General features: G+C 47.3%; 46 protein-coding genes (1 of these 46 running past the window's edge). 30 read left to right on the top strand and 16 right to left on the bottom strand.

Going from position 1 to position 57,671, the window contains the following annotated elements:
• The 3 genes from TES5_RS07480 to TES5_RS07470 form a co-directional block, all read left to right on the top strand.
• Nucleotides 1–562, top strand: the 3' portion of a protein-coding gene (locus TES5_RS07480) for a lactate/malate family dehydrogenase (protein WP_068561245.1). 422 nt of this gene lie to the left of the window's left edge; only the last 562 of its 984 coding nucleotides appear in the window; the start codon falls outside the window, past its left edge; its stop codon occupies nucleotides 560–562.
• A 233-nt stretch (nucleotides 563–795) separates the two neighbouring features.
• Entirely contained in the window at nucleotides 796–2,604 is a 1,809-nt protein-coding gene (locus TES5_RS07475) for a DUF4153 domain-containing protein (protein WP_068561244.1), read from the top strand.
• Nucleotides 2,605–2,771: 167 nt separating this feature from the next.
• Complete coding sequence (locus TES5_RS07470) at nucleotides 2,772–3,662, top strand: DMT family transporter (protein WP_178137807.1); 891 nt, start codon at nucleotides 2,772–2,774, stop codon at nucleotides 3,660–3,662.
• Between the two features lie 369 nt (nucleotides 3,663–4,031).
• Here TES5_RS07470 and TES5_RS07465 read toward each other — a convergent pair whose 3' ends face one another.
• The 6 genes from TES5_RS07465 to TES5_RS07440 all read right to left on the bottom strand — a co-directional run bounded on the left by TES5_RS07465 (nucleotide 4,032) and on the right by TES5_RS07440 (nucleotide 11,151).
• On the bottom strand, nucleotides 4,032–4,886 hold the full coding sequence (locus TES5_RS07465; RefSeq protein WP_068561243.1) for a MurR/RpiR family transcriptional regulator: 855 nt from the start codon (nucleotides 4,884–4,886) through the stop codon (nucleotides 4,032–4,034).
• A gap of 11 nt (nucleotides 4,887–4,897) precedes the next feature.
• A complete protein-coding gene (locus TES5_RS07460) occupies nucleotides 4,898–5,821 on the bottom strand; it encodes an exonuclease domain-containing protein (RefSeq protein WP_178137806.1) in 924 nt (307 codons plus the stop codon).
• 49 nt (nucleotides 5,822–5,870) lie between these two features.
• Nucleotides 5,871–6,161: a hypothetical protein gene (locus TES5_RS07455; protein ID WP_068561241.1), complete on the bottom strand. Its 291-nt coding sequence runs from the start codon at nucleotides 6,159–6,161 to the stop codon at nucleotides 5,871–5,873.
• Between the two features lie 384 nt (nucleotides 6,162–6,545).
• Nucleotides 6,546–7,256 (bottom strand): Crp/Fnr family transcriptional regulator, encoded by a 711-nt coding sequence (locus TES5_RS07450; RefSeq protein ID WP_068561240.1) that lies wholly within the window; start codon nucleotides 7,254–7,256, stop codon nucleotides 6,546–6,548.
• Between the two features lie 240 nt (nucleotides 7,257–7,496).
• A complete protein-coding gene (locus TES5_RS07445; protein ID WP_068561239.1) occupies nucleotides 7,497–9,407 on the bottom strand; it encodes a heavy metal translocating P-type ATPase in 1,911 nt (636 codons plus the stop codon).
• A 349-nt stretch (nucleotides 9,408–9,756) separates the two neighbouring features.
• Entirely contained in the window at nucleotides 9,757–11,151 is a 1,395-nt protein-coding gene (locus tag TES5_RS07440) for an L-cystine transporter (RefSeq protein WP_068561238.1), read from the bottom strand.
• 272 nt (nucleotides 11,152–11,423) lie between these two features.
• Here TES5_RS07440 and TES5_RS07435 point away from each other — a divergent pair, with 272 nt between their 5' ends.
• A complete protein-coding gene (locus TES5_RS07435) occupies nucleotides 11,424–11,690 on the top strand; it encodes a hypothetical protein (protein ID WP_068561237.1) in 267 nt (88 codons plus the stop codon).
• 11 nt (nucleotides 11,691–11,701) lie between these two features.
• On the opposite strand, the gene TES5_RS07430 is transcribed toward TES5_RS07435, so the two are convergent.
• From TES5_RS07430 to TES5_RS07410, 5 genes are all read right to left on the bottom strand, one after another.
• Entirely contained in the window at nucleotides 11,702–13,249 is a 1,548-nt protein-coding gene (locus tag TES5_RS07430) for a glycoside hydrolase family 43 protein (protein ID WP_198143311.1), read from the bottom strand.
• A 309-nt stretch (nucleotides 13,250–13,558) separates the two neighbouring features.
• Entirely contained in the window at nucleotides 13,559–13,780 is a 222-nt protein-coding gene (locus TES5_RS07425) for a heavy-metal-associated domain-containing protein (protein ID WP_068561236.1), read from the bottom strand.
• 85 nt (nucleotides 13,781–13,865) lie between these two features.
• On the bottom strand, nucleotides 13,866–15,251 hold the full coding sequence (locus tag TES5_RS07420) for an alanine/glycine:cation symporter family protein (RefSeq protein WP_068561235.1): 1,386 nt from the start codon (nucleotides 15,249–15,251) through the stop codon (nucleotides 13,866–13,868).
• 341 nt (nucleotides 15,252–15,592) lie between these two features.
• Nucleotides 15,593–15,943: a YtxH domain-containing protein gene (locus tag TES5_RS07415; protein WP_068561234.1), complete on the bottom strand. Its 351-nt coding sequence runs from the start codon at nucleotides 15,941–15,943 to the stop codon at nucleotides 15,593–15,595.
• Nucleotides 15,944–16,083: 140 nt separating this feature from the next.
• The gene (locus tag TES5_RS07410) at nucleotides 16,084–16,956 is read right to left on the bottom strand and encodes a MurR/RpiR family transcriptional regulator (RefSeq protein ID WP_068561233.1); all 873 of its coding nucleotides are present in this window, start codon (nucleotides 16,954–16,956) and stop codon (nucleotides 16,084–16,086) included.
• Nucleotides 16,957–17,123: 167 nt separating this feature from the next.
• Between TES5_RS07410 and TES5_RS07405 the strand changes: the two genes are divergently transcribed.
• The 6 genes from TES5_RS07405 (at nucleotide 17,124) to TES5_RS07385 (ending at nucleotide 24,854) form a co-directional block, all read left to right on the top strand.
• Nucleotides 17,124–18,533, top strand: a complete 1,410-nt coding sequence (locus tag TES5_RS07405; RefSeq protein WP_068561232.1) for a glycoside hydrolase family 1 protein — start codon at nucleotides 17,124–17,126, stop codon at nucleotides 18,531–18,533.
• Nucleotides 18,534–18,585: 52 nt separating this feature from the next.
• Nucleotides 18,586–19,923 (top strand): PTS sugar transporter subunit IIC, encoded by a 1,338-nt coding sequence (locus tag TES5_RS07400; RefSeq protein ID WP_068561231.1) that lies wholly within the window; start codon nucleotides 18,586–18,588, stop codon nucleotides 19,921–19,923.
• Nucleotides 19,924–19,956: 33 nt separating this feature from the next.
• Nucleotides 19,957–21,450 (top strand): glycoside hydrolase family 1 protein, encoded by a 1,494-nt coding sequence (locus TES5_RS07395; protein ID WP_068561230.1) that lies wholly within the window; start codon nucleotides 19,957–19,959, stop codon nucleotides 21,448–21,450.
• A gap of 166 nt (nucleotides 21,451–21,616) precedes the next feature.
• Entirely contained in the window at nucleotides 21,617–21,784 is a 168-nt protein-coding gene (locus TES5_RS15175) for a hypothetical protein (protein WP_157080395.1), read from the top strand.
• Nucleotides 21,785–22,417: 633 nt separating this feature from the next.
• The gene (locus TES5_RS07390; RefSeq protein WP_068561229.1) at nucleotides 22,418–23,848 is read left to right on the top strand and encodes a 6-phospho-beta-glucosidase; all 1,431 of its coding nucleotides are present in this window, start codon (nucleotides 22,418–22,420) and stop codon (nucleotides 23,846–23,848) included.
• Nucleotides 23,849–24,170: 322 nt separating this feature from the next.
• A complete protein-coding gene (locus tag TES5_RS07385) occupies nucleotides 24,171–24,854 on the top strand; it encodes an RraA family protein (protein ID WP_178137805.1) in 684 nt (227 codons plus the stop codon).
• A gap of 65 nt (nucleotides 24,855–24,919) precedes the next feature.
• Here TES5_RS07385 and TES5_RS07380 read toward each other — a convergent pair whose 3' ends face one another.
• On the bottom strand, nucleotides 24,920–26,077 hold the full coding sequence (locus tag TES5_RS07380) for an ROK family transcriptional regulator (protein WP_068561307.1): 1,158 nt from the start codon (nucleotides 26,075–26,077) through the stop codon (nucleotides 24,920–24,922).
• A gap of 337 nt (nucleotides 26,078–26,414) precedes the next feature.
• Here TES5_RS07380 and TES5_RS07375 point away from each other — a divergent pair, with 337 nt between their 5' ends.
• From TES5_RS07375 to TES5_RS07340, 8 genes are all read left to right on the top strand, one after another.
• Complete coding sequence (locus TES5_RS07375) at nucleotides 26,415–28,025, top strand: glycoside hydrolase family 43 protein (RefSeq protein ID WP_068561228.1); 1,611 nt, start codon at nucleotides 26,415–26,417, stop codon at nucleotides 28,023–28,025.
• Between the two features lie 54 nt (nucleotides 28,026–28,079).
• Entirely contained in the window at nucleotides 28,080–29,585 is a 1,506-nt protein-coding gene (locus TES5_RS07370; protein WP_068561227.1) for a sugar ABC transporter ATP-binding protein, read from the top strand.
• Between the two features lie 68 nt (nucleotides 29,586–29,653).
• Complete coding sequence (locus tag TES5_RS07365; RefSeq protein WP_068561226.1) at nucleotides 29,654–30,637, top strand: ABC transporter permease; 984 nt, start codon at nucleotides 29,654–29,656, stop codon at nucleotides 30,635–30,637.
• A gap of 78 nt (nucleotides 30,638–30,715) precedes the next feature.
• Nucleotides 30,716–31,774, top strand: coding sequence for a sugar ABC transporter substrate-binding protein (locus TES5_RS07360; protein ID WP_068561225.1), 1,059 nt, complete (start codon nucleotides 30,716–30,718; stop codon nucleotides 31,772–31,774).
• A gap of 228 nt (nucleotides 31,775–32,002) precedes the next feature.
• Nucleotides 32,003–33,310 (top strand): xylose isomerase, encoded by a 1,308-nt coding sequence (xylA, locus tag TES5_RS07355; RefSeq protein ID WP_068561224.1) that lies wholly within the window; start codon nucleotides 32,003–32,005, stop codon nucleotides 33,308–33,310.
• Between the two features lie 25 nt (nucleotides 33,311–33,335).
• The gene (gene xylB, locus TES5_RS07350) at nucleotides 33,336–34,829 is read left to right on the top strand and encodes a xylulokinase (RefSeq protein WP_068561223.1); all 1,494 of its coding nucleotides are present in this window, start codon (nucleotides 33,336–33,338) and stop codon (nucleotides 34,827–34,829) included.
• 107 nt (nucleotides 34,830–34,936) lie between these two features.
• Nucleotides 34,937–37,318 (top strand): phosphoketolase family protein, encoded by a 2,382-nt coding sequence (locus tag TES5_RS07345; RefSeq protein ID WP_068561222.1) that lies wholly within the window; start codon nucleotides 34,937–34,939, stop codon nucleotides 37,316–37,318.
• Between the two features lie 487 nt (nucleotides 37,319–37,805).
• Nucleotides 37,806–38,903, top strand: coding sequence for a DgaE family pyridoxal phosphate-dependent ammonia lyase (locus TES5_RS07340; RefSeq protein ID WP_068561221.1), 1,098 nt, complete (start codon nucleotides 37,806–37,808; stop codon nucleotides 38,901–38,903).
• Nucleotides 38,904–39,186: 283 nt separating this feature from the next.
• Here TES5_RS07340 and TES5_RS07335 read toward each other — a convergent pair whose 3' ends face one another.
• Genes TES5_RS07335 through TES5_RS07325 form a run of 3 tightly spaced genes read right to left on the bottom strand, consistent with a single transcriptional unit; the run spans nucleotide 39,187 to nucleotide 44,241 of the window.
• Complete coding sequence (locus TES5_RS07335; RefSeq protein ID WP_068561220.1) at nucleotides 39,187–40,815, bottom strand: glycoside hydrolase family 13 protein; 1,629 nt, start codon at nucleotides 40,813–40,815, stop codon at nucleotides 39,187–39,189.
• Complete coding sequence (locus tag TES5_RS07330) at nucleotides 40,812–42,437, bottom strand: glycoside hydrolase family 13 protein (RefSeq protein WP_068561219.1); 1,626 nt, start codon at nucleotides 42,435–42,437, stop codon at nucleotides 40,812–40,814. The genes TES5_RS07335 and TES5_RS07330 overlap by 4 nt, the downstream gene beginning before the upstream one ends.
• A gap of 40 nt (nucleotides 42,438–42,477) precedes the next feature.
• Nucleotides 42,478–44,241 (bottom strand): glycoside hydrolase family 13 protein, encoded by a 1,764-nt coding sequence (locus TES5_RS07325; protein WP_068561218.1) that lies wholly within the window; start codon nucleotides 44,239–44,241, stop codon nucleotides 42,478–42,480.
• A 297-nt stretch (nucleotides 44,242–44,538) separates the two neighbouring features.
• Here TES5_RS07325 and TES5_RS07320 point away from each other — a divergent pair, with 297 nt between their 5' ends.
• From TES5_RS07320 to TES5_RS07265, 12 genes are all read left to right on the top strand, one after another.
• Nucleotides 44,539–45,813: an extracellular solute-binding protein gene (locus TES5_RS07320; protein ID WP_068561217.1), complete on the top strand. Its 1,275-nt coding sequence runs from the start codon at nucleotides 44,539–44,541 to the stop codon at nucleotides 45,811–45,813.
• Between the two features lie 76 nt (nucleotides 45,814–45,889).
• Nucleotides 45,890–47,239, top strand: coding sequence for a carbohydrate ABC transporter permease (locus TES5_RS07315; RefSeq protein WP_068561306.1), 1,350 nt, complete (start codon nucleotides 45,890–45,892; stop codon nucleotides 47,237–47,239).
• 4 nt (nucleotides 47,240–47,243) lie between these two features.
• On the top strand, nucleotides 47,244–48,116 hold the full coding sequence (locus TES5_RS07310) for a sugar ABC transporter permease (RefSeq protein ID WP_068561216.1): 873 nt from the start codon (nucleotides 47,244–47,246) through the stop codon (nucleotides 48,114–48,116).
• Nucleotides 48,117–48,313: 197 nt separating this feature from the next.
• Entirely contained in the window at nucleotides 48,314–48,664 is a 351-nt protein-coding gene (locus TES5_RS07305; RefSeq protein WP_068561215.1) for a type II toxin-antitoxin system RelE/ParE family toxin, read from the top strand.
• A gap of 4 nt (nucleotides 48,665–48,668) precedes the next feature.
• Complete coding sequence (locus tag TES5_RS07300) at nucleotides 48,669–48,947, top strand: helix-turn-helix domain-containing protein (protein WP_232309321.1); 279 nt, start codon at nucleotides 48,669–48,671, stop codon at nucleotides 48,945–48,947.
• A 212-nt stretch (nucleotides 48,948–49,159) separates the two neighbouring features.
• A complete protein-coding gene (locus TES5_RS15690) occupies nucleotides 49,160–49,603 on the top strand; it encodes a DUF1186 domain-containing protein (protein WP_068561214.1) in 444 nt (147 codons plus the stop codon).
• Nucleotides 49,604–49,634: 31 nt separating this feature from the next.
• Complete coding sequence (locus tag TES5_RS15555; protein WP_255356052.1) at nucleotides 49,635–50,375, top strand: DUF1186 domain-containing protein; 741 nt, start codon at nucleotides 49,635–49,637, stop codon at nucleotides 50,373–50,375.
• A 304-nt stretch (nucleotides 50,376–50,679) separates the two neighbouring features.
• Nucleotides 50,680–51,513 carry an AraC family transcriptional regulator gene (locus TES5_RS07285; RefSeq protein ID WP_068561212.1) on the top strand — a complete coding sequence of 278 codons (834 nt, stop codon included), beginning with the start codon at nucleotides 50,680–50,682 and terminating at the stop codon, nucleotides 51,511–51,513.
• Between the two features lie 96 nt (nucleotides 51,514–51,609).
• Nucleotides 51,610–52,920 (top strand): alpha-glucosidase/alpha-galactosidase, encoded by a 1,311-nt coding sequence (locus TES5_RS07280; RefSeq protein WP_068561211.1) that lies wholly within the window; start codon nucleotides 51,610–51,612, stop codon nucleotides 52,918–52,920.
• A gap of 444 nt (nucleotides 52,921–53,364) precedes the next feature.
• Nucleotides 53,365–54,060 (top strand): response regulator transcription factor, encoded by a 696-nt coding sequence (locus tag TES5_RS07275; protein WP_068561304.1) that lies wholly within the window; start codon nucleotides 53,365–53,367, stop codon nucleotides 54,058–54,060.
• Nucleotides 54,044–55,072, top strand: a complete 1,029-nt coding sequence (locus TES5_RS07270) for a sensor histidine kinase (RefSeq protein WP_232309320.1) — start codon at nucleotides 54,044–54,046, stop codon at nucleotides 55,070–55,072. Before TES5_RS07275 ends, TES5_RS07270 begins: the two co-directional genes overlap by 17 nt.
• 120 nt (nucleotides 55,073–55,192) lie before the next feature.
• A complete protein-coding gene (locus TES5_RS07265) occupies nucleotides 55,193–55,960 on the top strand; it encodes an ABC transporter ATP-binding protein (RefSeq protein ID WP_068561210.1) in 768 nt (255 codons plus the stop codon).
• Between the two features lie 417 nt (nucleotides 55,961–56,377).
• Here TES5_RS07265 and TES5_RS07255 read toward each other — a convergent pair.
• On the bottom strand, nucleotides 56,378–57,671 hold a 1,294-nt coding region (locus TES5_RS07255; protein WP_068561208.1), incomplete at its 5' end, for an IS1380 family transposase.

Raw genomic sequence — 57,671 nt, 5'->3', positions numbered from 1 at the left:
ATTCGACTATCCGGAAGGCCGGATTTTCGGGACCGGCACGATGCTGGACTCGGCCCGTCTGCGCAAAGTGATTTCGCAACAGTACGGTGTCGATCCTAAGAGCGTGACCGGCTATATGATGGGCGAACACGGCTTCACAGCCTTCCCGGTGGTGAGTCGGTTGGCTATAAACGGGATTCGCTATGAGGAGTTCGGAACTTATTTCCCGGAAGTCGAGACGTTGGAACCAGAAGCGATCGGAGCGGCGGTCGTGAAGTCAGCCTACGATGTCTTGAACGGGAAAGGCTGGACGAATGCCGGGGTTGCGCAATCCGCCATCACCTTGGCGCAAGCAGTCCTGTTGGATGAAAAGAGCGTCCACCCAGTGTGCACGATTCTGCGCGGACAGTATGGCCATGACGGCGATGTGGCTTTGAGCATGCCGTGCCTGATTGGCCGGAACGGCGTGGAAAAACAATTCGGGGTCGCTTTGGACGAGTGGGAAACCGCCAAACTCAATGCTTCCATCGACTATATCCAATTGGCGATGAAGGATGCGAAGACGGGACCGTTCAAACAATAAGAATGAGGAGCTGGCTAGCGCAGAGGTAGTTGTATTTTGGTGCGCGCCCTTAAAGGCACCGCAAAATTTGACAAAGGTGCGCTTGGATATCCATAATTAAGATAAGCAAACTGGACGATTTCATCGGGAACAATAGAAGCAATGTGGGTGCAAAGGATAGGGGCTGGAAGGGGGAAGGTCTCGGAAAAAAGAATGCTATCCGATCATCCGAATGCCTGAAGGGAGTGGCAAAAATGAAATTCAAAGACGCATTGTGGAAAGCCTACAAAGGAATGGGGCGTTCCATCAGTCGTTATCCACTGACCGTCGTTTTTTTGATTGCGGTCGCAGTATTGAACAGCTTCATGATCGAAAATCCGCGCGAGGATTATGCCCGCTATCTGTTCACTTTTTTGGTGGGGGCCATGCTGAGCATCGTTGGCCAAATGATTTACGAAAGGTTCTTTACGCAAATGAACGCCCGCTATCTGCTGATGGGCGGAGCGGTATTACTTGCAACCGGCTATTACTTCGCGGTAGGACCGCAGACACTGTATAACATCGCCATCAGCGTCAAAACCGGTGTGGCGCTGTTCGCCCTTATGATTGCCTTCATTTGGATACCTTCGATTGAAAATATTAAAGTGCCTTTCCACCGGAGTTTTTTGTCAGCGCTGAAAGCCTTCTTTACGACCATTCTTTTTTCAGGAGTGTTGGCAGCAGGTATCAGCGCCATTTTTTACGCTACGGATTACCTTCTCTTCAATATCGATTATAAAATGCTCACACATCTTCTGAACATAGTCGGTTCATTGTTCGCGCCGATCTATTTCTTGTCGATGACACCACTGTACCCGGGCAAACGTGAAGAAATGATACCGGATGAGGCGTGGGCGAAACGCGGCGAAACGCTGGAACGTCAATTTATGGTACCGCGCTTCCTGGAAGTTCTGATTTCCTACATCATCATTCCTTTGACGGCCATTTACACGTTGATTCTCTTGGTCTATGTCGTCATGAACATCCGCGGAGAATTCTGGACAGACAATCTTTTGGAGCCGCTGCTTGTTTCCTATGCGATCATCGTCATCATCGTCTATATCCTCGCCTGCAATCTCGAGAATAAATTCGCTGATCTGTTCCGCAAAATTTTCCCTAAGGTCCTGATTCCGATTGTCGTCTTCCAGACCATCGCTTCCTTCTTGAAAATCAGGGAGATGGGTATCACGCATGGCCGTTATTACGTCATCCTGTTCGGGATTTTCGCTACGATAGCCGGGGTAATCTTCAGTTTCATGAAACCGAAGCACAACGGATTGATCGCCATCGCCTTACTGGTATTGTCGGCTATTTCCATCATTCCGCCAATCGATGCCTTTACCGTCAGCAAGAATAACCAGATCGGTTTTTTGGAACGGAAATTGATCGAAAATGATATGTTGGTGGATAACGCAATCGTGCCAAAAAGCGACGTTCCCCTCGGTGACAAGATTGTCATCACAAAGGTCGCTTCCTACATCGACAACATGGGCTACAATAAAGAGGTGGCCTACCTGCCGAGCGACTTCAATGTCTACAGTGATTTCACTGATACCTATGGATTTGACATGACCTACTCCGAAACGGATTACCCGCAAGGCGAAGGCGAGTTCGTCTACCTGAACTGGGATGCCGATCCCGTAGTCGGAATCGCAGGCTTTGATGTCATGCTTCACCAGTATCTTTACTACTCCGAAGTCGAAACAAGTCCAGTTGAAACTACCGATTTTGAAGTGGATGGACAACCATACCAACTGGAAAAAAGGTTGGATGGCACGTATTATATCTTGACGGTAAAGGATGCGGCAGGAGAAGAATTGATTGCCTACAATACCCGGGAAGTGTACGATACTATTTTCGAGCAGTCTGAAACGTCAGGATTCGATAAGGGGAATCTGACAATCGAGGATGCGACGATAACCACTGAAAATGACCAAATCAGAATGAATATTTTGGTCAATTCCTTGGAACGCACACCGGATTTCACAGGTGGAGATCTTTATCTCTTTATTGAATTCAAATAACAAGAGGTCAGTAAGCATACTCTCCTAGCCCCGGATGCGCAAATGCAGCGCATCCGGGGCTTCTTTATTCATCAGTGGACTTTATTGTGCGGAAATCATCCACGGCCGGCAAACTCTGTGATATGATGGATGTACTATTTTCATCAATCAAGGGAAGGTGTGGGGTTGTGTCGAAAGGAAAAGGAAAAGTGATGCTGTCGATGCTGATATTCGGGACAATCAGCATCTTCGTTAAGAATATCGATTTGGCGTCCAATCAGGTTGCCTTCTTCAGGGGAGCGTTGGGGAGTCTGTTCCTCTGGGGGACATTGATGGTGCGCAAGGAAAAGATCCCTTTGGCGTTGGTCAGGAAAAATGCCAAGTTCCTGTTGCTTTCGGGTTTTGCTGTCGGCATGAACTGGATTTTGCTGTTTGAAGCTTTCCGGTACACGACGGTATCGAATGCGACGTTGAGCTATTATTTCCAGCCGATTTTCATGACGCTGTTGGCGCCGTTCGTTTTCAAGGAATCCTTGACCGCGAAAAAGATCGCGTGCGTCCTTTTGGCGATGCTGGGGATGTTCCTGATTATCGGCGTGAGCCCGAATGCGGGGAATTATAATCATCCGGTCGGGATCGGCTTCGGTTTGGCTGCAGCATTTTTCTATGCGGTGGCCATTATGTCCAACAAAAAAATTGTAGGTCTTGGCGGGATCCCGCTGACTGCTTTAACGCTCGTCATCGCAACAGGAATCCTGACTCCTTATGTCGCTCTGACTTCCGGTTTCGGATTAGGACAATTGACTGGCGGCTCCATCACCAGTCTGCTGGTTTTGGGAATCATCCACACGGGAATTGCCTATGTGCTTATGTTTGCAGGCGCCCAAGTTATCGAGAGCCAGACATTCGCTGTCCTCAGTTATGTCGATCCGGTGACGGCGATTGTGGTTTCGGCCGTATTCCTGAAAGAAGACTTATCACCCGTGCAATTGGCGGGAGGCGTGCTGATACTGGCTGCGGCCTTCCTGAACGAATTTCTGGGCAACCGGGACAAACAGATAGCCCTCAGCAAAGAATAGCGAAAAAGAAAAACGGAAACGAGGCAGCCTCGTTTCCGTTTTTTGCCGAAGAACCACAAAAACCCGGACAGAACTGTCCGGGTTTCGCAGAGAAGGACGCCTCATTGCGTATGGCAGTACACAGATAAGGCCTTTCTTCTCAATGATGGAGTCATTTTTTTCCGACGCTTACTGACTGAGCGATCTCACGTCGGGAGGATTTCATTAAGAAATGAAAGGCCCTCTTTTATGGATGCACTCAGTATAAGCCATAACTATTTACGAAAAAAGATGCCGAGCCCCGAATGAAAGAAATTTCTCAGAACTTGCATCCATACGGTTTGAACACTGAGAGGATTCTTTCAGAAGACCTTGTTGACTTAGTGAACCTCACCAGGTGATTCGACTGATTTTTTTGTAATAATCCATTTTCATTGCGACATTGTGATCGTAGTCGAGTTTGAAATAGCTGGTGTAGAGGCAATCCAGCAAAAACAGTAATGAAAGCCTGGTCGAAAACGAAGAGATCTTATTGTAATGGCTTTCATTTGAACTCATGTACAGGTGGTGCGTGGCAGCACCCGCGAAAGGGATCGCATCGGTGGATGTGATCAACAGAATGGGTGATCGGTTATTCTTCAAGATTTTCACGATTTCGGGAATGACCGTCCCCCGTCCGCCGTATGAAACAACAATCGACAGGTGCGAGGGATCACTGGCTGCCGCTGTCAGACGCTGATGATATTCTTCGATCGGGACATTGACGAATCTGCCGATTTCCTGCATCTGAAACTTGAAGTTCTCGGCGAAAAACAGATTGCCGGCAGAGGTATACAGGTCGATGGATGGCACCTTTTTCATCAAGGAAGCCGCCTGCCGCAGCTGCTCCAGATCGAGATTGTTGAGCGAGGACACAACCGTCTGTTCGTAGAGTTCCTGCATCGTCCGCGTAATCTGATATTGGGTTTCGTTGGGGTGGATCGGATAGTTGAAATCCAGCGTTTTCCGTTCTTTCAGATAGTCTCCGACCGAGGCCGAAACCAGAATCTTCAATTCGGAAAGTCCGGCCAAATCCATCTTTTTGCATAAGCGGTAAATCGTTGCGTTCGAAATAAAACTGGCTTCGCTGATTTCCGCTGAAGTCATTTTCACAAAAGCCTCGGGATTATCTTTTATATAGGAAACCAAAATTTTCTCATTTTCGGTCAGGCTCACTAAATTGTCCATTTTGCTGAAGATATTCATCTGTCTTCACCTCATTCCTTCAGAAAGTTGCGCAGGAAATCCGATTCCGAAAGCATCGTCAAATTGTGGCCGCTACCTTGCAGCTCGCGGACTGCCTGGATTTTGCGGCTCTCGCACGGTGTGCCGATCTTGCGCCAATCGCTGTCGGCGACGACCAAATAAAGGGTCTCGTAACTTAGCTTGGCATCGAAATGGCCGCCGACGTCGACGACGAGCTGGGCCAAATCGTTGCGCTTCAGTTTTTGGAAGCGGCCGGTAAAGCAGACGTGCTTGTCGTAAAAGACGTGTTCCTTGTCGAACAGCAGGCTCTTCGGCTTTAGCGGTGCGGCTGTTTTCGCTCGTTTGGCAGGCGTACTTTTGCCGCCTTTCGCGACGCCGAAGCTATGCGAGAACAATTTGCCCATCCGGTATTGATATTCGTCCAGAAATCCTTGGATGTCGTAGTCGTATTGCGCCAGCATTTTGCTGGTGATCAGCCCGCAGGCGACCGCATCCTCCACGGCATTATGGTGGTTATCGATCGTCATGCCGAAGTAGTCCAACACGGTCGGCAAGCGGTTGTTGTGCAGATCCAGCATGCGCTGCGCCATCTTGCAGGAACAGAAAAACTCATTCTGCATCTTCGGCAGTTTGTAAGTTTCAATCGTTTGTTGCAGACAACTCATGTCGAATTGGGCAAAGTGGGCCACCAGCGGATCGGTTCCGATGAAGGAACGGATGTCTGAGTATAGGCCGGCAAAGTCGGGTTCACGAGCGACCATGTCCTCGGTGATGCCGTGGATTTGAATATTCCCGCGGCTGAAATATTGACGTGGATTGATGAGCGCATAGTAGCGGTCGACTTCCTTACCGTCGGAAAAGCGGCTCAAGCCGATGGAACAGACGCTGTCACCACGGCTGTTTGCAGTTTCAAAGTCAATGGCGACATAATCCATGTGCATACATACTCCTTTTTGGTTGTTTTTTGAATAATGAATAGATGGCCTATTGCTGCTGCAAGGCCATAATCTGTTGGTAATAAGGGATCATGCTGCCCAAAGCGGCACCGATGATGAAGAACAATAGCATGCGGATCAGCAGGTAAGCCCAGCTTTCCGAGTAATCGTGCTCCGGATTTTTGTTCGAGCGGCGGAAGAGGATGAACATACCGATCCCCGCAATCCAGCCGATGCCCGACAAAAGCGCCTGCGAAGTCGCAGGATTCAGGTAGCCGATCACGAAGCCGACAACCGTGGCAAAGGCCAACAAAAGCCGCTGCTTCATTTTTTCTGTCATCAAAATTTCCCCCTTTTTCGTAAACTGTCCAGTGATTCAAGCCTGCCCCTCGGAAATTAGATAAATCGTACCTATTGCGCTCTACGATGCTCAGTCGGTACGATTTCCGATTTCCTAAATTTCTTTCGAGGCAGAGCGGGCTTGTCTCACTTTTCTAGCCTATTCTACCATAAAGCGCGCTTCTGGAATACGTTTGTGATCCGGCAAAAAGTGAGCGGATTGTATGTCTGTCGGGTGAACCGCTCGCTTCGCATCGCAAACAACCGAGAGATCCCACAACTGTCAGGTAATCGCAATGCGTAGCTATCCCAATACCCGACAGCTGACTATTCATGCGTCTGCAAATCAAAAAACCGTCCCATTAAGAGACGGTCGTGAGCGATTTTAGAGAAACAATAAGCCATCGAGATCGAGGATGACGATTTCGCGGTGGTTCAGTTGTTTGATGAGGTGATGATCTTCCAATGAGCCTATCTTCCTGCTGATCGTTTCCGGTGTCGTCCCGAGGTAGGAAGCGAGATCCTTCTTCGACATCGGCAAAGTGATGGTGTCGCCGTCTTTCTTGGCCAGTTCGGCAAGGTAGAGGGCCAAGCGGGCTTCGACTTTTTCGGTCGACACGTAGGTCGTCTGCCGTTCCGACTTTTCCAGACGGTTGGAGAATTCCTGCAGCAATTTCAAAGAAATGGCGGGGTATTTCAACAAAAAGTGCTGTAGATCGTTCCTTTTCATCCGGCAAACTTGGGTCTCCTTCACCGCTTCGGCATAGGCTTCGTGCTTCGATTCGCTGAAGAGGGCCAACTCACCAGTGAAATCGCCAGGATTGAGGAAACGCACGAGCTGCTCTTTTCCGGACTCGGCCAGCCGGTAAATGCGGATCAGGCCGGAATGGAGGATATAGAGTGTATCCGACGTATCACCGGGGCGGTAGAGCAGTTCGCCTTTTTTGTAGGTCGCCGGATGCGTGACGGACATGATTTCGTCCATCTGGTCCGGCTCCAAGTGATTGAAGATCGGCACCAGCGAAATGCAGGATTTGTGCGAGTTGCAGGCGCAGTCTCCGCCGCAATTGTGCGCCGGTTTATGGGTTTCGTTCATAGGGAAAATCCTCCGTTTCGGAATGGGACAGGCAGTCTTGGTTGCTTAAATTGTACCGCAAACCGTAGGCTGCATGCGAATTTTATCTTGGATGTGAGCTTTTTATAACGACTGATGGCTAGCTTCACGGGTTAGCCCTTCGGAAAGGATAAAGGAACCCCTTGTCTCTACGAGCCAAGGATACTATTCGACTAACCTGCTGACGCAGGAAGTCTCTCAGCATATTGCGCTCTACGATGCTCAGTCGGCACGATTTCCTAAATTTCTTTCATGGCTGAACGAACCCGTTCCGCTTTTCTTCCGGTTGAAGCCGATTAAACGCATAGCGTTCAGGATGACGGCCAGGATGCTGGCTTCATGAATGAACATACCGCTGGCGAGATGGACGGAACCCATCAGCACGCCCGCCAAAAGGAAGAACACGACTCCAACCGCAATGGCGATGTTCTGTTTCATGTTGCGCATGGTCGCCTTTGAGAGCGAATAAGCATGGGAAAACTGCATCAGTTTGTCGGCCATCAGCACAACATCGGCTGTCTCCATCGAGATGTCGGTCCCGCCTTCGCCCATGGCCAAGCCGATGTCGGCTGTCGCGATGGCCGGTGCATCGTTGATGCCGTCACCGGCCATCGCTACGACAGCGCCATCTGCCTGGAGTTGTTTGACGAAACGCACTTTATCCTCCGGCAACAGCTCGGCGTGGTAGGCGTCCAGTCCCAATTGTTCCGCTACCGCTTGGGCGGTATGGCGGTTGTCACCTGTAAGCATGATGATCTGTTTGATGCCGTTGCGGCGCATTTCGGCCAAAGCCTGCGGTGCGTCCTCGCGAATCTGATCAGCGATCGAGAATAGCCCGGCGAGCGTGCCGTCAATGGCCACGAAAACGACGGTATTGCCGGTTTTTTCGCGTGCAATCGCGTAGCTTTCTGCTGCTTCATTTATCAAGATTCCGGACTGGGCCATCAGTTTGCGGTTGCCGGCGACGAGACGGCGGCCGTCAACTGTCGCTCTCAATCCGTGGCCTTTGATGACTTCCGCATCTTTCGGCGCAACAGATGTTTCCAGGCCTTGTTGATGTGCGTATTTCACGATTGTTTGTCCGAGATGGTGTTCGGAAATGCGCTCCGCCGAAGCCGTCAGCTGCAGCAGTTCGCTGCGATCGGCGCCACTGAGGACATGGATATCGGTCACTTCCGGTTTGCCTTTCGTCAGCGTGCCGGTCTTGTCGAAAACAAGTGTATCGACTTTGGAAAAGCGATCCATGACCTCGCCACCTTTCACCAGCACGCCGTATTTGGCGCCGTTGCCGATGCCGGCCACGTTCGATACCGGAGCACCGATCACAAGCGCACCCGGGCAGGCGATCACAAGGAAAGTGATGGCAAGATGCAGGTCGCGCGTCCAAACGTAAACGATGACGGAGAGCACCACAATCGCCGGCGTGTAGAAGTTGGCGAAGGCATCGAGGAAACGTTCGGCCTTGGATTTGGATTCCTGCGCCTCTTCGACCAATTCAATAATTTTTGCGAAAGTTGTGTCATCGCCGACCTTTTCCGCGATCATTTCGATGAAGCCATCGTCCACCAATGTCCCCGAAAAGACTTTGTCATCCAATGATTTGTTGGCCGGGATCGCTTCGCCCGTCACGGCAGCTTCATTGATGGCCGCCTGACCCTTCACAATGATGCCGTCAACAGGGATTTTGCCGCCGGGCTTGATGAACAGCCGATCCCCGACAGCCACTTCCTCGACCGGCACAACGACTTGATCGGTGCCATGCAGGACGATCGCTTCCTGGGGCGCCATGTCGATCAACGACCGCAGAGAAGAGCGGGTCTTTTCCAAGGTGCGTGCTTCCAGGAAGTCACCGAACAGAAACAGGAAGGTGACGACGGAAGACTCCGTATATTCGCGGATGAACAGCGCACCAATGACTGCAATCGTCACCAGCAACTCGATGCTGAAAGCTTTCATCCGCAATGCCAGATAAGCTTTGTGGGCGATCGGGACTACCGCGATGAGCGTTGCGAGAATAAGTGCGTAGTCGGCAGCAACGGCATATCCAAGGGTTTTCAAAGCAAAACCGATGACGATTAGGAAGCCTGACAGTGCGGTGATGCGGTTTTTGTATTTATTTATCCATTTGATCATTTGAATGACCTCCTCTTGTATTTCCTATAGCCTAATCATACGGTATCAAAGAGGAAAACGACTTGATGGGGGTCAAGCTTTGGATACGGAAATCAGATCGGCAGAATCTCAACCGTTTTCCTCCGGCGAACGGAGGCTACGCCGGAGTATAGCTTACATTTAAGTCTTGTGCTCCGATGAGAATCTGTTCGCAGGAGAAGAGCCCGGACATTACCGCTGTTCTCCGGTGTGGGAAGCCTCACCGGAGGAGCGCAGCGACTTCACCGCTCAATGGTATCCGAATACAAAAAAAGCTGCCCGCAAATTGCAGACAGCTGAGTCCTTCGTCAGGACAGATATAAATAGAAGACTAAATCGCATCCCCATCGACAACAGCAGCTTCATCGTTCAGGATGGAGGAGTCGAATTCCCCGATGTTGCGGGAAGAAACGACGCCGGCCAACATGCTGTCGTTGACGTTTGTCAGCGTGCGCATCATGTCGATGACCGGTTCAACGGAGATGACAAGTCCGGCGATTGTGACAGGCAAGTTCATGGCGCCCAGAACGATCAAAGCAGCGAAAGTCGCGCCGCCGCCGACACCGGCAACCCCGAAGGAACTGATCGTAACGACCAAGACCAATGTCAATACAAAACCGATGCTGGTGACGTCGATGCCCAAAGTTGGAGCCACGATGGTCGCCAACATGGCAGGATAGACGCCCGCGCAACCGTTCTGGCCGATGGACAAGCCGAAGCTGGCAGCGAAGTTGGCGGAGGCATCATCGACGCCCAAAGCTTTCGTTTGTGTTTCAACGTTCAACGGCAGTGCGCCGGCGCTGGAACGGGCAGTGAAGGCGAAGCTCAATACCGGGAAAGCTTTTTTGAAGTAGGTAATCGGATTGACGCCGACTCCAGCCAAAATCAAGCTGTGCACCAGCAGGACGACCAGTAACGCGGCATAGGAAGCGACCACGAACAGTCCTAAGTTGACGATGGCTTGGTAACTGGATGTCGCCATCATTTTGGTCATCAAGGCCAAGATTCCGTAAGGAGTCAGGCGCAGGACCAAAGTAACGATGCGCATGACGATCGATTGGATGACTTGTAACCCTTTCTTGAACAAAGCAGCATTTTCAGGTTGTTTTTTCTTGATGCCCATATAAGCGATCCCGACAAAAGCGGAAAAGACTACGACGGCGATTGTGCTCGTGCTGCGCAGACCGGCCAGATCCTGAAAAATATTGGTCGGGATGAAGCTGAGCACTTGGCCAGGGATCGTCAAGTCAGCGACTTGCGTCTGTTGGGTCGTCAAGGCTTCGATCCTTGCAGTTTCAGCGGTACCTTGCGTGAATTGCGCGCCATCAAGATTGAAGAGAATAACAGATGCCCATCCGATCAGGGCAGCGATGGCAGTTGTGCCCAGCAAAGTGCCGAGCACGGATCCGCTGATTTTGCCCAGATTCTTGGTTTCTTCGATGCGGGTAAAAGCGCCCACGATCGACACGAAAATCAACGGCATGATCAGCATTTGCAGGAAGCGGACATAACCGTTACCGACGATATTGATCCAATCGATGGCGGTCAGTGTGATTGTGCTGTCAGGTGCGAAAAGCAACTGGATGGCGGCCCCGAAGATAACCCCTAAAGCCAGCGCGATGAAAACGCGTTTTGAAAACTTGACGTGTTTGGCGCCCAAACGATAAAGTGCGAAAAGCAATGCCGCAAAGACGGCCAAAATAATGACAATGGAAATGATATCCATTTGTATTCCTCCTTTAATTTAACTATCCCGAGAACGTAAAAAAGCCCTCGTCCCTATACTCCAAATGCTTGGAATACAGGGACGAAAGCTCTTCGTGATCCACCCTTGTTCGCACGACCCTCGCGGATGGTGCCTTATGAAGTACGCAAAATCAGCCATACTTCTGTACGCTATCGGGTACAAACCGAAATGACACTAACGCATCATCTTGCTCCGAGACGCATGTTCGCTTTACTAGCCATGCCTCTTCTCACCGACTGAGGCTCTCTTTGATGACCCTGAAAGGTACTTCTTCTCTTCAACGCACAACTTATTTTCATTTGTATTTTCATGATAGCATGCTAATTTTTCAAAAGCAACCAATATCCCTCGATTCAGGAATAATTGAATTTGCGGGAGTGATACTACGCGATTCTTTAAAAAAGGCTGTTCTCAGACGGCTGAAAGCATTAAAATACAAACTGTTCATGCAGCCAGTGAAAGAATCCCAATCTGATGTGGTAACTTTACCACATCGGATTGGGATTCTTTTTGTATGACCACAGGGTGTTCATCTAATAATACAATAATTCATAAAATCAGCAGATCCTCCTGGTTTCTGGGTAGAATAAAGGAAAAGACCTACCCGACATCCCATGAAATGGTCAAGGCGAAAATATAGTTTGTGAACAGGACCAAGCTGTTTCCAGTCGTTCTCATTCTTATAGAATAATCTGACTTCATCAATTCCATCTGTGAAATCAGCTACGATCCGCAGTTCTACAGAAGTATCCGTGACAGAAACAGACGCCTGTTCCGTACCGGGACTCTTATCGCCCCCTTCTGGTCCCCAGATTCCTTCATCAGGATCCAGTTCTTTTTCCGTCATAACAATGGAATACTGACCATCGCGTTTTGTTACCGCAATCCATCCGTAGCAACCTTGCAATGCACAAATTCCGGCAAAATCTCCTTCATTGATCTTAGAAGCATCGATCTGTACGGTAATATCACTGACAGGCCCCATCATTCTCTGCGTCAGCATGTTTTTTGCCATAACAACATTAGTACAGGTTTCTTTGGTGGTGATCCGAAGTGATCCCGGTTGGTCCGTTACAGACCATAGGGAATTATCAGGAATGTGATTCCATTCCCAGATATTCTTTAAAGAAACAGATCCATCCGGATTTGGCTCGTATGAAAAAGAATCACTGTCTGTTAAAGGAACATAGTTATGATTTTGCTTTGTACTTCTGACTTCAAGTTCTAGCGGAACTTTTCCCTCACATCCGAATACCGGAAAATCGTTCTCCCACTCAACAGGAACCAGAACAGGACATCTGCCTATCGCGCCGTGATCTTGGAACAGCATAGCATACCAGTCACCTTCAGGCGTATCGATCAGTCCTCCCTGTGCAATCCCGGCGTTCCGGAATCCTTGGTCATCATCCAGAACATCTTTTCCTGTAAAAATACCTTCCAGGGAATCCGATACAAAGCAAGCCTGCGTTCTTCTCTTTGTTCCATCAGCAAGCCAGTGGACCAGGAACACATAATATTTTCCATTTATTTTCTGAATATGGCTGCCTTCATATCCCAGGCTGACATGGTCCTGATCTGTAATGATGATACGATCAAGGCCATCAGGTTTGGGTCCTGACAAATCAGACAGAAGTTCTGTTAAATGGATTTGGGTATTCCCGTATACCAGAAATATTCTGTCCTCATCAAATAGAAGAGAACTATCATGATAAAATCCTTCTATTTCACTTTTTTCCCACGGGCCTGTAATCTGCTCTGACTGATACAGATAAGTCTTTCTTGTATCGTTGGCTGCAAAGCAAATGTAAAATCTTCCGTTATGATAACGCATGGAAGGTGCCCACATTCCCTGGCCATAAATATTTTGCCCTGCTTCTAATTTGGAGGCCGAATTTCGATCCAGTTCATCAAACACATAGGTCAAAATTTCCCAATTTAAAAGATCGTAAGAGCGCAGGATCACACCTCCCGGGAACATATGCATGGTTGTGCTGATCATATAATAAGTATCATCCACCCTGATCACATCGGGATCAGGAAAATCAGAATAAATGAGTGGATCGTTTTTATGCATCATTTGAAAACCTCCATAGCGGCTTTTTTAAAGCCTTAGTATCATGATTAATAGCTTCATAGTTCTGCATTACTTGGGATTACTCTATTATTTCTTATTAAATCTTGCTATTACATTTTATCATGACACACGATTCTTGAAAAGAAGCGGGTGGTTGATACTTTTAAATCAAGAAAAGTCGAGCACACTTATACAGTGGCGGCCACTTATTCCTTCAAGGTGAATGATCATCAGATATCCATGTTTAAGGACATCTCCGACAGCAAAAAAAATAAGAGTCGCCTCGAAAATGGAGGCGACCCCTGAAATGATCTAAGATTCTTTGACCGATTGGACTTCATAACCCAGCTTTTGGATCGTTTCGCTGATGTCGTTCCCTGAAGTCTTGTTGCCGTCGAATTCGGCTTTGACTTTGCTGGAGTTGAACAGCACTTTGACGGTTTCGACGCCCTCGATTTTGCTGACGGCGGCTTCGATTTTCTTGATGCAGGATGGGCAAGTGACGGGTCCCAATTGGATAACGGCTTGGCTCATGATTCATTCCTCCTATGTGTCTAGTATGACTATAGTATAAGCGGAATACGCCGGAAAGAACTTGACCGGCATCAAGTATTCGAAATCATTTTACGTCGTAATCGTAGAAGATGCGGCCTTCCAACTTGCAGCGGTCGTAATCCTCCAAAATGCCCTTGACTTGATTGGACAAGTAGAAGAGACCGAATAAGTTGGGGATGACCATCAAGGCATTGAACGTATCGGCAAGCATCCAAACGATATCGACTTCCTGCAAGGCGCCCAAGAAGATGAAAATCGCCACCAAAATCTGATAAGGCAGGACACCTTTCGTTCCGAACAGGTATTTGATGTTCGATTCGCCGAAGTAGTACCACCCGACGATTGTCGTGAAGGCGAAGAAGGTCAGGCAGATGGCCAATAGGACGGATCCACCGCCTCCGAACGCGATCGAGAATGCCGCCTGGGTCACTTGCGCACCCTTCAAGGCAGGGTCCAGATAGGATTCGGTCACCAAGATGATCAGTGCAGTAGCGGAACAGACGATGACGGTATCGATGAAGACACCGACCATGGCAGCCAAACCTTGTTGTACCGGGTGATCGACGTGCGCCACAGCATGCGCGTGCGGTGTCGAACCCATTCCGGCTTCGTTCGAGAACAGACCGCGCGCCACACCTTTTTGGACTGCGGCTCTTACGGAAGCACCGGCGATACCACCGATTGCAGCTTGAGGCGTAAAGGCTCCGACAAAAATCATTTTGAAGGCAGGGACCACATTCTCACGGAAAAGGAATAAAATAACGAGACTGGCAACGATGTAAACAAGCGCCATGATCGGAACCACGAATTCGGCGAATGATGCGATGCGCTTCATTCCGCCTGCGAAAATCAGGATGGCTGCGAAAGCAACCAGTAGGCCGGTCACCCATTCCGGAATGGCGAAGGCGGTGGTCACAGCCGATGCGATGGAGTTGGACTGCACCATGTTGCCGATGAAACCCAACGCGACGATAAGCGAAATAGAGAAAAATTTAGCCAACGCATTGGAACCGACCCCTTTGGAAAGGTAGAATGCCGGTCCGCCGACAAGGTCGCCCTTGTTGCGGTCGCGCATCCGATAAACCTGAGCCAGGATAGCTTCGTTGAAGATTGTACCCATACCGAGGAAAGCAGACACCCACATCCAGAAAATCGCTCCCGGTCCGCCACCGAGAATGGCTGTAGCCACACCCGCCACGTTTCCTGTCCCTACCTGTGCAGCAACAGCCGTCGCCAAGGCTTGGAAAGAAGACATCGAACCTTCCTGAGAAGCGTCTTTTTTGAACAATTTACCGAAAACTTGTTTGAAAGCTTCCCACATGCGCGTGATCTGTGGGAAACCGAAGCGGATTGAGAAGTACAATCCAGCAAACAGCAGGCCATATGTCAGAAAGTAGTCCCATAAGAGAACATTCACATATTCGGCTAAAAATTTATATAGTGTATCCATGTAATACCAAATCCTCCATAAGTGAATTCACACCATTTTATTATGTATCTTTGATATTCTATCGATATCACAGGACGGTGTCAATGTAATTGTGAAATATTCATTAGAGAAAACGCAATCAAAAAAGGGAATGATTAGAATTTTGTGATTAAAAACACATGTTTGCTGTTGGGAATAATGTTTTGCCCCTGTGAGTCACGAAGCGCCGTTCAGATGAAATGCTCCCCAGCCCCATAATCAAAAAAGCGAGAACGCATAATATGAATGCAGGCTCGCTTTTACAGTTATCAAATTGTTTAAGTTAATGACATGGAACTATAAAGTCACTTCTTCATCTACGCTCATAATGTCTTCAGCGCTTCCTCGATCGGATCAAGTTCGTCAGACTCGGTCGCTTGCGCTTCCGTTTCGTCATCGAATCTTACCTCGGCTTCAGGGGCTTTTGCGGCGAATTTTTGTTTCACTGTGTCGGTTGTTTCCTGGGCTTTTTCTTTGACTTGTTCGACGGCCTCTTTCGCAGTTTCTTTGGCGGTTTCCGTGGCTTGATCGGCGTAGTCCATCACTTTGTCCAACGCTTCATCGGCTTTGTTGGCCAAATCTTTGCGGATATCCTTACCAGGCTTTGGAGACAGCAGCAGGGCGATTCCTCCGCCGATCACGACCCCTTTGACGAAACTAGAAAATTTTCCCATTTTTGGTTCCTCCTTTATTTAGTCCAAATACCACCATACAAATGAACGGATTGGATGCTTGAAGAAAAAATAAAGACGATTTTACAACTTCAGTATAAGTCACACCTAAAATTAAACAAAACAAAAACCACTGGCTCTCACTAAATATCGCTCATCTTCTTGTTGATCTGAACCATGCTCAGCCGGCCGGTATGCTCCAGCATGTATTCGTAGTTGGCCAGGTAGTCCTTTTCGAAAATGCCGCTGTAGAAAAGATCAAGGATATAGCTGAAACCGGCGGAAGAAGCGAATTGGCCGATTTTTGAATAATATTTTTCCCAAGGTGGGATGAAGAAACTGTAGTCGCAGGCTTCACTCAGGCTGTTTTGGCCGAATGACGTGATCGAAATGGTCTTCGTTCCGCCGTAGCGGCACAGTTTGGCATCGCCTATCGTTTCGCGGGTTTCGCCGGTATAGGACAACAGGATCGCCACATTTTCCTCTGAGGAACGGCTGGCGTAATAGTCCTGCTCACCCGGTCCGCTGGCGACAATTACACGTTTGCCGATGCGCATGCAATGGTATTGGAACTCCTTTGCATGCGCGATTGTCGAATGGGAGCAGTAGACATTGATCGTTTCCGCCGCCTCCAAGAGCGCGATGACCTCCTGCAAGTGTGCGTAATCCAGCAGACTCTTGGTCTCTTCGATGGCGGCTTCCTTCAAAGCCGCGATATTGGTCGCGATCGTCTGCACTTTGTCGCCGCTTTGGATCGGGAAGTTGGCGTCCAATTTCTCGGCTGACGGGGAGTCCGACTTTTGTTCCGTCAAGTATTTCAGTTTGAAATCATTGAAGCCTTTGTAACCGAGTTTCTGGCAGACCCGGACGACGGTGGCGTTCGATGTGAAAGTGTGCTTGGCCACTTGTAAAGTCGTCATGTCGACGACACTGTCAAAATGATTGATGAAATATTCCACTACTGCCTTTTCCGTCCCGGAAAAGGATTCCGAAGCAAGCTTCGTCTGCAAATCCATTTATCCATTCACCTCATTCGATATCATGTAATCCGTAATGCCGTTACAAGCAAACGGCAGGATGTAAATAAATTATGTAACCGCTTTCCGAAACCGTCCGGAAGTATATACGCGGGTTCTCTTAATCGTTATCATAGCATTAACGAATCGATTAGAGGAGGAAAAAAATGAGTAGATTTCCAAAAGGATTTTTGTGGGGCGGAGCGATCGCCGCGAATCAAGCGGAAGGCGCCTATCTGGAGGATGGCAAGGGCTTGGCCATCTCCGATGTACTGACTAACGGTGTGCTGTCGCAACCCGACGAGGCGATCGATCCGGATAAGTTCTATCCGAGCCATGAAGCGATCGATTTTTACCACCGTTATCAGGAAGATCTGCAGTATATGGAAGAAATGGGCTTCAAGGCTTTCCGGACATCGATTTCCTGGGCGCGCATCTTCCCGACCGGCGAGGAAGCAGAACCGAACGAGAAAGGGCTGCAGTTCTATGATGACTTGTTTGCGGAGATGCTGAAGCGCGGCATGGAGCCGGTAGTGACTTTGTCGCATTACGAAACGCCATATGCCTTGGTTCAGAAATACAATGGCTGGGAAAGCCGCGAGCTGATCGGGCTGTTCGAAAAATATTGCCGGACCGTGTTCGAACGCTACAAGGACAAGGTAACGTATTGGATGACCTTCAACGAAATCAACAACATGCACACGATTCCTTTTGCGGCAGGCGCCGTGATTTTGGATGAGACGGACGAAAACGAGAAGCTGCGCGTCATCTATCAGGCTTCCCACAACATGTTCGTCGCCAGCGCCCAGGTCAACAAACTCTGCCACGAAATCATGCCGGAAGCGCAGATCGGCTGCATGCTTTCCTTGAGCGCGGTCTACCCGAACACCTGCAAACCGGAGGACATCTTTGGGGCGATGTCATTGCGAAGACGTTCCTTGTTCTTCAGCGATGTGATGCTGAGAGGGAAATACCCATCATATGCAAACCGCATTTTCGAGGAATATGGCATCCAGCTCGAGATGGGCGAAAACGATCTGGCGGAAATCGCCGCTTATCCGAGCGATTACCTTGGTTTCAGCTATTACCGCAGCACGACCTACAAAGATGGCATGAAAATCCTCGGCAACACAGGCGGCATCATCGGCGAGAAGAATCCGTACCTGGATGAAACGTCTTGGGGTTGGCAGATTGATCCGTTGGGGCTGCGTTACGTCTGCAACGAGCTCTACGATCGCTATCAAAAACCATTGTTCATCGTGGAGAACGGCATGGGCAGCAACGATGAGGTGACGGAGGACAACAAAATCCATGACGACTACCGCATCGATTACACGAAGAAGCATCTGGTCGAAGTGGCCGAGGCGTTGAAAGACGGCGTGCCGGTCATGGGCTACACCTATTGGGGACCGATTGACATCGTCAGCGCAGGCACCGGCGAAATGAAGAAGCGCTATGGCTTCGTTTACGTCGACAAGGATAACGCAGGCAACGGCTCGCTGAAGCGCCTCAAGAAGGACAGTTTCTATTGGTACCAGGAAGTCATTGCAACAAACGGAGAAAGCCTGTTCGAATAGAACAGGTTGATCATAAGCAAGACAGTTCGAAACAGTTGAAGGAGGAATATTAATGAGTTTCATGGACAAACTTAGCTCAGGGATCGATGTCGTCGCCGAAAAGGTCGAGGGGAACAAGTATCTCCGCGCCATCAAGGATGCATTCACAGCCTACATGCCTTTCATCATCATCGGCTCGTTCGCGTTGCTGTTCAACGTGTTGTTGACCAGCCCAACTACCGGACTAGCCCAGTTCGCGCCGTTCAGCTTCTTGACCGCATTGGCACCGGCATTCAGCACAATCAATTTCGCGACGATGGACATCATGTCCCTGCTCATTCCTTTATTTTTGGCCTCAAATCTTGCAAAAAGCAATAATACGAATCCGTTGATCACAAGCGCGGTTGCATTGATCGCTTACGTCATTGTGGTTCCACAATTCTTCACTACGACAGTCGATGGCGTGCAGCAGGTTGTCAAAGGGTTGCCGGCTACCAGCACAAACGCTTCCGGCCTGTTCATCGGGATGATTTTGACGATCCTGGTCGTCGAACTGTTCACAAAATTATCCAATGTGAATGCTTTGCGCATCAAAATGCCGCCGAGCGTGCCGGGCGGCATTGTCGCTTCCTTCAACGTGCTGTTGCCGATTTTCGTGACGTTGATCATCGTGGCACTTGCAGCCCAATTGTTCCTGAACACAACTGGCATGTATATGAATGAATTTATCTACAAAATTGTGCAGGCACCGCTGGAAAGATTAGTCCAAAGCCCAGGCGGCATCATGCTGCTGGTTATTGTCAGCCAAATCTTCTGGTTGGTGGGCATCCACGGCGGCTTGATCATTTCGCCGATCCGCAATCCGTTATTGATCGCAGCTTTGGCAAACAACATTGCAGCTGTCCAAGCCGGAAATGCACCGACTAACCCTGTCACAATGGGCTTCTGGATGTCATTCATCGTTCCTGGCGGCGCCGGTTTGACGTTATCGCTGCTGATCGCCATCCTGATCGCTTCCAAGCGTGATGACCACAAGGCGGTCGCTAAAGTGTCCTTCATGCCTGGTTTGTTCGGGATCAGCGAGCCTGTCGTTTTCGGTCTGCCTTTAGTGCTGAATCCAGTATTTGCGATTCCTTTCGTCTTCGCCTCCAGTATCGGCACGGCGATTGCGCTATTCTTTAACCAGATCGGCTTCCTGCAACCGAACACTGTCGATGTTCCGTTCGGTCTGCCGCTTGGCGTAGGCGCCTTCCTAGGCTACGGCATCAACGGCGTCATCGTGCAGCTGCTGATCATGGCCTTGGGCGTCGTGATGTACATGCCATTTGTCTTGGCTGCCAATAAAGCGACTGTTGCGGTAGAGGAAATGGAAACCGAAACTGAAAGCCAAATTGCCGCAGAAAAAATTTAAGCACTGCATAACCAAAACAGAAAAGGGGACATCATAATGAAAAGTTACTATCCGGAAGGATTTCTCTGGGGCGGCGCCATCGCCGCCAACCAGGCGGAAGGTGCCTGGAACGTGGACGGAAAGGGCATGTCGGTAGCCGATGTCGCCCGTTTCAAACCAAGCATCTCAGTAGAGGACTACAAATCGCAATGGCACGTTTCCTTGGAGGACATCGCCATCGCGAAGGAGACCGATGATGTCGTTTATTATCCGAAAAGAAGGGGCATAGACTTCTTCCACCGCTACAAGGAGGACATCGCTTTGTTCGCTGAAATGGGCTTCAAGGTGCTGCGCGTTTCGATCGCCTGGACGCGGATTTTCCCGAACGGAAACGAAGCGGAGCCGAACCAGAAAGGCCTGGACTATTACCGCGACCTGCTGGAAACACTGCGGGCGCACAATATCGAGCCGTTGGTGACGCTGTCGCATTATGAAATGCCGCTCTATCTGGTGGAAAATTATGACGGCTGGGTTTCGCGTGAGGTCGTCGGTTTCTTCACCAAATTCAGCGAGACGGTCTTCCGTGAGTACAAGGATCTGGTGACCTACTGGCTCTCCTTCAACGAAATCGACAGCGTCTTCCGCCACCCATTCACGACGGTCGGTGTGATCGAAGAAAAATACGCCGACAAAAAAGCCGCTGAAGAAGCCATCTACCAAGCGCTGCACCACCAGTTCGTGGCCAGTGCGCAAGCGACCAAGCTGTTGCGCGAAATCATCCCGAGTGCGCAGATGGGCGCGATGCTGACGAAGACGATGACCTATGCGGAAACCTGCGATCCGGATGAGGTGCTGATGGCGCAAAAAGCCAACCGCGACAACCATTTCTATGCGGATGTGCAGATTTTCGGGGAATATCCGAAGCATGTATTGAACTACTTCGAAGAGAACGGCTTCCAGATCGCTTGGACCGACGAAGACCTGCAGCTGTTGAAGGATTACACTGTCGACTTCCTTTCCTTCAGCTACTACATGTCGATGGTCGTGTCAAAAAACGCGGCCCAACGTGAAAAAGTCGGGGGAAACCTGATGACCGGCGTGAAGAATCCGTATCTGAACATCTCCGAGTGGGGCTGGCAAGTCGATCCGGTCGGGTTGCGCATTTCCCTGATCGACCTCTATGACACGTACCGCCTTCCGCTGTTCGTCGTCGAGAACGGCATCGGCTCGACCGATATGCTGACCGCAGACGGCACCGTCGAGGACGATTACCGGATCGCTTATTTCCGCGACCATTTCGAACAGATGAACTTGGCCATCAAGGACGGCGTCGAACTGATGGGGTACACAAGCTGGGGCTGTATCGACATCGTCAGCGCTTCGACTTCCCAGATGACGAAACGCTACGGCTTCATCTATGTGGATGCCGACGATCTAGGCAACGGCACCTACAACCGCTTCAAAAAGAAATCCTTCCATTGGTACAAGGATGTCATCGAAACGAACGGAGCCAGCCTGTACACTGAACTGCAGCCTGCAACAAAATAATCACGAGAACCATATCGTGTGGCGCGACATGCCATCCGATATGGTTTTTGTACGTTTGGAAAAATTGTACAGCCGCTCGGATGGGCGTATAATCGAGTTGAGGAAACTATCTGATAACACAATTGTGATGTGCGTCTGTTCTGGTACAGAAAAGAGGGAAAACAGTATGAAGAATCGATTTCTTCCGCAAACGTCCAAAGGCAAATGGTCCGTGAGTTTATTTGCTGCTTTCCTTGTGCTGGGGATTGCAGGGAACCGGATTTCCAACGCGACAGTAAATGCCATCGAATATCCCAATCCGATCAACAGCCCCTTGTTGGGGAGCGTGATCTAGCTTGCTTTTACGGCTGCGATATTGGCTTCGCTGATGGGAATCCTGGCCGTAAAGAAGGATCATGAGCGCTCGCTTCTGGTGTTCCTGTTGATACCGATCGGCCTGTTCTTTTTGGTCGCCATCGTGGGGTTTATGATTGCGAATCTGATCGGCCCGCCGGACTGATAAGACAGCTAAGGTGCTCTTCATCGGGGCGCCTTTTTGTTTGGGGATGTGGATGCGCTCCAAATATTCGGGAATATCGCTTTTACTCCGCTAGCTCAACTCCGGTGAGCGGATGCTGGCCGGAGTTGGACGTCTTGCGGGCATCTGTCCTCCGGCGAAGCCGCCGTGGTAGGAGGTGATGATCTTTTTGGAACTCCTCCTCCGGCAGAGGGGTGCTCACCGGAGAAAACCACGCTATGCTTTCCTGAGCCGGACGACCTTGCCGCGTCTTTGACTGTGAATCCGCAATAATTAGATTTCTTGTCCAACAATATTTACATTTTCCATCCAAAAGTGATAGTATTATTAATGTAACCGATGCCGGGAAGGTCCAAATTAATGGTAGCGGTTGCTGGAAGCTTTTGCACAAGCGAAAGTGATGAACAGCTCATTCAATTATTCTGTATAAAAGATCAAGGAGGATGGCAAATGGCTTTAAGAAAAGACTTTTTATGGGGTGGCGCGACTGCTGCCAATCAATGTGAAGGTGGATATAACGAAGGTGGACGCGGTTTGGCGAACGTTGACGTTGTTCCTGTCGGCAAGGACAGAGGAGCCGTCATCACAGGGAAAATGAAAATGTTCGATTTTGACGATGAGCATTTCTATCCTGCGTTGGAAGCTATCGACATGTATCACCGCTATAAAGAAGACATCGCATTATTCGGCGAAATGGGCTTCAAAACTTACCGTTTATCGATCGCATGGACACGCATCTTCCCAAATGGAGACGAAACGGAGCCGAATGAAGAAGGGCTGCAATTCTACGAAGACCTGTTCAAAGAGTGCCATAAATATGGAATCGAGCCATTAGTGACAATCACGCATTTCGATTGCCCAATGCACCTGATCAAAGAATACGGTGGCTGGCGCAACCGTAAGATGGTCGGCTTCTATGAAAATCTGTGCCACGCCATCTTCAACCGCTACAAAGGTCTGGTTAAATATTGGTTGACTTTTAATGAAATCAACATGATTCTGCACGCGCCATTCATGGGTGCTGGTCTGTACTTCGAAGAAGGCGAAAACGAAGAGCAAGTCAAATTCCAATCTGCGCACCATGAGTTGGTTGCCAGCGCAATCGCTACCCGCATCGCGCATGAAGTGGATCCTGAAAACCAAGTGGGCTGTATGTTGGCCGCCGGGAACTACTATCCATATACGTGCGATCCTAAAGACGTCTTCAAAGCGCAAGAAGAAGACCGCGAAAACTACTTCTTCATCGATGTGCAATCACGCGGCGAATACCCTGCTTACGCGCTGAAAAAATTGGAGCGCGAAGGCATCGAAATCCAGATGGAGGAAGGCGACAAAGAAATCCTGAAAGCAAACACAGTCGATTTCATTTCCTTCTCCTACTATTCTTCACGCGTAGCTTCCGCTGATCCTGAAGTGAACGCAAAAACAGCAGGCAACATTTTTGAATCCGTGAAAAATCCTTATTTGGATGCGAGCGAGTGGGGATGGCAGATCGATCCTTTGGGCCTGCGCATCACGATGAATGCGATGTACGATCGCTACCAAAAACCATTGTTCATCGTTGAAAATGGCTTGGGAGCTGTCGATGTGCCGGACGAAAACGGCTATGTCGAAGACGATTACCGCATCGCCTACATGGCGGCGCATATCGAAGCCATGAAAGATGCTGTGAACTTGGATGGCGTCGATCTGTTGGGTTACACCAGCTGGGGCTGTATCGACCTTGTCAGCGCGGGAACAGGCGAAATGAAGAAACGTTACGGTTTCATCTACGTCGACCGCGACAACGAAGGCAACGGCACGCTGAAACGTACGAAGAAAAAATCCTTCGACTGGTACAAACAAGTCATCGCCAGCAACGGAGAAGATTTGTCCGTCTAAGGGAAAATTGGTTTGCTTGCTGACGCAAGCTGATAATGCATAAGACAAAAAAATAGCAGCAGCGAGGGAGAAAAATGCCTCGCTGCTGCTATTTTTTTGTCGTGTCCGCTGTCGGGGGGATTCTCCGGTGAAGGAGCTAAAATCCGACAATCTGATTGCGCACGGTCCAACGGATTCTTGTTTCGTCTGTCTGATTTGTCGGAAAAGTGTTTTTCCTTTGGTTTTCATGTCTCTATCATATATACAAAAAAACGTCTATTCTGATATGGTTGAGTCAACAATATACTTTTTTGGGAAAAATCAAAAAAATGGAGGCATGAACATGAGCGAGAACAAGCAAAGAATGGGCTTCAGAATCTACAAGGACATCCCCAGACCAACACCGGACCTGCTGGAAAGACTGAACAAATTTACTGTACCGGAATTGTGCGACGGGATGGATCTCTTCCGGGCAATGGATTATCACATTAAGCCGATGGTGACAACGCAAAAAATTATCGGGCCGGCCGTTACGCTGCAACTTACGCTCGGCGACAGCCTGATTGTGCCGAAAGCTTTGGAGGTAGCGCAACCGGGTGACATCATCGTCATCGATGCGAAAGGAAGTTGCAACAACGCTGTTTCGGGCGATAATCGCAGCCGGGTGGCCAAGGCGATTGGACTCGCCGGTGTCGTAATCGACGGTGCCTTCCGCGATATCGAAGAAAATGAAGCACTCGGCTTTCCGATCTACGCCCGGGCGAACACCTGCGGCAGAAGCACCAGGGGCGAGAAGGGGGAAGTCAATGTACCGATTTCCTGTGGCGGCGTGTCGGTGCGCCCCGGAGACATCATCGTCGGGGATCGTAACGGGGTCGTCGTGATTCCGTTGGAGCATGCCGAGGAAATCATCCAAGCAGCCCAAGAGCAGGTAGATAAGATGGAGGCGCAGATTGCCAAATTCGAGGCGACCGGACAGATCGTCCCGGACAGCCTGGAAGCGGAATTGAAAAGATTAGGCTACTAAAAAGAGACAACAACTCAAAATACAAAGACAAAACCACCTGTGCAGGGAGCGCAGGTGGTTTTGTCTTAGTTTTCGGTATTCATTTTCAGGTTTTGGATGTTCAGGAAATTTTGTGTGGACTTGGCCACACCCCCGAACAAGGTCGCTTTCCGCTTGAGCGAGCTGCTGATGACACGCGTATCGCACGAAAATTTACCTTTGAGGGCCCCTTTAAGGATGCTGATCAACTCAGGGATTTGCGAATAAATGGAACTGTTGATCACCACCAGATCGGGCTCGTAGATCACCGCCAGATTATTGACGGCGATGCTCAAATAATGCGCATTGCTCCGAAGTGTTTTTTGGACAACAGGATCGCCTTTTTTGTAGCGTTCGATCACTACGGACGAATTGATATCCGGCAACGCAAGCATCTGTACCAATTCGCTGTAGATGGCCTGGTGGGATGCGTACTGTTCGAGGCAACCGTCATTGCCGCAAGGACACTTCCGGCCATCAGGAGAGAGGATACTGTGGCCAATTTCACCGGCTATACCTTTTTTCCCGGTCCTCAGTTTCCCATTTTCGACAATTCCGGCTCCGATACCCGTATGGATGCTCAGGCTGACAACGCTGTCCGAAATGGATCCGAAAGTATATTCACCGAGCGCCGCCAGATTCGCTTCATTTTCCAAATATACATAAAAGGGATACATTTCTTCTAATTGAGCCTTCAGATCGCTCTGCAAAGTATAGTTGGGCGTAAAGATGATCTCTTCCTGATTGACGAGTCCGTGGATCGCAATGCAGACTCCGGTGATGCCGTGCGGCGTTTCCACAGCATGTTCAGTCAGTTTTTCAACCATTTCCGTGATGTAGGCGAGGACATTGTCGGAAGAAACTTTGATGTCTCTTATTTCGGATTCATGAAGGACCTTTCCATCAATGTAGGCGATGAGCCCTTCTACATAATTAGGTGCAACATCCAAGGAAAGGGTCAGTGCAGCTTTTCCATTGAAAGTGAGCATGATTGGCTTTCGGCCGCCGATCCTAGCTGCGTCGCCGATACGGTCTTCATGGATCAACTCGTCCTCCAACAGTTTCTTGGTGATTGCGGATACGGAAGCCTTGTTCAGGCCGGCAAGGACGGATAATTCAGCGCGGGAAATTTCTTTCTGGCTGATGATGGCATTCAAAATGGTTGCCTCGTTGTTTTCGCGGATCGTATATTTGCTGTGAATCAAAAAAACCACTCCTTCTTCCTTCGTAATCTATCATATATCTTCTGAAAGCGCTTGACAATAAAAAAACAATCATATATACTTATGCTCATGAGTTGGTTAAGTGCACTAACTCAAAATATTAGTAATGCAATTATATCATTTTTTAAGAGGGAAGGAAAGTAGGGAAAAAGTTTAACAAACTATGTGTCAAAAGTAGAAGACCTCATAACTCATAAAATCAGCCCATATTTGCTGCATGTGATTTGTAGTAGTGTTGGAGTGGTGAGGGTTACTTGCTTCATTGGAATGCCAAATTTTTTATTTAGAATACGGAAAGCTGAAAGGACGAAGTATATTTATGAAAATTATGAATCCGATATTAAGAGGATTTAATCCGGACCCTTCGATTATTCGTGTGGATGATACCTATTATATAGCAAATTCCACTTTTGAGTGGTTTCCTGGTGTTCAAATTCATGAATCAAAAGATTTGGTTCATTGGCAATTGATTGCACATCCGTTATCAACTATTGAATTATTAGATATGAAAGGAAATGCTGATTCTGGTGGTATTTGGGCACCAGATTTATCCTATGCAGATGGTAAATTTTGGTTAGTTTATACAGATGTAAAAGTGGTGAACGGTGCCTTTAAAGATTGCATCAACTATCTAACAACTGCTGAAAATATCAGTGGTCCTTGGAGTGCCCCAATCAAATTAAATGGTGTCGGTTTTGACGCTTCTCTTTTCCATGATGATGATGGCAGAAAATATCTGATTCAGATGGAATGGGATCATCGCGAGTATCACCATCAGTTTAACGGCATCAAATGTACAGAGTATTCTGTATCAGAACAGCGACTATTGCCGGAGACTTCAAAGATTATTTGGAGAGGTACGGATGTTAAGTTGGTTGAAGGACCGCATTTGTATAAATTATTCGGGAAGTACTATTTGTTCTGTGCGGAAGGCGGCACGACTTATACGCATCAAGAAGTTGTTGCGCGATCAGCCACTCTATTTGGTGAATATGAAGGTCAGCCTGAAACCTTTCTGACGGCATTTGCTCATCCGGACAATCCTCTGCAAAAATGTGGGCATGGAGCTCTGGTGGATACACCAGACGGAGAATGGTATTTTGCTCATTTGACTGGGAGACCTTGGCATCATGCTAATGAATCCAGCCATGATCCGCGCGGATGGTGCACTTTAGGAAGAGAGACTGCGATTCAGAAGGTAGATTGGTCTGAAGAGCAATGGCCCATGATTGTTGGCGGAAGACAAGGAAGCTTAGAAGTGGACGCACCAAAAAATGCAGCGCCGTTTGACTATCCGTCCAATTACCTGACGAAAGATGATTTTGATCAAGAGGGGTTAAACATTCACTTCAATACATTGCGTGTACCATTTACAGAGAAGATCGGGAAAATTGAGGATGGTCACCTTGTCTTGAAAGGATTGGGCAGCTTAGCCAATCAACATGAAAATTCGCTTATTGCCAGAAGATGGCAAGCATTCGAATTCGAAGCGGAAACAAAATTGAGTTATGACCCGACAACGTTCCAACAGATGGCTGGTTTGACAAATTATTACAATAGCCAACATTGGTCCATGATTCAGGTAACTTGGAATGAGGAAAACGGGCGTGTGATTGAAGTTACAGAAAACAACCAAGGTATTTTTACCAGTTATTTGAAGGAAAACGCAATCGTAGTGCCGCAAGAAGTTGAATATATCTATTTTAAAACGAAAGTTAATACGCACCACTATTTGTATGCGTATTCATTTGATGGCGAAAACTGGATAGATGTTCCCGTCAAATTGGATGCTAAGGTTTTATCGGATGATTATGTGAATCAAAGTTATGGCGGCTTCTTTACAGGGGCATTCGTTGGGATGGTCAATGTTGATTATTCGGGATACGAGCTGGAAGCGAAATTCGATTACTTTAGTTATGAAGAAAAATAAATGAATGCGATGAAAGTAAGCTGATTATTCTCTGAGGGAGGAGAAGAAAAAATAATGGAAGATGAGATTTTATTCTCAATGACCGGGATTGAGAAAAGTTTTGGTCCCGTTCATGTTTTAAAAAAGGCTCAACTTGAAGTACGCAAGGGTGAGATTCACGCATTTATGGGCGAGAACGGCGCGGGAAAGTCTACTTTGATGAACATTCTGGCAGGTTTGCTGGAAAAGGACGATGGTCATATTGTTTTTGAAGGAAAAGAGATTGAAAAAATGACTCCAGAACTGGCGACGGAGCTGGGAATCGGATTTGTGCATCAGGAACTTAATTTGGCGGAGGATGTATCTGTTGCGGAAAATATTTTTATCGGCCGATTGCCGTATACAAATAAATTTCTGGGGATCGTCAATTTTAAAAAGCTATACGAAGATACAGCTTATTGGTTGAACATGGTGGGTTCCAAAGTAAATCCGACAGATCTTGTGGGGGAGCTTTCCACCGCAAATAAGCAATTGATTGAAATTGCCAAAGCGTTGAGTTTGAATGCTAAAGTTATCATTTTTGATGAACCTACTACCTCTCTTTCGGATAAAGATGTAGAAGTGTTGTTTATTATTATCCGTCGTTTAAAAGAGAAGGGATTCTCAAGCATCTATATTTCTCATCGAATGAAAGAAATCTTTGAACTGGGAGAACGAATTACGATCATGCGCGATGGAGAGTACATTGCGACGGACTATGTAAAGAATTTAACCGAAGATCAAATTATTTCGATGCTTGTTGGACGGGAAATTAAGGATTTATATCCAAAACAACCTACAGAAATTGGCGCTCCTTACTTACAGGTTAAAAATCTGACAGATGGTTTGGGAAAAGTGAAAGATATCAGCTTCGAAGCAAGGCGCGGAGAAGTGTTAGGCTTTGCAGGTCTAGTGGGCAGTGGACGGACTGAAGCGATGCGCTTACTTTTTGGCGCTGATCGTGCAAAATCAGGAGAGATAACGATTGATAATCGTAACGTAACCATCAAGTCCCCAGTGGATGCCATCAAAAATGGAATCGGTTTACTGACTGAAGACAGAAAGCATCAAGGTCTTCTAGCGGGATTGTCGATCAAAGACAATATCACAATCACTAATCTGGACGAATTCCTTCTTGATGAGAAGCACCTGCATGAAATAGCCGCCAAATACGTCAAAGAAGTGAATATCAAGGTCAGCAATATTGAGAATCCAGTCTCAAGTTTATCTGGAGGTAATCAGCAGAAAGTAGTTTTGGCGAAATGGCTGAATACTGACAACCAAATCTACATTTTTGATGAACCTACAAAGGGAATTGATGTAGGGGCAAAATCAGAGATCTATTCAATTATTAATCAGCTTGCTCTTCAAGGGAAGACGATTTTGATTGTTTCTTCCGAAATCCCTGAATTATTGGGTATTTGTGATCGTGTTCATGTGTTTCACGAAGGAAAGATAAACGGCGAAATTGCTGTTTCTGACTATAGGAATAATAAAGACGAGGCACAAGAATTGATCATGAAATATGCAACTGCCAATTAATAAATCTGATCATCGGAAACAGTTGTCATCAAATCATAATTATTAGGGAATGATAGGAGAGCCAAATTATGGAAAATGAAATAAAGAAGATAGAAAAGAAAAAAATAGATTTAAAATCGTTATTTATGAACTATTCGGTATATCTGGTTTTGATCGTTTTAGTAGTATATTTTTCTATTGCAAACAGTGATTTTCTCACCTCATACAACATCGAAAACTTTTTGCAACAGATACCGCCTGTGGGTATTCTGACTGTTGCATATGCAATGATCCTCATTTGTGGGTATGTTGATTTGTCGATCGGGTATGTAGGGATGGCAGCTGGTATGATGGGCCTATTTGCTTCTAATATGGGTCTGCCGGCACCCGTCGTTATCCTAATCTCATTAGCTGTAGGTGCGACATTGGGTACCATGAATGCCCTATTGATCAAAAAATTTGATCTGCCTTCATTCATTTTGACCTTAGGGACAAGCTATGTGATCAAAGGGATGCTTGGTTTCTTTACGGATGAGCAGTTCATTGGCTCCGAGCAAGAGTGGTTCAACAAATTAGCCAAAACGCCTATTGGCACTGAGATGTTCAAAAGTAATGCGCTGATATTTTTTGTGATCATTGCGATTGCCGTCTTCATCATGAAAAAAACCCGTCTCGGGAAATATACCTATGCTGTAGGTTCCAATCAGGAGGCAGCGCGTCTTTCCGGAATCAATACGGATCTCCACATCGTTAAGATATTCATTATCGAAGGTATGTTGGCAGCGATTGCCGGCCTCTTGATTGTTTCGAACTTAAATGGTGGCGCTTCAAAAGATGCTAACGGATTGGATTTGTTTGCGATGGCAGCCGCAATAATGGGGGGAACTTCATTCAGTGGTGGTATTGGTACTATTGGTGGCGCAGTGGCAGGGATAATGACCTTACAAGTCTTCAAAAACGGATTGACTCTGATGGGAATGAATTCCTTCTTGCAGGATACCGTAACAGGTCTTGTCATCATTTTGTCCATCATTATCGATTATTTGAAACGAAGAGCAAGCCGGAATTCTTAATAAGTGATGCAAACTGCTTTATTTATTGATGGTGTTTAATGATTTAAAAAATAAAAAATTCAAAGGGGAAATTTTATCATGCTTAAGAAAAGAAAAACACTGCTTACTGGGATCTCAATTGCAACAATGTTATTACTGGGAGCTTGTGGTAATGAAAGCTCTACAGATGCAGATATGTCTAAAACTTTGTACTTTGTTCCTATCGTCGATACAGGAGCGTACTGGAATCCGATGAAAAAAGGGGCTGAAGATGCAGCTGAAGATTTGGGCTACACACTGGTGACCAAAACTTCTCCATCAGCTGAACCAAGTAAGAAGGAAAAACATATTGGATTCATCAAAGAAGCGACAGCGAAAGATGTGGCCGGGATTGCAGTTGCACCTATTGAGAAGAAGTCATTTGTTGATCCAATCGTAGCTGCAATGGATAAAGATATCCCTGTCATCACTTTTGATGCAGATTTAGAGAATGAAGCGGATCGTACAGCGTATGTCGGAACGGATAATGTGTCTGCCGGAAAAGAATTAGGCAAGCAGGCTGCGGAAGAAATGAAAGAAAAAGGCATAACAAGCGGATCCATTGCGATTGTTACTGTGGACGTCGCGCAACCGACTATGATCGACCGCGAAGCAGGTATTAAAGCGGGATTTGAAGAGGTCTATGGCGCAGAGGCGAGTAATTTCAAATTTTTAGCTACTATCCAGGATAATGATCAACCATCTGAGTCCAAGAAACAATTGGAAGGTTATATTTCGGCTAATAAAGACTTAGTAACCGTATTCTCATTGGGATCAGAAGGTCCTGACGTGGGCGTTATGAGTGCGATTGAATCACAAGGAAAGTCAGGAGAAATTCTGCACTATGGATTTGACTATACAGATACTTGGTTAAAAGGAATTGAAGACGGCCGCATCACTGCAATTGTTGACCAAGATGCATACCAAATCGGCTATCAGGTGATCGAGAACTTGGTGAAAGCAATCGATGGTGAAGAGATTGACAAGACAATTCCGATTGATGTGAAGTATGTTAAAGCTGCTGATTTGAAAGCTTACGGCGAAGAGAAAAGTAAAATAAAAACAGGATCGACTGATGATGCTGAAACGAAAGACTCTGAAACGAAAGATTCCGAATAATAAAAACTCTATATAACGCTTGGGAGATAACAGATAAGTTATCTCCCATTGCTATGGAGAAACAGGGTTGAACGAGCAGTGAATAAAAAAATAAAAATATAAGGAAAAAATACCTGAAAGCGTTTGACAAAGAAACGCTAATGGTTTATATTATATTTATGAGTTAGTTGTACGAACTAACTCAAGAGATAAATTAAAATAAGATAACATTTTTTAGGAGGAAAAGAAATGAGTTATTTTTCAACAGTAGATAAGATCAAATATGAAGGCGTTACCACAGAAAACCCAATGGCGTTCCGCCATTACAATCCGTCAGAAATGGTGATGGGGAAAACGATGAAAGAACACCTGCGCTTCGCGGTAGCATACTGGCATACAATGACGCAGGACGGTTCCGATCCTTTCGGAAGCCCTACAAACATCCGCACCTGGGCAGGTTCTACTCCGATGGAAACTGCAAAAAACCGTGTGGAAGCTTTCTTTGAAATCTTGGAAAAACTAGGCGTCGAATACTTCTGTTTCCATGATGTGGACATTGCACCAGAAGGCGATTCGCTGGAAGAATTCTTCAATAATATCGATGAAATCACGGATCTGATCAAAGCGAAGATGGATCAAACCGGCATCAAACTGTTGTGGAACACAGCAAACATGTTCTCCCACCCACGTTATGTGAACGGGGCAGCTTCCTCCAATAGCGCTGAAGTTTTTGCCTATGCGGCAGCGCAAGTGAAAAAAGGCTTGGACATCAGCAAGAAATTGGGCGGCGAAAACTATGTCTTCTGGGGCGGCCGTGAAGGCTACGAGTCTTTATTGAATACAGACATGAAATTCGAGCAGGACAATATTGCTCGTTTGTTCAAAATGGCAGTTGGATACGGCGAAAAAATCGGACACAAACCACAGTTCCTGATTGAACCAAAACCAAAAGAACCATCTAAGCACCAATATGACTTCGATGCTGCTACAACAATGGCCTTCATCCAAAAATATGGTTTGGAAGGCGACTTCAAACTGAACCTGGAAGCGAACCATGCGACATTGGCTGGACATACATTTGAGCATGAAATGAATGTGGCCCGTTGCTACGATGCGCTGGGATCGATCGATGCCAACCAAGGCGACATGCTGTTGGGCTGGGATACAGACGAATTCCCGACGAACATCTACGATACGACATTGGCTATGTATGAAATCCTTGAAAACGGTGGAATTGCGCCGGGCGGAATCAACTTCGATTCCAAAGTACGCCGCTCCTCATTCGAGATGGAAGATCTGTTGTTGGCACACATTGCCGGAATGGACACTTTTGCCCGCGGATTGAAAGCTGCTGCTAAGTTGAAAGAAGAACGCTTCTTCGACGATCTGAAAGACAAACGCTATGCCAGCTACAATGAAGGGATCGGCGCAAGAATCTTGTCGGATGAAGAAACTTTGGAATCATTGACAGAATATTCCCTTCAAAACGGAGACATCAAATTGGAATCAAGCCATCTTGAATTCGTCAAATCCCGTTTGAACGATTACTTGGTATAAACAGCGCAGAACAGGAGCAAAAATTATGGCGTATGTGTTAGGAATAGACTTGGGGACAAGTTCATTGAAGGGGTTGCTGCTGGATGAGCATGGCAAGGCAGTAGCTTCCGCACAGAAAGATTATCCGCTGATTCATCCAAAATCCGGCTACAGTGAGCAGGATCCAGGACAATGGATCCTGGCCTGCGAATATGTACTGGACAAGCTGAAGGCTGAAGTTGCAGACTTCACTGCACAACTGCAAGGAATCAGTTTCTCCGGCCAGATGCACAGTTTAGTTGTGCTGGATGAAGACAATAATGTCCTCCGCAATGCGATTCTGTGGAACGACGTCAGGACAACCAAACAGTGCAAGGTGATTACGGATGCCTGCGGGGATGAGTTGCTTGCGATCACGAAAAACATCGCGTTGGAAGGGTTCACTTTGCCGAAGATTCTGTGGATCCAGGAAAATGAGCCGGAAATCTGGGAAAAGGTGCGGCACATGCTGCTGCCGAAGGATTATCTGGGCTATTGGATGACCGGCACTATGCATATGGACTACTCGGATGCAGCCGGCACGCTGCTTCTGGATGTGGAAAAGAAAGAATGGTCCAAAGCCATTCTCGAAAAATTCCGCATCCCGGAAACCCATCTGCCTGAATTGATCGTCTCATCGGGCATGACCGGAAGCTTGCGATCGGAACTGGCAAACCGCTTCGGCTTTGAAAAGGAAGTGAAGATTTTTGCAGGTGGCGCGGATAACGCCTGCGCTGCAATCGGCGCCGGTATCGTGGATGCTGAGACAGGTATGGCCAGCATCGGCACGTCCGGCGTGTTCCTCGCATTCGAGGATTCCGCTGAGCAGGATTACCAAGGCAAACTGCACCTGTTCAATCACACCATTGAGAATGGCTACTACTCGATGGGCGTCACTTTGGCGGCGGGCCACAGTCTGAACTGGTTCAAAGATACGTTCGCGCCGGACAGCACGTTTGAAGAACTGCTTGAAGGCATGGATGCGATCAAACCGGGTGCAGATGGCTTGTTGTTCACCCCTTATATCGTCGGGGAACGCACGCCGCATGTCGACAGCCGGATCCGCGGCAGTTTCATCGGAATGGATACGAATCATACGATCAAACATTTTGGACGAGCGGTTCTGGAAGGAATCACCTTCTCCTTGAAGGATTCGCAAGTATTGATGGAGCAAGTGGCGGGCAAGTCCTTCAAGCGGATCGTTTCCGTCGGTGGAGGCGCCAAAAATCCGGATTGGCTGCAGATCCAAGCAGATGTTTTCGATGCCGAAATCGCCTGTCTGGAAGTCGAACAGGGACCTGGACTGGGCGCGGCAATGCTGGCTGCGGTCGGACTCGGATGGTTCCCGACAGTGACTGCTTGCGCGGACGTGTTTGTTTCCTATAAAGATGTCGTCCAACCGATTCCGGAAAACGTCGTAGCCTATGAAAAAGCCTACGCACTCTACACGCAAGTCTACGGAGCCACAAAAGAACTTTGTCATGAATTAATAAAAGAGTAATCTATCGATCGGTTTGACAGAAAATCGTCAAACCGATTTTTTAGAGGACATTTGTGAAAGTGTTCGCAAGCGTTTTCAATAATAAAAAATGAAAAGGAGTAATAAAAATGACTGCATTCGATTCAAAAGCGTATCTGGACAAGGTGGATGCCTTCTGGCGCGCCGCCAATTTCATCTCCGTGGGACAACTGTACCTGAAGGACAATCCTTTGCTGCAACGCCCGATCGAGGCAACCGATGTGAAGCTTCATCCGATCGGCCACTGGGGAACCATCTCCGGACAGAACTTCATCTATGCCCACTTGAACCGCGTCATCAACAAATATGATCTGAACATGTTCTATGTCGAAGGTCCGGGACATGGTGGCCAAGTCATGGTTTCGAACTCTTATCTGGACGGTTCTTACACAGAAATCTATCCGGAAATCACGGAAGATCTGGAAGGGTTGACGAAACTCTACAAACAATTCTCCTTCCCCGGCGGGGTCGCTTCCCATGCGGCACCGGAAACACCCGGCTCGATCCATGAGGGCGGCGAACTCGGCTATTCGCTTTCTCACGCGACCGGCGCTATCTTCGACAATCCGGAAGTGATCGCGGCGACTGTCGTCGGTGACGGGGAAGCTGAAACCGGTCCGTTGGCGGCTGGTTGGTTCTCCAATGTGTTCATCAATCCGGTCACGGATGGGGCTGTCTTGCCGATCCTGTACCTGAACGGCGGCAAAATCTCCAATCCGACGATCCTCGACCGTAAATCGAACGAAGAATTGACGCAGTACTTTAACGGCATGGGCTGGGAGCCGTTGTTCGTGGAAGGGACCGATCCGGAAGCGGTGCATCCGATCATGGCGCAAGTGTTGGATACGGCTGTCGAAAAAATCAAAGCGATCCAAACCGAAGCCCGTAAAGGCTCCGCAGCCGAAGCGAAGATGCCGGTTTGGCCGGTCATCATTTTCCGCACCCCGAAAGGCTGGACGGGTCCGCAAACATGGGACGGTGAACCGATTGAAGGCGGCTTCCGCGCTCACCAAGTGCCGATTCCGGTAGATGCGCATCATATGCAACACATCGATGCGCTGGTGGATTGGATGCAGTCCTACCGTCCGGAAGAGTTGTTCACTGCCGACGGCCAATTGGTGGCTGAGCTGAAAGAAATGGCACCGAAAGGCGACCGACGGATGGCTATGAATCCGGTCACGAACGGCGGAATCGATCCGAAACCGCTCAATATTCCGGATTGGAAGCAGTATGCCGTCGACACGACGACTCCGGGCGCAGTCATTGCCCAGGACATGATCGAGTTCGGTAACTTCGCGCGCGACCTGGTCGTGGACAATCCGGATAACTTCCGCATCTTCGGACCGGATGAAACCAAATCGAACCGCCTGAACAAAGTCTTCGAAGTGACGAACCGTGTCTGGATGGAAGCGATCGATCCTGCTTATGATGAATGGCTTTCACCGTCCGGCCGGGTCATCGATTCGCAGTTGTCCGAACACCAGGCCGAAGGCTTCCTCGAAGGGTATGTCCTGACCGGTCGCCATGGTTTCTTCGCAAGTTACGAGGCTTTCCTGCGCGTGGTGGACTCGATGATCACCCAACATTTCAAATGGTTGCGCAAAGCCAAAGAACAGACATGGCGCAAGCACTATCCGTCCTTGAATTTGATCGCGACTTCGACCGTGTTCCAACAGGACCACAATGGCTACACCCACCAAGATCCGGGTTTGTTGACGCACTTGGCTGAGAAGAAACCGGAATTCATCCGCGAATACTTGCCGGCGGATGCGAACTCCTTGATGGCCGTGATGGCGGAAACGATGGCTTCCGAGGAACAGATCAACCTGATCGTGTCTTCGAAACACCCGCGTCCACAATTCTACTCTGCGGAAGAAGCAGAAGTATTGGTGAAGGATGGCCTGAAAGTGATCGACTGGGCTTCGACTTGCGGAGACGAAGAACCGGATGTCGTGATCGCGGCAGCGGGAACGGAACCGAACTTGGAGGCACTTGCCGCCGTCACAATCCTGCACAAGCAGTTCCCGGCATTGAAGATCCGTTTCATCAACATCGTGGATCTTTTGAAACTGCGCCATCCGGATGTGGATCCGCGCGGCTTGAGCGATGAAGCCTTCGACGCCTATTTCACGGCCGACAAACCAGTCATCTTTGCTTTCCACGGTTTTGAAGGGTTGATCCGTGATATCTTCTTCGATCGCCACAACCATAACCTGCACATCCACGGCTACCGTGAGAACGGGGACATCACGACACCATTCGACATGCGCGTCTTGTCCGAGATGGACCGTTTCCACCTAGCGCAGGATGCGGCAAACGCCGTCTATGGCGAAGAAGCGTCTGCCTTCTCGCAACGGATGACGGAAACGGTGGACTTCCACCATAAGTTCATCCGCGAGAACGGCGAGGACATTCCGGAAGTGATGGAATGGAAATGGGAATCTTTGGAAGGTGCTGTTCCTCAGCGTTAAAGTAGGCCGACCTATTTGGTGAACGCAATCTCTGTCGACAAAGAGAACTATAAAGCTGAGCTGATCGATACGGAATGTTATACAGAAGCCGATTCAGCGCAATAAACGATAGGAACAAATGGAGGCTGCCTCATTTCGAGGCGGCCTTTCGTTGTTCTCCTCCGGTGAACGGAGGCTTTGCCGGAGCACGGCCCGCATTTTGAGTTGTGCTCCGAAGAGGACGGACTCGCAGGAGGAGAACCCGTAAGATACCGCTGAACTCCGGCGAGGGGAGCCTCACAGGAGGAGGGCATCGATTCAAATGGGCAACTCCAACAAACGAAATTTTGAAGATGATTGTACAGCAACGAATGGCTGATGTATGATGATGTTATACAACATTATCCAGGGAATCAGAATAGGACAGCCTACTTTTAGGGTCGGTGAAGGAAATCCGATAGCTGCAACGAATATCCAAGAATCCCTATTATTATTGGAGGACAATGCTATGACGGTCAGTTATGAGAAGTTTGATTTGAAGGAAGTTATCAATGCTTCCGGTCGGATGACGATTTTGGGTGTATCGAAAGTATCGCAAGCTGTTCTGGCTGCCCAACAATATGGGGGAGAACACTTTTTTGAGATGGAAGATTTGTCGGTGAAAGTCGGCGCTTATTTGGCTGATTTGCTCAAAGCGGAAGACGCCCAAGTTGTGTCTTCTGCTTCGGCGGGTATCGCCCAATCCGTGGCAGGCGTCATCGGCAAAGGCAGTTTATTTCATGCCTACCATCCTTATGCAGAAACAATCACGCAACGGGAAATTATTTTGCCCAAAGGCCATAATGTGGATTACGGTACCCCGGTTGAAGTCATGGTTCAGCAAGGAGGCGGCAAAGTCATTGAAGCGGGATACGCAAACATGTGCACCCCGGAACACGTGGAAATGCTGATTACCAAGGAAACGGCGGCCCTGCTTTATGTCAAAAGCCACCATACCGTGCAGAAAAGCATGCTGACGGTGGACGAAATGGTGGCAGTGGCCCGAAAGTACGACTTGCCGGTGATCGTCGACGCCGCAGCGGAAGAAGATTTATTCGGCTATTACGCAGCGGGGGCGGACTTGGTGATCTATTCAGGAGCCAAAGCAATCGAGGGCCCGAGCGCCGGCTTGGTCGTCGGCAAAAAAAGCGCGGTTGAATGGGTGCGGCTGCAAGGTAAGGGGATTGGCCGAGCCATGAAGATCGGCAAAGACAATATTCTGGGGTTTGCCCAAGCCGTGGAAGATTATCTGGCTAATGGCAGCGAAAGCGGCGAATCGATGAAGGCGCGTCTAGTGCCCTTTATCGAAGCGGTCAATCAAATTCCCGCTTTGCAAGCCACTGTCGTGCAGGACAGTGCCGGCAGGGAGATCTATCGGGGCAGTGTCAAGGTGTCTGGAGAAATAGATGCCAAAGAAGTCATCCGTCAGTTAAAAACGCAAAATCCGGCGATCTATACGCGCGAATATCAAGCCAATAACGGCATTATCGAGTTTGATATCCGTTCCATCAACCAAACGGAAATGATGAAGATTGTGCAGCGGTTGCGGGAAATTTTGGGAGAATGATGAAAAAGTGATTCCCACCGTTTATTACCAGAAAGACAAAAACAAACAGCGAATGGACAACCTATTGTAGGCGTTCCATTCGCTGTTTGTTTTTTGTGGCACTCGATTGTCCTCCTCCGGCGAACGTAGGCTTTGCCGGAGGTCGGCCCACATTCAGGGGACTGTGCTCCGACTAGGACAGGCTCTCAGGAGAAGCGCCTGCAAATTACCGCTGTCCGCCGGTGTGGGAACCCTCACCGGAGCAGGGCACCCAATCCGTCGCGCAACTCCGATAAGCAGGCAATCAGCCGATTTCCTCAAACACCCAAGCATCGTAGGGCTGCATCTGCAGCCGCTTTGCAACAGCAGGCATGTCCGCTGTATTGGTCGACAGCAACTGCCATTTTTTGTTGGCAACCCGTGTCGGCAGATCGACTTGGCAAGGGTTGCGGCTCAGGTTCGTCAGCACGAGCACCTGTTTTGTGTCCGATTTCCGCAGATAGGCAAAGACTTGCGGATGATTTTTCAGAATCAGTTCGAACGTTCCCTCGGCGTAGACGGGCTGCGCCTTCCGCAACCGGATCAGGTGCTTGTAATGGCTCAAAACGGACTGCTCGTCCTTTTCCTGATCAAAAATATTCACCTGCGTGGTGTTCGCATTGACGGCCATCCAGGGCAGCAGCTCGGAAAAGCCGCCGAACATGCCGCCTTCCCACTGCAACGGAGTGCGCGAATGGTCCCGCGTCCAATGGGTTACGTTCCGCAATGCTTCTTCCGGCGAGGAACCTTTGTCCAATAACAAACGATAGAGATTGTGCGAATCTTGGGCGTCGACTTGCTCCATCGATTCGAAAGCGAAGTTGGTCATGCCGATTTCCTGACCTTGATAGATGAAGGGCGTCCCTTTCAGCAGCATGTACATCGTCGCGATCGCTTTGGCGGATTTGGGCGATTCGTCCCCCAGAATCGAAGCGATCCGCGGATTGTCGTGGTTCTCCACGTACAGGGCGTTCCATCCGTTCGCCCCCAAATCCTTTTGCCAACGCGAAAGCACCTTTTTGAACCCCAACAGATTGAGCCGTTCCGCACCCGGTTGGCCTTCGCGCACATTATGCTCTAACTCGAAGATCATGTTCAGATAGCCGTCTTCTTTGGTCCAATGCACCGCTTTTTTGCTGGAAACGCCGCTTGCTTCGCCGACTGTCATGATCGGGTAGGCATCAAAAATTTCCTTCAGCTCCTGCATATAGACTTCGATCCCCGCGACGTTCATGAAAGGAGCCCAAGGATTATCGGTGATTCTGAAATCCCAGGGTTCTTTCTGGATATGGCTGATTGCATCCAAACGGAAGCCGTCGATCCCCAAGTCCAGCCACCAGCGGATCATCCGGTAGATTTCTTCCCGCACTTGCGGATTTTTCCAGTTCAGATCGGGCTGTTCCGGCGCAAAGACATGGAAATAGGCCTGGCCCGAGTTGTCATCGTAAGTCCAGGTCGAGCCGCCGAAGAAGCTTTGCCAAGCGTTCGGCAGCTTGTTTTCCGTGGCATCCGCCCACAAATAATAGTCGCGGTAAGGATTGTCTTTGCCTTTTTTTGCTTCCAGAAACCAAGGATGCTGGTCGCTCGTATGGTTCACCACCAGATCCATGATGATTTTGATGCCTGCAGCATGGGCTTTGCCCAACAGTTCCTCGAAATCGGCCATCGTCCCGAAATCGGGATGGATGTCCTGATAATCGGAAATGTCATAGCCGTTGTCGACATTCGGCGAAGCGTAAACAGGGTTCAGCCAGATGAAATCCACGCCCAATGATTGCAGATAGGGTAGTTTTTCGATGATTCCCTGCAAGTCGCCGATGCCGTCGTGGTTGGCGTCCCGGAAACTCCGGGGATAAATCTGATAGCCTACTGCATTTTTCCACCATCTGCTCATGCGCTCACCTTCACCACGAAAGCTTGCCAAGGCTTCAGTTGGAGGTCCTTCAAACTGGTAATCTCATTCCCGTCATTCTGGATGATCACTTCGGCTATCTCGTCTTCAGCCGAGAACGGTTGCGCGGCATCAGAGAAGTTGGCCACGACTAGCCTGCGTTCGCCTTCGTATTCCCGGTAATAGCTGATGACTTCGTCGACCGTATCGACCAGCTCGAATTCGCCCCAAATTATAATTGGGTTTTCTTTGCGCAAGCGGATCAGTTTTTGGTAGGTATAAAAAATCGAATCCGGATCGGCCAAAGCAGCTTCTGCATTGATGACCGGATAATTTTTGTTCACGGCAATCCAAGGGGTGCCTGTCGTAAATCCGCCGTGGGAAGAAGCGTTCCACTGCATCGGGCGGCGGGCATTGTCGCGGCCTTTGGCATTGATGGAAGCCAGGATATCTGCTTCGGAATAGCCTTTCGCCAAGCGCTCGTTGTACATGTTGAGCGTTTCGATGTCCCTTGCTTCGGCAATATCAGTGATCGGCGTATTGGTCATGCCGATCTCTTCGCCTTGATAGATGTAGGGCGTGCCTTTCATCATGTGCAACAGGATCGCTAGCATTTTCGCGCTCTCCGAACGGTATTCCTGGTCATTTCCCCAGCGCGAAAGCATCCGCGGCAAATCGTGGTTGTTCCAGAACAGGGAATTCCAGCCGTCGTGCCCGAGTTCGGTCTGCCATTTCGCCAGAATCCGTTTCAGTTCGGCGACTTTCATCGGCTGCAGATCCCATTTCTCGCCGTTCGATTTTTGGTCCAGGCCGATATGTTCGAATTGGAAAACCATCGACAGTTCGTTGCGCTCAGGAGCAGAGTACAGTTTGGCGATTTCCGGGGTCGCTCCCCAGGTTTCGCCGACGGTCAGCAGGTCGTGGTTGCCGAAAGTCGCTTGCTGCATTTCCTGCAGGAATTCATGCAGCTGCGGTCCGTTGCCGGTGATGCCTTTCTCGGGGATTTTTCCGATCAGGTCGATGACATCCATGCGGAAGCCGCCGATGCCTTTAGCGATCCAGCGATTCATCATCGCGTAGATTTCCTGGCGCATTTTTGGATTCTGCCAGTTCAGGTCCGGCTGTTTTTTGCTGAAAAGATGCAAGTAATATTGACCGCTCGCCGCATCCCATTCCCAGGCCGGTCCGGAGAAGGCGGAGCCCAATCCGTTCGGAACGCCGCCGTCCGCGGCAGGATCAGCCCAGACGTAATAGTCGCGGTATGGATTGTCTTTGCCTTTTTTTGCTTCGACAAACCAGGCGTGCTCGTCCGAAGTATGATTGACCACCAGATCCATCACTACTTTGATGTTGCGCTTGTCGGCTTCCGCGATAAAATGCTCCATCTCTTCCATCGTGCCGAACTCGTCAAGGATGGCTTCGTAGTCGGCAATATCATAGCCGTTGTCGTCGTTCGGCGACTGGTAGACAGGCGAAAGCCAAATCGCTCCGATACCCAATTTTTCCAGATAATCCAATTTTTCGGTCATGCCGGCGATATCACCGATGCCGTCGCCGTTGCTGTCCCTGAAGCTCCGCGGATAGACCTGATACACGACAACCTCTTGCCACCAATGTTTTTTCATGCTGCAACCTCATCTCTTATTAATTCTAAATAGGCAGTGATTATTCTTTCATCAACACAAAACCTTTGCGCGCCAATTCGACAGCCCCGTCCGATACGTCCGCAAGGTTCGAGAACAAAGCCTCTCCGATCAGCTCGACCCGTGCCGTGTGCTCGCCGGTATTGAAGGCGCCGCGGATGACCTCGCCGCCCAGCATGCGCTCAAAGATGACTACGCCGGATTCTTCGGATACCTGGCGCCAATAAACAGTGCCTTCCGAAAGGATTTTTTGTTGCTCTTTGCGGATCCCGTTCAGTTCTTTCACGAAACGGTGCAGATCGCGATCCTGTTTTTCTTCTTCCCAGACCATGCACTTGCGGCAATCCGGGTCCATCCCGCCGGTCAAACCGATTTCATCCCCGTAGTACAGGCATGGAACGCCAGGTTGGATATAAGTGAATGCCATCGCTTGTTTCATGACGTCTTTGTCCTCGTTGGCTTCCGTCAATAGACGCGGTGTATCGTGGGAATCGAGGATATTGAATTGCATCTGGTTTGTCTGATTGCGGTAGAGCATCAGCTGGTTGTTCATTTCCGAAACCATTTTACTCAATGATAATTCATTCTTCACGAAATAACCCATAATCGCATCAGTGAAGGCGTAGTTCATCACGGCATGGAATTCGTCGCCCTGCAACCAGTTTTGGGAAGAATGCCAAATTTCGCCGAGAATGTAGAAATCTTTTTTGGCTTCATCGCAGACAATCCGGAATTTTTTCCAAAAAGCGTGATCGACTTCGTTCGCGACATCCAAACGCCAAGCGTCGATATCGAAAGCTTCGATCCAGTAACGGGCGATGTTCAGCAGATAATCCTGCACTTCCGGATTGGCCGTGTTCAGCTTCGGCATATGCGGGTTGGCGGCAAAGACATCGTAAGTGATGTCGTAGGCATCTTCGAAATTTTCACCGCGTTTGTAGGAAGCCGGAAACTCATTGATGTGGAACCAGTCGACGTATTGCGAATCTTCCCCGTGTGCAAGCACGTCCTGCCATTGCGGCGAAGAATCACCGATATGATTGAAGACGGCATCCAGCATGACTTTCATGCCGCGCTTGTGGCATTCTTCCACGAGTTTTTTGAAAGTTTCTGCATCGCCGAAAGCCGGGTCGATCTTCAGGTAATCGATCGTGTCGTATTTGTGGTTGGAAGAAGCTTCAAAAATCGGGCAGAAATAGATGCCGTTGATACCCAGGTCCTCCAAATAATCAAGCTTGTCGATGACCCCCTGCAGGTCGCCGCCGAAGAAGTTCTCGCGGCTTGGATCTGCCGAACCCCAGGCCAATGTGCCTTCCGGATCGTTGCTCGGATCCCCATTGGCAAAGCGTTCCGGAAAAATCTGATACCAAACTGTTTTTTTGACCCATTCCGGTGTTTTGTAGCGATCGACTTCATGGAAGAAGGGCATCCGAAAGTAGTTGTTCGGCATCCGCAAATAGTCTTCTTCTAATGGATAAACGCCGTGATCGCCGTAAAATACGGAAATCCCATCATGACCCTTCAAGGCGAATGCATAAGACAGGCGCTTTAAGGGTGCCGTGACTTCGACGAACCAGTAATCGTAAAGATCAGTGGAAAGGGTCTTGATCATCTGAAGCGGTTTGCGGAACCATTCTTCTTTGTCCAAAAAATAAGGATCCCCGTAAAGCAACCCCATCTCGCGGACGTCTCCACGAGCAGTACGCAGACGGACGTGCATCGTTTCTGGGTCATATAGGTAGGCAAATTCGCTTTCAGGGCGATGGTAAAGTGCGGAAGTGTTCATAGTAGTATCGGCTCCTTTTCATTCTTTGTTTTCCCATATTGTGTCACATCGCATAGTTGGATGCAAGAACTTTAAGCAATCGGTTGCATTTTGTTTTTTAGATGGAGAATGGCGTCCAATTGGTTTTTTTAAAGTGAGAAAGCTTTATATAACTATATAAGTGAACTTTTTCCACTGAAACAAACACCTTCGAATAATGAACCGTTTTCTTTTTTTGATAAAAAAAGCTTGACTATTAAAGCAATCGGTTGCATAATCAAACTTGTAAAGGAAATTCATTTCAAGGGGGACAAGTAAGTGAAAACGAATTGGAAAAAGTATTTTGGAAGCGGTTTAATCTTGGGGGCATCTGCTTTAATCTTGGGCGCATGCGGCGGCACAGCTGATACAAGCGATACAGGCTCAGCTGAAAACACATCCGGAGAAGTCGTTGTGGAAGGCGACGTCAAATTGTGGGTGGACACAGATCATGTGGAAGTCTTCAAAGGGATCGTAGCAGAGTTCGAAAAAGAATTCCCTGAAGTTACGGTTGAAGTGGCGGCAGGAAGCTCAGCTGATGCAAAGAAAGATGTCTCGAAAGATCCAAAAGCAGCGGCTGACGTTTTCATGATGCCGCACGACCAAGTCGGTCAAATGGCTGAAGCAGGTCTGTTATATCCGAACACAAAATATGCAGATGAAGTAAAAGCAAACAACGTGGAATCGGCTGTGGAAGGCGTAACGTGGAACGATGAGCTTTACGGCTACCCATACGGCGTTGAATCGCAAGTTCTCTACTATAACAAAGCGAAACTTACTGAAGACGATGTGAAGAGCTGGACGACATTGTCTGAAAAAGGCAAAATCGGCACAAACTTTGCTGAAGCCGGAGCCAACTATATCTTCGGACCGCTGTTCATGAGTAACGGCCTGTACTTGTACGGCGAAACCGGTGAAGATCCAAGCGGAACCAATTTCAACAGCGAAAAAGGTGCTGAAGTACTTGCATGGATCGCAGCTCAAAAGAACAATCCAGGCGTGATCCAGTCCGGTGCTGAAGCCTTAGCCAACTTGGAAGCAGGCGTTTCGGACGCATTCCTTTCCGGACCTTGGTCGAAAAATGATGTCACCAAAGCATTGGGCGAAAATATGGGCGTTGCGGCTTACCCGACAGTCGATTTCGGCAGCGGCGAAGTTCAGATGAAAGCTTTCTTGGGCGTCAAATTGTTTGCGGTAAACCAACAGACAGATGCGCCTTTAGCATCCATGGCTTTGGCGAACTACCTGTCCAATGAAACTTCCCAATTGATTGAATTCCAGGAAATGGGCGTAATCCCATCTAACAAAGTCGTTCAGGAATCAGCAGAAGTACAAGAAGACGTTGTTGCAAAAGCGGTCATGGAAATGTCCCAATCCACTCATTCAGTCGTAATGCCTAAAGTTCCAGAAATCGTTTCCTTCTGGCCAGCAATGGATGCCATCATCAACGATGCATACAAAGGCAACATCACAGCAGACGAATACATGAGTAAACTGGATAAATTGGTCGAAGACACATCCAAAGTAACAGAACCAGAAGAAGAAAAAGAATAAAAATTAAAAAGGGAGGGCGAAAGAGCACGCATCTTTCGTCCCTCTTATTTAAATGATGAAAGTGAGTGGGGAAGCCATGTTCAAGAAAAAAAGTTACGGCCAGCAGATGACCTTTCGGGAGTTGTTCAAAGAAGGGGATGTCGCAACAAAACTTTCCTTTGTTGTCATGGGAGCTGCCAATCTTGCCAATAAACAATACCTAAAAGGTTTGATTTTCCTGTTTTCGCAGATCGCCTTCTTCTATTGGCTGATCCGCAACGGACTGCGGGCGCTGTCCATGTTGGCGACGTTGGGTACCCAATCGCAAGGGCTCGTTTTTGACGAACGCTTGGGGATTGAAGTGCTGCAAGAGGGCGACAACTCGATGTTACTGCTATTATTCGGCATTGCTGCCATTGTGATTTGTTTGCTCTTTGTGGGTTTGTACATCATCAATCTGAAAAGCGCAAGGAATATCCATGAACTGAAGCAAGCAGGCAAAAAAATCCCGAGCACGATGGATGATTTGGCAAGTTTGTTGAATGAACGATTCCATGCTACCTTGATGACGATTCCGTTGTTGGGTGTACTTTTGTTCACGGTCCTGCCACTACTCTACATGATTTCGATCGCCTTCACGAACTATGACCACACGCATCTGCCGCCGAAAAACCTTTTTACCTGGGTCGGCTTTGTAAACTTCGGTAACGTCATTTCCGGAAATATGGCAGACACCTTCTTCCCGGTCTTGGGCTGGACGCTGATTTGGGCTACACTGGCAACAGTCACTTGCTTTTTCTTCGGCATCCTGCTGGCACTTTTGATCAATACTAAAGGCCTGAAATTCAAAGGCGTTTGGCGCACAATTTTCGTCACCACGATGGCCGTTCCGCAGTTTATTTCACTGTTGGTGATGCGTAATCTCTTGAATGGCGCGGGTCCCATCAACGCGACATTGTTGAACTTGGGCCTGATCGATTCAGCCATTCCATTTTTGACAGATCCGATTTGGGCAAAAATTACCGTCATTGTCGTCAACATGTGGATCGGGATTCCGGCAACGATGCTGGTTTCGACGGGGATCATCCAAAACCTGCCGACGGATCAGATCGAAGCAGCCCGGATCGATGGCGCCAACAAACTGCAGATTTTCAGGAACATCACTTTCCCGCAAATTCTGTTCGTGATGATGCCTGCGTTGATCCAACAGTTCATCGGCAACATCAACAACTTCAACGTCATTTTCCTGTTGACCGGAGGCGGACCTTCGAACTCCGACTTTTACGGCGCGGGTTCGACGGACTTGTTGGTTACGTGGCTATACAACTTGACGGTCAATACTATGGACTACAATTTGGCATCCGTAATCGGTATCCTGATCTTCATCCTGTCCGCAGTGTTCAGTCTGCTGGCTTACACAAGAACGAATTCATTCAAGGAGGGCTAAAAAAATGGCAAAAGTAAAGAAAACAACAGGATATAAAGCGCAACGGCGGTCTTCGCTGGCTACAGTCTATGCCGTCCTGGCTGTTCTGTCGGTCATTTGGCTATTCCCTATCGTATGGATCGTTTTGACCAGTTTCCGAGCAGAAGGCGGCGCGTTCGTTCCGTACATTATTCCAAAATCATTCACGTTGGATAACTACAGAATTCTTTTGCAGAACACAACCGGAAATTATCCGTTTGTGCGCTGGTTCCTGAACACGTTGTTTGTTTCCGTCATCAGTTGCATTCTGTCGACTTTCATCACAATCGCAATGGCGTACGCACTGTCGCGCCTGCGCTTCAAGATGCGGAAACCGTTCCTGAAAGTCGCGTTGGTCCTGAACATGTTCCCCGGATTCATGAGCATGATCGCCGTGTACTACATCCTGAAAGCCCTGAACCTGACGGAAAGCCTGCTTGCTTTGATTCTGGTCTATTCCGCCGGCTCGGCGCTAGGCTTCTACATCGCCAAAGGATTCTTCGACACGATCCCGATGGCATTGGATGAATCGGCCATGATCGACGGTGCCAACAAGTGGGAGATCTTCACAAAAATCACACTGCCGTTGTCCAAACCGATCATCGTGTACACGTCCTTGCTGGCTTTCATGGGACCATGGATGGATTTCATCTTCGCAAAAATCATCATGGGCGACAACATCCCGAACTACACGATCGCGATTGGGCTGTTCACGATGATGACCCGCACAACCGCGAACTCGCTATTCATGGCCTTCACCGCAGGCTGTGTGCTGATTGCCATCCCGATCACGATTCTGTTCATCTTCATGCAACGCTTCTATGTGGAAGGCGTGACTTCCGGATCAGTCAAAGGATAGGAATATATAGTGAAAAATCCCAAAAGGCGCTCTTGCCGGAGCGCCTTTTGGGATTTTCTGTAAGGCCGAGGTTTTCTGCCCGATGAATCTGGATAAATGAAAATAGGACAGGGGTTGCCTAGAGTCTGAGTTCATTTTCAAGGTGCTGAAGTTGAGGGGATATTTACTTTTAATCACTTATAAGTTATAATGAGGGTATGAAAAAATACAATTTTGATGTCTATGAAAAAGAAAACGGTGAAGCTCCCTTTTTGGTGTATTTAGATAGTTTGGATGTAAAATCCAGAGCTAAAGTATTACGCGCAATAACTATTGTGGAAGATTTTGGAGCGCAGTCTCCACCAGGGTATATCGATCACTTAGGCGATGGCATTTACGAACTTCGAGTGAAATTCTCAAGCAATATATTTAGATGCTTATATTTTCATTTTCACAATAATAAGTATATTATCACCCATGGTTTCACGAAAAAAACGCAAAAAACCCCGTCAAGAGAAATCACTAAATCTAAAGAGTATCGTAAAGACTACCTGGAAAGGAATGAGTAAAAAGATGGAAAATAAATTACAAAAATACTTTGATACCCAAATGGACACGCCAGAATTTGCTGAAGCATGGAGAGAAACCGAAGCCAGCTATCAAGCGGCAAACATTCTTTTGAAAATTAGAGCAGAAAAACAGTTAACCCAATCTGAATTAGCTAATCTAACTGGGAAAAAACAATCTTACATTGCCCGAGTTGAAAAAGGTGCTCAAAATATTAGTGTACAAACATTGAATGATATTGTGGAATCTGCAGGCGGAAAGTTAAAAATAGAAGTAGTCGTTTAAAATTGTGTGAATTCTGCAACCGCACATGAGAAAACACAAAGGGGCGGGGTTGTCTGTAAAAGAGACGGCCCCGTTTTTTTTGTCTTGCGTTGCTCTGCGTTTTTTTGGTAACGGTTTCTGATCAAGCGTGCTCCGGAAAGCAGGGGTATGGTAAACTGGATGTACATAAAAGGGCAGTTCCAAAAATCTATATCATTGGTGAGGTGTTGGTGATGGTGAGCGAAGAATTGAAAGAGGCTATGTTGGAAGTAGTGGATAATCAATTGAATGACAATGATCCAAAATGCACGACAGACACTTTTGAACGTCTTGTTGCTTCGGGATGCAGCCCGCAGGAAGCAAAAGAGCAGATTGCTGAAGTTCTTTTAGACAGGACGACTTCGAGTTTGGTAGCGGGAAAAGCGTTCGATGAAGAGGATTTCAGCAGGCGCTTGGATTATCTCAAGGGTAAAGGGAAGCAGCATCCGGACACTGATTACACCTCAAAAAACACGATGGATGAAATAGTGAAACGAATCGAATACATTCGCGGAACTGTTTTTCCTGAAGAGGAATTGAAGGAAATAATTGCCAGAAAAGAAGAAGCGATTCCTTTGTTGTTGAATATCTTAAGGCAGGTAAGGGATAACCCGGAAAAAATACATCAGCCGCCCTGACTATTTTGGTCATAATTATGCTATTTATTTGTTGGCGCAGTTCAGAGTTGAAGAAGCTTATCCGATCGTATTTGATATCTTCAGTCTGCCGAATGACATGGCGTTTGACTTGCTCGGAGACGTGATGACGGAAGCGGGTGGACGGATAATCGCTTCCCTTTGCGGAGATGATTTGGAATCCATAAAGAGAATGATCAATAATGAAGTAGTCGACGAGTACACCAGAGTTCAAGCCGTAAATGCCTTTGCTGTTTTGGCGATGAGCGGGGACATCCCAAGGGAAACGGTCATTGATTACTACAGAGAGCTCTTTCATACCCTTGACAACAGTACCATGCTCTCGATGTTGATAAATACCTGCGTTACTATCTACCCTGGAGAATTGTATGACGAAATCAAGGAAGCTTACAAAAACAATCCGGCGCATTCTGAAGTAGTCAGAACAAGTTCCGTGGATCGGGCAATGAAAAAAGGTAAAGCGGCAGTATTAGCGGATGCCTCAGACAATAAATACTTACATAAAATCGAGGATACGATCGCCGAATTGAGGGACTGGGGATGCTTCGAAAATGAGTATAATGATGAGTATGACGATTATGATGACGAAGAGGCCTTTTTTACAGATCTGTTTTTCGATCAGCTGATGAAAAACAATCCGGACTTCATTTCCCAAATAAAACGTACACCAATCGTAAACGAGCCGAAAATCGGCCGCAATGATCCTTGCCCTTGCGGGAGCGGCAAGAAATACAAGAAGTACTGCGGGAAATAAGGTACAAAATGGCAAAGAAATGTAGGGACCGGAATGATTTAGCACGCCAACCCGCTTTGAAGGGTTTTTCGGACCGGATTCGATCAGAAATAACCTTCCAAAGCCGCTTTGGAAGGTTATTTCGGTGGGGAACTCTCTGTTTTCCTTGCCATCCTGTATTCGTGATCAGCTGGTAGCCGTTGTTGCGGATATCGGCCCGTTTTACCGGTGTATCTGATCCTTTTCTGTCACCGTTAGCAGGTGTTGTGCTAAAATCTACCTATACAAATATACCGATAAATAAACAGATAACAGAGGATACCCGATGAGCGAAAAACTATTGAAGGATCTATTTTTTAAAGAATACTATTTCTCGGATTTTTATTTTTTCAATGTGGGATACGAAAAGTGCCAGAGCAAGCATCGTTTTGGGCCTTCGTTACGGGACAACTACATCGTGCATTTTGTGATCAGTGGAAAAGGGCGGTATACCGTGAATGATACAACGCATCATTTGGGTACTGGTGATTTTTTTCTGATCCGTCCGAATGAACTGGTCGATTACGAAGCGGATGTGCAAGATCCATGGGAATACTATTGGATCGGATTTTCGGGCACCAAAGTGAAAGAAATCCTGCATACGAACGGGATCGGAGCCAAAGACTATATCGGTCAAGTTGGCGCACAAAAAGAGCTGCAGGAGAAATTCGCGCATTTCATGGAAGCCGATTTTTTTGATGATGCCAAAAAACTGGCGAATCAGGCGCTCTTCTATGACATATTTTCATTCTTCAAAATCCATAATGAAAATATGGAAATGGGGGTCCGCATCAGCCGAACAAAAAAATACAGTGAAGCTTTTTTGTTGTATGTGGGAAATAATTATTATCGCGAGGATCTGACGATCGAAGAAATTGCGAAATCGATGTACCTCCACCCAGCCTATTTCAGCCAGGTAATCAAGGAGGAGTTAGGCTTGACCGCCCTCAAATATTTGAATCTATACCGCATGAACAAAGCTAGCCAGTTGTTGAAAACAACGGAATTGTCGGTGGAGCAAATAGCAAGCGCGGTAGGATACCAGAACCGGCACTCTTTTACACGGGCCTTCAAAAACAGATTCCAAAGTTCCCCGACCCGGTATAAGCTCGAAAAATAAGACCTGAAAAATTGTACCCTGAAGCTAAAACCATGCCCTTCTTATTCAGTGAGAATAGCCTATACTGAAGACATCAAAAGGAAAAGGAGCATGAACATGGTCAAAATTTGTTTTATCGGTGCAGGCAGCACAATCTTCGCAAAAAACGTTTTAGGGGATGCGATGTTGACGTCTAGTCTCCAGGATGCAGAAATTGCATTGTACGATATTGATGAAAACCGATTGAAAGAATCCGAACTGATGCTTCAGACCATCAACAAAAACTCGAATCAAAGCCGCGCAAAAATACAATCTTTCAGCGACAGAAAAGAAGCTTTGAAAGATGCGAATTTTGTCATCAATGCGATCCAAGTGGGCGGCTACAAGCCGAGCACTGTGATTGATTTTGAGATTCCTAAAAAATACGGCTTGCAGCAGACAATCGGGGACACTACCGGTATCGGCGGGATCTTCAGAGGATTGCGCACACTTCCGGTGATGTTCGACATCGCCAAAGACATGGAAGAGGTTTGTCCAGATGCCTGGTTATTGAACTACACCAATCCGATGGCTATTTTGACGATGGGCATGCTGAAAGCGACGAAGATCAAAACGGTCGGCTTGTGCCACAGTGTCCAAGTCTGTGTGCCGGAATTATTCGAACATCTGGGCATTAAAGATCAATACAATCTGGATGAATTCCAATGGAAAATCGCCGGCATCAACCACATGGCTTGGCTGCTGGAAATTAACCGGAACGGAAAAGATTTCTACCCTGAAATCCGCAGACTGGCTTCAGAAATAGCCAATCCGCATAAGGATTCTGTGCGCTTTGAATTGATGAAACACTTCGGCTACTACATCACAGAATCCAGCGAGCATAACGCAGAGTACCATCCTTACTTCATCAAAAAGAATTATCCGGAATTGATAGAGCAGCTGCAGATCCCGATCGATGAATACTTGAGAAGATGCGTTGATCAAATCGCAGGCTGGGAAACGCAAAGAGACGAGATCGTCAATGACGGTTCGTTGGAACACACAAGAAGTCGCGAATATGCCTCTTATATTATGGATGCGATTACAACCGGAACGCCGACTGTGATTGCAGGGAATGTTTTGAATAAGGGGCTAATCACTAATTTGCCGGAAAATTGCTGTGTGGAAGTTCCGTGTTTGGTGGACAAGAATGGCGTCCAACCTACCTATGTAGGCAACCTTCCTACGCAACTGGCCGCATTGGACCGGACAAACATCAATGTCCAGGAGTTGACGGTTGAAGCCGCAATGACACTTGAAAAAGATAAAATCTATCAAGCGGCATTGATGGATCCGCATGCGAATTCGGAACTGTCCATTTCCGAAATAAAAGCAATGGTGGACGAATTGATCGCTGCCCATGGCGATTATCTGCCGGCTTATAAATAAAACAGTGCCTGCGAATCGCTCTCCTGCTTCAGGTTGTCCGATATTTTGCGATTATCGGACAAGCAGGACAGCGTAGTCTGCGTAGATGTCCGATTCTATAGAGTTATCGGACAAGCATGCCGGTATAGTCATCCTGGATGTCCGATTCTATGAAGTTATCGGACATCCGTGTCACAATAAGCTACCTAAATGTCCGATTCTTCGCAATTATCGGACACCCCCCAAAAAGAATAACGCCCAACCAAAGCTGCCTCGTCAACGAGACAGCTTTTTCTCTGTACTCATCCACACTAAAAATTATACAGCCATATTTTGTTAGTGGGATGCTTATCTTGTGAAATAATTGAACAGTCAAAATGGTTACTAAGTCCAAGGTCCAATAGGCTAACGGGAATTAATCCTGTATAGTAGAAGCAACGAATGAAGGATGAGTAGGTGAATAGGTTGATGAAGATTATGATTATTGAAGATGATTTAGTGATTGCCTCAAGTTTGCAGGAAGAGTTGATGAAATGGCAATACGATGCCTTCTATGTCACCGATTTTAATGACGTAATGAACACATTTACACAGGAAGCACCCCAATTGGTCTTGATAGATATTAAACTTCCGTACTTTAACGGGTATTATTGGTGTACGGAAATTCGTAAAATCTCTCAAGTACCCATTATTTTTGTTTCTTCACAGAGCGAACGAATGGATATTGTAATGGCGATACAAATGGGAGCAGATGATTTTATCAGTAAGCCCTTTGATTTAACTGTTGCTTTAGCAAAAATACAGGCATTGTTGCGGAGAACCTATGACTTTACCGGCAATGACATTTATTTGAGTCATCGGCAGGTACATCTGAAGACAAGTGAATTAAAGGTTCAATACCAGGATCAGGAAGTAGAATTAACCAAAAATGAAATGAAAATTTTAGAAGTCCTCTTTCTGCAAAAAGGGGCCTTTGTTTCCCGAGAGGCCATCATGATGAAACTATGGGAAAATGATTCCTTTATTGATGACAATACATTAGCTGTCAACATCAATCGCTTACGCAAAAAACTTGCAGAAATAAATGTAACTTCCTTTATTGTCACGAAAAAAGGATTTGGATATGGACTTCAGAAGGACGAGCATGATGAAACAAAATAAGAAATGGGCAGACATTTTGATAGCTTTTATTAAAGCCGAACGCTCTTTGATGATCCTATATATGCTTAACGTCATGGTGTTCAGTCTCGTCTATATATTGGGACGATTGCCACTCTTTTTTTTGCTATTCGCTATCGAGCTTTCTTTGTTTTTAGGCAGTTGTTTTTTCGCATTTCAATTTTCGAGGTATTACAAGCGGTTTCGATTACTGGAACGCCTGGATAAAGATCCAATCCATGCGCTGAAACAATTAGCTGCTAGCCAAGACCCAAGTGAAGCTTTTCTTCGTCTTAAAATCGTAGACTTAATCAAAGAGATCCAACAAATCGAAAGAAATAATGTGCAGAGAAGCAATTCTCAGATGGATTATTTTACCTTGTGGCTGCATCAGATCAAAACACCCATTTCAGCCATCAGCTTATTGATGCAACGAGATAGTCAAATGAATTATCGGAACCAAATGGAACAAGAGCTGCTACGGATTGAAAATTATACACATATGGCATTGAATTATGTGAGAATTGAACAAAGTGGTACAGATTTGGATTTTGCAGATGTTTCGCTCGATCGCGTAATCAAAGAGACGGTAAAAAAATTTTCTATTTTGTTTATTTACAATCATATCCAATTAGACTATCAAGAGACAGCAGCAATTATCTTGTCAGATGAGAAATGGCTGCGTGTTCTGGTTGAGCAAATTCTTTCCAATAGTTTGAAATATACGCCCGAAGGTGGCACCATCAAGATTTACATGAGCCCCACACAAGAGCAGCAGCTCATTATTGAAGATACAGGTATTGGTATCCGTTCTGAAGACTTACCGCGCATATTTGAACGGGGTTATTCAGGATTTAATGGAAGGATACATGAGAAGTCAACGGGTCTGGGATTGTTTCTGAGTCAGGAAATTACAAAACGTTTGGGACATGACCTAAGGATCGAATCAACTTTAGGAAAAGGCACCAAAGTAACGATTGATTTAGCCAGAGAATCGTTACTGAGGGACCAGTGATGGGTAAACTTACAAAACTGTAAGGTTAAACGGCCATTTGTAAGAAAAGATAAAAGCAGACGCCGTTCATTTTTATTAAACTAGTAATAGGGACAGAGAAATGAACAGGAGGCAACGAACATGACATTATTAGAAGTGAAGCATTTAAAGAAGACGTATACGGGAAGATTTTCCACACAGGAAGTCCAAGCCTTAAAAGATATAAATTTTTCAGTTAAAAAAGGAGAATTCGTTTCTATCATGGGTGAATCGGGTTCAGGAAAAACAAGCTTGTTGAACATTTTGGCAACACTGGATACGGCCACTGCCGGTGAAGTAATGCTGGAAGGCAGAGACCTGACAGAGATCAAAGACAGTGAGATTTCTGATTTTCGCAGAGACTACCTAGGATTTGTTTTTCAAGACTTTAACTTGTTGGATAATTTTTCAATAAAAGACAACATTTTATTGCCACTAGTATTATCCAATACTCCCGTACCTGAAATGGAGAATCGTTTGATGCCCATCATCAAAAAAATGAACATCGATGGACTGGTCAATCATTATCCTTATGAAGTTTCCGGGGGACAAAAACAGCGCGCAGCGGTCGCTCGGGCTTTGATCACAAATCCGGCCTTATTGCTTGCAGATGAACCCACTGGAGCGTTGGATTCAAAATCGAGCCAAAATCTATTGGAAACCTTTGAAGCAATTAATAATGCGGGACAAACGATTATCATGGTTACTCACAGTACAAGGGTTGCAGCCTACTCGAGCCGTGTATTGTTTATTCAAGATGGTGAAGTGTATCATGAGATTTACCGTGGCGAACAGACACCGGATCAGTTTATGGACAAGATCTCGCAAGCATTGGTTGTTTTGGCAAACAGAGGTGAGCAACATGAATAAATTTTTTTTTTCAAAGCTTGCCTTGCGCAATCTTAAATCCAATAAGCAAATTTATTCACCTTATATTCTGGCCTCAATTGCAACGGTAGCGATGTTTTACATGATGGTCGCATTAAGGGGAAATAAATTTATCCAAACCAGATCGGATACGTTGTCTTTGCTTTTCGCTTTAGGGGCTATAGTCGTTGGGGTGTTTTCCTTTATATTTATTTTGTATCCTGAATTATTCATACCACACCAAATCTTGATATGAATAACCCTATTTCATCTGCAATATTGGATTTTTCGCGGAGTTGTTATTTCTTTCCTTTCAAAACGTCTCTTAGAGACGAAAAGAAGCACGGAATGCGATTGTTATTGTGTTTTAGGGCATACTAATCCCTTTGTTCGAACGATTTTTTTTAAATTAACGGGGACTCACCAAGACAAGGATTGAATTTGCCGTAGGATATGAAAAAATTCATCTTGGTAGACATGATGGGTGCTGAGTTTTAGTATCATGCGTCTTCCGCTGTGGATCAGTTTCCCAGCAATCTTGAAAAACCGAAGACGAATACTTTGTATCTGTAGGCCTTTGGCCTTTTCCGGGAAAGCTAGTGTGCGTATGAAATTGTTGATGTTGTAGGAAAGCAAGCTAACCATCATGCGAACAGCATTCTCCAAGAAATGAGAACTGTCTGTCTTATCGAAGAAGAAACCATTCTTCGCTTCTTTGATGAAATTCTCCATGGTACCTCTCTTCCAATACGTTTGATAGACTTGTTCAGCCGAGACAGCATTGGATAGATTGGTGATAATGAATTCATGGTGAAAAATTAGTTCATTAGCTGCCCTGACGGAACGAACACAAACCCTACGGTCATGCTTCCAAGTGCTGGCTTGATAGCGAGTCGAGTAGAAATGTTCTTCGCGCTGACTCCATTCGGTCTCATCCCCAACTTGAACAAACTCCTCTGCCATTTTGAATAAGCGGCGATTTCGCTTGAGTCGAATGACGTACTGATGCTCTTTTTCTTCACAGAGGTCATACAGTTCCGGCGCTGCAAAGCCACTATCTGCGCGGACAAGAATGGTGCTGACTGGAACAGTCTGATTATAGTGTTCAAGAAGCGGATTCAAAAAATCGGCTACCCCGGTTGAGCAGTAGGTGTTTCCGGAACGCAGTTCCGCCTTCAGAAAATCCTTGGACAGACCATCGAAGGCAACGAGCGGATGATAACCGGTTGTTTGATAATGTCTGTTGAAGGCCGTTTCTTCTTGGTTGCCGTAGGTGTCACTATAGGTGGAATCCAAATCCAATACCATTTCTGTTGCATTACGTTGTATACGTACCTTATCCAGCATCGCTTGATTGAGTGCTTGGAGTTGCACAAGTGCATCGGGACTCTCACTGATGCGATCCCAAAAACGCGAAAGCGAAGGCTGTGAAGCCAATGTACTTTTCTCAAGCATCTGTTGGAAGAAAGGATCCTGGCGTAAGATGTTGGCAGATGCATCGGTATCATAGCCTGCAATTAATTGGAAAATCAGTTGTTCAAGGATGGTTTCATTCGAATGTGTAGGTGAGAGACGGGAGTCTTGAAAATGAAGCTCTTTCTCCATCAACTGTTCGAATCCGATTGAATGAAGGAATTCTTTAACCAAAATGAGACCAGCATCCGTGGAGAGATTACCTCCAGTATTTGTAACCGTCATTTTTTGATTGAATTTT

Origin of the sequence: Trichococcus sp. ES5 (assembly GCF_900067165.1) — a bacterium.
Classification (GTDB): Bacteria; Bacillota; Bacilli; order Lactobacillales; family Aerococcaceae; genus Trichococcus; species Trichococcus flocculiformis.
This window is presented reverse-complemented; position numbering and strand designations above follow the sequence as displayed.

Excerpts from the sequence above, each read along its gene's own strand:
- TES5_RS07405 (WP_068561232.1), top strand. The coding sequence starts at position 17,124 with ATGAGTAGATTTCCAAAAGGATTTTTGTGGGGCGGAGCGATCGCCGCG.
- TES5_RS07345 (WP_068561222.1), top strand. The coding sequence starts at position 34,937 with ATGACTGCATTCGATTCAAAAGCGTATCTGGACAAGGTGGATGCCTTC.
- TES5_RS07370 (WP_068561227.1), top strand. The coding sequence starts at position 28,080 with ATGGAAGATGAGATTTTATTCTCAATGACCGGGATTGAGAAAAGTTTT.
- xylB (WP_068561223.1), top strand. The coding sequence starts at position 33,336 with ATGGCGTATGTGTTAGGAATAGACTTGGGGACAAGTTCATTGAAGGGG.
- TES5_RS07280 (WP_068561211.1), top strand. The coding sequence starts at position 51,610 with ATGGTCAAAATTTGTTTTATCGGTGCAGGCAGCACAATCTTCGCAAAA.
- TES5_RS07435 (WP_068561237.1), top strand. The coding sequence starts at position 11,424 with ATGACCCTGAAAGGTACTTCTTCTCTTCAACGCACAACTTATTTTCAT.
- TES5_RS07270 (WP_232309320.1), top strand. The coding sequence starts at position 54,044 with ATGATGAAACAAAATAAGAAATGGGCAGACATTTTGATAGCTTTTATT.
- TES5_RS07330 (WP_068561219.1), bottom strand. The coding sequence starts at position 42,437 with ATGAAAAAACATTGGTGGCAAGAGGTTGTCGTGTATCAGGTCTATCCG.
- TES5_RS07420 (WP_068561235.1), bottom strand. The coding sequence starts at position 15,251 with ATGGATACACTATATAAATTTTTAGCCGAATATGTGAATGTTCTCTTA.
- xylA (WP_068561224.1), top strand. The coding sequence starts at position 32,003 with ATGAGTTATTTTTCAACAGTAGATAAGATCAAATATGAAGGCGTTACC.
- TES5_RS07265 (WP_068561210.1), top strand. The coding sequence starts at position 55,193 with ATGACATTATTAGAAGTGAAGCATTTAAAGAAGACGTATACGGGAAGA.
- TES5_RS07465 (WP_068561243.1), bottom strand. The coding sequence starts at position 4,886 with ATGAATATCTTCAGCAAAATGGACAATTTAGTGAGCCTGACCGAAAAT.
- TES5_RS07415 (WP_068561234.1), bottom strand. The coding sequence starts at position 15,943 with ATGGGAAAATTTTCTAGTTTCGTCAAAGGGGTCGTGATCGGCGGAGGA.
- TES5_RS07410 (WP_068561233.1), bottom strand. The coding sequence starts at position 16,956 with ATGGATTTGCAGACGAAGCTTGCTTCGGAATCCTTTTCCGGGACGGAA.
- TES5_RS07400 (WP_068561231.1), top strand. The coding sequence starts at position 18,586 with ATGAGTTTCATGGACAAACTTAGCTCAGGGATCGATGTCGTCGCCGAA.
- TES5_RS07460 (WP_178137806.1), bottom strand. The coding sequence starts at position 5,821 with ATGGATTATGTCGCCATTGACTTTGAAACTGCAAACAGCCGTGGTGAC.
- TES5_RS15690 (WP_068561214.1), top strand. The coding sequence starts at position 49,160 with ATGGTGAGCGAAGAATTGAAAGAGGCTATGTTGGAAGTAGTGGATAAT.
- TES5_RS07375 (WP_068561228.1), top strand. The coding sequence starts at position 26,415 with ATGAAAATTATGAATCCGATATTAAGAGGATTTAATCCGGACCCTTCG.
- TES5_RS07430 (WP_198143311.1), bottom strand. The coding sequence starts at position 13,249 with ATGATGCATAAAAACGATCCACTCATTTATTCTGATTTTCCTGATCCC.
- TES5_RS07325 (WP_068561218.1), bottom strand. The coding sequence starts at position 44,241 with ATGAACACTTCCGCACTTTACCATCGCCCTGAAAGCGAATTTGCCTAC.
- TES5_RS07360 (WP_068561225.1), top strand. The coding sequence starts at position 30,716 with ATGCTTAAGAAAAGAAAAACACTGCTTACTGGGATCTCAATTGCAACA.
- TES5_RS07300 (WP_232309321.1), top strand. The coding sequence starts at position 48,669 with ATGGAAAATAAATTACAAAAATACTTTGATACCCAAATGGACACGCCA.
- TES5_RS07385 (WP_178137805.1), top strand. The coding sequence starts at position 24,171 with ATGAGCGAGAACAAGCAAAGAATGGGCTTCAGAATCTACAAGGACATC.
- TES5_RS07315 (WP_068561306.1), top strand. The coding sequence starts at position 45,890 with ATGTTCAAGAAAAAAAGTTACGGCCAGCAGATGACCTTTCGGGAGTTG.
- TES5_RS15175 (WP_157080395.1), top strand. The coding sequence starts at position 21,617 with ATGAAGAATCGATTTCTTCCGCAAACGTCCAAAGGCAAATGGTCCGTG.
- TES5_RS07445 (WP_068561239.1), bottom strand. The coding sequence starts at position 9,407 with ATGATCAAATGGATAAATAAATACAAAAACCGCATCACCGCACTGTCA.
- TES5_RS07450 (WP_068561240.1), bottom strand. The coding sequence starts at position 7,256 with ATGAACGAAACCCATAAACCGGCGCACAATTGCGGCGGAGACTGCGCC.
- TES5_RS07475 (WP_068561244.1), top strand. The coding sequence starts at position 796 with ATGAAATTCAAAGACGCATTGTGGAAAGCCTACAAAGGAATGGGGCGT.
- TES5_RS07390 (WP_068561229.1), top strand. The coding sequence starts at position 22,418 with ATGGCTTTAAGAAAAGACTTTTTATGGGGTGGCGCGACTGCTGCCAAT.
- TES5_RS07455 (WP_068561241.1), bottom strand. The coding sequence starts at position 6,161 with ATGACAGAAAAAATGAAGCAGCGGCTTTTGTTGGCCTTTGCCACGGTT.
- TES5_RS07425 (WP_068561236.1), bottom strand. The coding sequence starts at position 13,780 with ATGAGCCAAGCCGTTATCCAATTGGGACCCGTCACTTGCCCATCCTGC.
- TES5_RS07440 (WP_068561238.1), bottom strand. The coding sequence starts at position 11,151 with ATGGATATCATTTCCATTGTCATTATTTTGGCCGTCTTTGCGGCATTG.
- TES5_RS07285 (WP_068561212.1), top strand. The coding sequence starts at position 50,680 with ATGAGCGAAAAACTATTGAAGGATCTATTTTTTAAAGAATACTATTTC.
- TES5_RS07365 (WP_068561226.1), top strand. The coding sequence starts at position 29,654 with ATGGAAAATGAAATAAAGAAGATAGAAAAGAAAAAAATAGATTTAAAA.
- TES5_RS07305 (WP_068561215.1), top strand. The coding sequence starts at position 48,314 with ATGAAAAAATACAATTTTGATGTCTATGAAAAAGAAAACGGTGAAGCT.
- TES5_RS07340 (WP_068561221.1), top strand. The coding sequence starts at position 37,806 with ATGACGGTCAGTTATGAGAAGTTTGATTTGAAGGAAGTTATCAATGCT.
- TES5_RS07310 (WP_068561216.1), top strand. The coding sequence starts at position 47,244 with ATGGCAAAAGTAAAGAAAACAACAGGATATAAAGCGCAACGGCGGTCT.
- TES5_RS07335 (WP_068561220.1), bottom strand. The coding sequence starts at position 40,815 with ATGAGCAGATGGTGGAAAAATGCAGTAGGCTATCAGATTTATCCCCGG.